Origin of the sequence: Serratia bockelmannii, from assembly GCF_051803255.1 — a bacterium.
GTDB lineage: Bacteria > Pseudomonadota > Gammaproteobacteria > Enterobacterales > Enterobacteriaceae > Serratia > Serratia bockelmannii.
The window spans coordinates 2,784,775-2,841,326 of the sequence record NZ_CP196512.1 but is presented as its reverse complement, the minus strand read 5'-3'; the positions used below and the strand labels follow the sequence as shown (position 1 = coordinate 2,841,326).

The 56,552-nt window shown below is 57.0% G+C and carries 53 protein-coding genes, 2 tRNA genes and 1 other RNA gene; 28 read left to right on the top strand and 28 right to left on the bottom strand.

What is annotated here, in order from left to right:
- Positions 1 to 13 precede the first annotated feature (13 nt).
- Complete coding sequence (gapA, locus tag ACSJLU_RS13555; RefSeq protein ID WP_004932222.1) at positions 14 to 1,009, bottom strand: glyceraldehyde-3-phosphate dehydrogenase; 996 nt, start codon at positions 1,007 to 1,009, stop codon at positions 14 to 16.
- Between the two features lie 348 nt (positions 1,010 to 1,357).
- On the opposite strand from gapA, the gene msrB reads away from it, so the two are divergent.
- Both msrB and ACSJLU_RS13545 read left to right on the top strand, forming a co-directional pair.
- Entirely contained in the window at positions 1,358 to 1,771 is a 414-nt protein-coding gene (gene msrB / locus ACSJLU_RS13550; RefSeq protein WP_004932219.1) for a peptide-methionine (R)-S-oxide reductase MsrB, read from the top strand.
- A gap of 63 nt (positions 1,772 to 1,834) precedes the next feature.
- Complete coding sequence (locus ACSJLU_RS13545) at positions 1,835 to 2,107, top strand: YeaC family protein (RefSeq protein ID WP_025303093.1); 273 nt, start codon at positions 1,835 to 1,837, stop codon at positions 2,105 to 2,107.
- A 42-nt stretch (positions 2,108 to 2,149) separates the two neighbouring features.
- Here the strand turns inward: ACSJLU_RS13545 and ACSJLU_RS13540 are convergent, their stop codons facing one another.
- The 4 genes from ACSJLU_RS13540 to sppA all read right to left on the bottom strand — a co-directional run bounded on the left by ACSJLU_RS13540 (position 2,150) and on the right by sppA (position 7,282).
- A complete protein-coding gene (locus ACSJLU_RS13540) occupies positions 2,150 to 3,427 on the bottom strand; it encodes a glycoside hydrolase family 18 protein (protein WP_342096337.1) in 1,278 nt (425 codons plus the stop codon).
- 233 nt (positions 3,428 to 3,660) lie between these two features.
- Positions 3,661 to 4,293: a bifunctional nicotinamidase/pyrazinamidase gene (gene pncA / locus ACSJLU_RS13535; RefSeq protein ID WP_025303091.1), complete on the bottom strand. Its 633-nt coding sequence runs from the start codon at positions 4,291 to 4,293 to the stop codon at positions 3,661 to 3,663.
- 22 nt (positions 4,294 to 4,315) lie between these two features.
- A complete protein-coding gene (gene ansA / locus ACSJLU_RS13530; RefSeq protein WP_380825074.1) occupies positions 4,316 to 5,332 on the bottom strand; it encodes an asparaginase in 1,017 nt (338 codons plus the stop codon).
- A 93-nt stretch (positions 5,333 to 5,425) separates the two neighbouring features.
- A complete protein-coding gene (sppA, locus tag ACSJLU_RS13525; protein WP_342096336.1) occupies positions 5,426 to 7,282 on the bottom strand; it encodes a signal peptide peptidase SppA in 1,857 nt (618 codons plus the stop codon).
- Positions 7,283 to 7,442: 160 nt separating this feature from the next.
- Here sppA and ACSJLU_RS13520 point away from each other — a divergent pair, with 160 nt between their 5' ends.
- From ACSJLU_RS13520 to ACSJLU_RS13500, 5 genes are all read left to right on the top strand, one after another.
- Complete coding sequence (locus tag ACSJLU_RS13520) at positions 7,443 to 7,994, top strand: NAD(P)H nitroreductase (protein ID WP_004932204.1); 552 nt, start codon at positions 7,443 to 7,445, stop codon at positions 7,992 to 7,994.
- 157 nt (positions 7,995 to 8,151) lie between these two features.
- Positions 8,152 to 9,195, top strand: a complete 1,044-nt coding sequence (selD, locus tag ACSJLU_RS13515) for a selenide, water dikinase SelD (protein ID WP_342096335.1) — start codon at positions 8,152 to 8,154, stop codon at positions 9,193 to 9,195.
- A gap of 8 nt (positions 9,196 to 9,203) precedes the next feature.
- The gene (gene mnmH / locus ACSJLU_RS13510; RefSeq protein ID WP_043142988.1) at positions 9,204 to 10,313 is read left to right on the top strand and encodes a tRNA 2-selenouridine(34) synthase MnmH; all 1,110 of its coding nucleotides are present in this window, start codon (positions 9,204 to 9,206) and stop codon (positions 10,311 to 10,313) included.
- On the top strand, positions 10,313 to 12,238 hold the full coding sequence (locus ACSJLU_RS13505) for a DNA topoisomerase III (protein WP_043142985.1): 1,926 nt from the start codon (positions 10,313 to 10,315) through the stop codon (positions 12,236 to 12,238). The genes mnmH and ACSJLU_RS13505 overlap by 1 nt, the downstream gene beginning before the upstream one ends.
- On the top strand, positions 12,235 to 12,531 hold the full coding sequence (locus ACSJLU_RS13500) for a YnjH family protein (protein WP_025303085.1): 297 nt from the start codon (positions 12,235 to 12,237) through the stop codon (positions 12,529 to 12,531). The genes ACSJLU_RS13505 and ACSJLU_RS13500 overlap by 4 nt, the downstream gene beginning before the upstream one ends.
- Positions 12,532 to 12,552: 21 nt before the next feature.
- Here ACSJLU_RS13500 and ACSJLU_RS13495 read toward each other — a convergent pair whose 3' ends face one another.
- From ACSJLU_RS13495 to ACSJLU_RS13460, 8 genes are all read right to left on the bottom strand, one after another.
- On the bottom strand, positions 12,553 to 12,954 hold the full coding sequence (locus tag ACSJLU_RS13495) for a pyrimidine (deoxy)nucleoside triphosphate diphosphatase (protein WP_049209192.1): 402 nt from the start codon (positions 12,952 to 12,954) through the stop codon (positions 12,553 to 12,555).
- Positions 12,955 to 12,998: 44 nt separating this feature from the next.
- The gene (xthA, locus tag ACSJLU_RS13490; RefSeq protein ID WP_025303083.1) at positions 12,999 to 13,805 is read right to left on the bottom strand and encodes an exodeoxyribonuclease III; all 807 of its coding nucleotides are present in this window, start codon (positions 13,803 to 13,805) and stop codon (positions 12,999 to 13,001) included.
- A gap of 101 nt (positions 13,806 to 13,906) precedes the next feature.
- Positions 13,907 to 14,479, bottom strand: coding sequence for a TIGR00730 family Rossman fold protein (locus ACSJLU_RS13485; RefSeq protein WP_004932190.1), 573 nt, complete (start codon positions 14,477 to 14,479; stop codon positions 13,907 to 13,909).
- A 192-nt stretch (positions 14,480 to 14,671) separates the two neighbouring features.
- Positions 14,672 to 14,799: non-coding RNA, RtT sRNA (locus tag ACSJLU_RS13480), on the bottom strand.
- Between the two features lie 47 nt (positions 14,800 to 14,846).
- Positions 14,847 to 14,931 (bottom strand) — tRNA-Tyr (locus ACSJLU_RS13475).
- A gap of 96 nt (positions 14,932 to 15,027) precedes the next feature.
- A tRNA-Tyr gene (locus tag ACSJLU_RS13470) sits at positions 15,028 to 15,112 on the bottom strand.
- Positions 15,113 to 15,287: 175 nt separating this feature from the next.
- A complete protein-coding gene (gene purU / locus ACSJLU_RS13465) occupies positions 15,288 to 16,136 on the bottom strand; it encodes a formyltetrahydrofolate deformylase (RefSeq protein WP_342096334.1) in 849 nt (282 codons plus the stop codon).
- A gap of 68 nt (positions 16,137 to 16,204) precedes the next feature.
- The gene (locus ACSJLU_RS13460) at positions 16,205 to 16,669 is read right to left on the bottom strand and encodes a YchJ family protein (protein ID WP_025303082.1); all 465 of its coding nucleotides are present in this window, start codon (positions 16,667 to 16,669) and stop codon (positions 16,205 to 16,207) included.
- 118 nt (positions 16,670 to 16,787) lie between these two features.
- Between ACSJLU_RS13460 and rssA the strand changes: the two genes are divergently transcribed.
- The 5 genes from rssA (at position 16,788) to ACSJLU_RS13435 (ending at position 22,341) form a co-directional block, all read left to right on the top strand.
- Entirely contained in the window at positions 16,788 to 17,690 is a 903-nt protein-coding gene (rssA, locus tag ACSJLU_RS13455; protein ID WP_025303081.1) for a patatin-like phospholipase RssA, read from the top strand.
- Positions 17,691 to 17,793: 103 nt separating this feature from the next.
- The gene (gene rssB, locus ACSJLU_RS13450; RefSeq protein WP_025303080.1) at positions 17,794 to 18,807 is read left to right on the top strand and encodes a two-component system response regulator RssB; all 1,014 of its coding nucleotides are present in this window, start codon (positions 17,794 to 17,796) and stop codon (positions 18,805 to 18,807) included.
- 212 nt (positions 18,808 to 19,019) lie between these two features.
- Positions 19,020 to 19,937 (top strand): UTP--glucose-1-phosphate uridylyltransferase GalU, encoded by a 918-nt coding sequence (gene galU / locus ACSJLU_RS13445; protein ID WP_025303079.1) that lies wholly within the window; start codon positions 19,020 to 19,022, stop codon positions 19,935 to 19,937.
- A 40-nt stretch (positions 19,938 to 19,977) separates the two neighbouring features.
- Positions 19,978 to 21,321, top strand: a complete 1,344-nt coding sequence (locus ACSJLU_RS13440; protein ID WP_141998241.1) for a UDP-glucose dehydrogenase family protein — start codon at positions 19,978 to 19,980, stop codon at positions 21,319 to 21,321.
- Positions 21,322 to 21,330: 9 nt separating this feature from the next.
- Positions 21,331 to 22,341: an NAD-dependent epimerase gene (locus tag ACSJLU_RS13435; protein ID WP_025303077.1), complete on the top strand. Its 1,011-nt coding sequence runs from the start codon at positions 21,331 to 21,333 to the stop codon at positions 22,339 to 22,341.
- A gap of 186 nt (positions 22,342 to 22,527) precedes the next feature.
- Here ACSJLU_RS13435 and hns read toward each other — a convergent pair whose 3' ends face one another.
- On the bottom strand, positions 22,528 to 22,935 hold the full coding sequence (hns, locus tag ACSJLU_RS13430) for a histone-like nucleoid-structuring protein H-NS (protein ID WP_004932170.1): 408 nt from the start codon (positions 22,933 to 22,935) through the stop codon (positions 22,528 to 22,530).
- 700 nt (positions 22,936 to 23,635) lie between these two features.
- On the opposite strand from hns, the gene ACSJLU_RS13425 reads away from it, so the two are divergent.
- Complete coding sequence (locus tag ACSJLU_RS13425; RefSeq protein WP_015378091.1) at positions 23,636 to 24,220, top strand: thymidine kinase; 585 nt, start codon at positions 23,636 to 23,638, stop codon at positions 24,218 to 24,220.
- A gap of 119 nt (positions 24,221 to 24,339) precedes the next feature.
- On the opposite strand, the gene adhE is transcribed toward ACSJLU_RS13425, so the two are convergent.
- A complete protein-coding gene (gene adhE, locus ACSJLU_RS13420; RefSeq protein WP_025303076.1) occupies positions 24,340 to 27,012 on the bottom strand; it encodes a bifunctional acetaldehyde-CoA/alcohol dehydrogenase in 2,673 nt (890 codons plus the stop codon).
- A gap of 531 nt (positions 27,013 to 27,543) precedes the next feature.
- Between adhE and ACSJLU_RS13415 the strand changes: the two genes are divergently transcribed.
- The 7 genes from ACSJLU_RS13415 to oppF all read left to right on the top strand — a co-directional run bounded on the left by ACSJLU_RS13415 (position 27,544) and on the right by oppF (position 36,260).
- Positions 27,544 to 28,188 carry a YchE family NAAT transporter gene (locus tag ACSJLU_RS13415; RefSeq protein ID WP_015378089.1) on the top strand — a complete coding sequence of 215 codons (645 nt, stop codon included), beginning with the start codon at positions 27,544 to 27,546 and terminating at the stop codon, positions 28,186 to 28,188.
- Positions 28,189 to 28,884: 696 nt separating this feature from the next.
- On the top strand, positions 28,885 to 30,522 hold the full coding sequence (locus ACSJLU_RS13410) for an ABC transporter substrate-binding protein (protein WP_380825088.1): 1,638 nt from the start codon (positions 28,885 to 28,887) through the stop codon (positions 30,520 to 30,522).
- A 147-nt stretch (positions 30,523 to 30,669) separates the two neighbouring features.
- Positions 30,670 to 32,307, top strand: coding sequence for an oligopeptide ABC transporter substrate-binding protein OppA (gene oppA / locus ACSJLU_RS13405; protein WP_025303074.1), 1,638 nt, complete (start codon positions 30,670 to 30,672; stop codon positions 32,305 to 32,307).
- 83 nt (positions 32,308 to 32,390) lie between these two features.
- On the top strand, positions 32,391 to 33,311 hold the full coding sequence (gene oppB, locus ACSJLU_RS13400; RefSeq protein WP_004932150.1) for an oligopeptide ABC transporter permease OppB: 921 nt from the start codon (positions 32,391 to 32,393) through the stop codon (positions 33,309 to 33,311).
- 14 nt (positions 33,312 to 33,325) lie between these two features.
- A complete protein-coding gene (gene oppC / locus ACSJLU_RS13395) occupies positions 33,326 to 34,234 on the top strand; it encodes an oligopeptide ABC transporter permease OppC (RefSeq protein ID WP_025303073.1) in 909 nt (302 codons plus the stop codon).
- Between the two features lie 11 nt (positions 34,235 to 34,245).
- Positions 34,246 to 35,262: an ABC transporter ATP-binding protein gene (locus ACSJLU_RS13390; protein WP_043142468.1), complete on the top strand. Its 1,017-nt coding sequence runs from the start codon at positions 34,246 to 34,248 to the stop codon at positions 35,260 to 35,262.
- Entirely contained in the window at positions 35,259 to 36,260 is a 1,002-nt protein-coding gene (gene oppF, locus ACSJLU_RS13385; RefSeq protein ID WP_025303071.1) for a murein tripeptide/oligopeptide ABC transporter ATP binding protein OppF, read from the top strand. Before ACSJLU_RS13390 ends, oppF begins: the two co-directional genes overlap by 4 nt.
- A 72-nt stretch (positions 36,261 to 36,332) precedes the next feature.
- Here oppF and ACSJLU_RS13380 read toward each other — a convergent pair whose 3' ends face one another.
- Together ACSJLU_RS13380 and cls are read right to left on the bottom strand one after the other, a co-directional pair.
- The gene (locus ACSJLU_RS13380; protein ID WP_004932139.1) at positions 36,333 to 36,656 is read right to left on the bottom strand and encodes an HI1450 family dsDNA-mimic protein; all 324 of its coding nucleotides are present in this window, start codon (positions 36,654 to 36,656) and stop codon (positions 36,333 to 36,335) included.
- Positions 36,657 to 36,712: 56 nt separating this feature from the next.
- Positions 36,713 to 38,173, bottom strand: coding sequence for a cardiolipin synthase (gene cls / locus ACSJLU_RS13375; protein WP_025303070.1), 1,461 nt, complete (start codon positions 38,171 to 38,173; stop codon positions 36,713 to 36,715).
- Positions 38,174 to 38,415: 242 nt separating this feature from the next.
- Between cls and ACSJLU_RS13370 the strand changes: the two genes are divergently transcribed.
- Positions 38,416 to 38,592 carry a YciY family protein gene (locus tag ACSJLU_RS13370; protein WP_025159792.1) on the top strand — a complete coding sequence of 59 codons (177 nt, stop codon included), beginning with the start codon at positions 38,416 to 38,418 and terminating at the stop codon, positions 38,590 to 38,592.
- A 45-nt stretch (positions 38,593 to 38,637) separates the two neighbouring features.
- Here the strand turns inward: ACSJLU_RS13370 and ACSJLU_RS13365 are convergent, their stop codons facing one another.
- Complete coding sequence (locus ACSJLU_RS13365; RefSeq protein WP_004932132.1) at positions 38,638 to 39,129, bottom strand: Dps family protein; 492 nt, start codon at positions 39,127 to 39,129, stop codon at positions 38,638 to 38,640.
- A gap of 200 nt (positions 39,130 to 39,329) precedes the next feature.
- Complete coding sequence (smfY, locus tag ACSJLU_RS13360; protein WP_025303068.1) at positions 39,330 to 40,802, bottom strand: multidrug efflux MFS transporter SmfY; 1,473 nt, start codon at positions 40,800 to 40,802, stop codon at positions 39,330 to 39,332.
- Positions 40,803 to 40,929: 127 nt separating this feature from the next.
- Between smfY and ACSJLU_RS13355 the strand changes: the two genes are divergently transcribed.
- Positions 40,930 to 41,493, top strand: a complete 564-nt coding sequence (locus ACSJLU_RS13355; protein ID WP_033632878.1) for a TetR/AcrR family transcriptional regulator — start codon at positions 40,930 to 40,932, stop codon at positions 41,491 to 41,493.
- A 142-nt stretch (positions 41,494 to 41,635) separates the two neighbouring features.
- On the opposite strand, the gene ACSJLU_RS13350 is transcribed toward ACSJLU_RS13355, so the two are convergent.
- The 5 genes from ACSJLU_RS13350 to ACSJLU_RS13330 all read right to left on the bottom strand — a co-directional run bounded on the left by ACSJLU_RS13350 (position 41,636) and on the right by ACSJLU_RS13330 (position 47,789).
- Positions 41,636 to 42,643 (bottom strand): substrate-binding domain-containing protein, encoded by a 1,008-nt coding sequence (locus ACSJLU_RS13350; RefSeq protein ID WP_164106195.1) that lies wholly within the window; start codon positions 42,641 to 42,643, stop codon positions 41,636 to 41,638.
- Between the two features lie 33 nt (positions 42,644 to 42,676).
- Positions 42,677 to 43,654, bottom strand: a complete 978-nt coding sequence (locus ACSJLU_RS13345) for an ABC transporter permease (protein WP_016927501.1) — start codon at positions 43,652 to 43,654, stop codon at positions 42,677 to 42,679.
- Positions 43,655 to 43,730: 76 nt separating this feature from the next.
- Positions 43,731 to 45,236, bottom strand: a complete 1,506-nt coding sequence (locus ACSJLU_RS13340; RefSeq protein WP_060433196.1) for a sugar ABC transporter ATP-binding protein — start codon at positions 45,234 to 45,236, stop codon at positions 43,731 to 43,733.
- Entirely contained in the window at positions 45,233 to 46,750 is a 1,518-nt protein-coding gene (gene xylB, locus ACSJLU_RS13335; RefSeq protein WP_025303063.1) for a xylulokinase, read from the bottom strand. Before xylB ends, ACSJLU_RS13340 begins: the two co-directional genes overlap by 4 nt.
- Before the next feature lie 4 nt (positions 46,751 to 46,754).
- The gene (locus ACSJLU_RS13330) at positions 46,755 to 47,789 is read right to left on the bottom strand and encodes an NAD(P)-dependent alcohol dehydrogenase (RefSeq protein ID WP_319868842.1); all 1,035 of its coding nucleotides are present in this window, start codon (positions 47,787 to 47,789) and stop codon (positions 46,755 to 46,757) included.
- A gap of 228 nt (positions 47,790 to 48,017) precedes the next feature.
- On the opposite strand from ACSJLU_RS13330, the gene ACSJLU_RS13325 reads away from it, so the two are divergent.
- Positions 48,018 to 48,572, top strand: coding sequence for a D-lyxose/D-mannose family sugar isomerase (locus tag ACSJLU_RS13325; RefSeq protein ID WP_025303061.1), 555 nt, complete (start codon positions 48,018 to 48,020; stop codon positions 48,570 to 48,572).
- 70 nt (positions 48,573 to 48,642) lie between these two features.
- Positions 48,643 to 49,644, top strand: coding sequence for a LacI family DNA-binding transcriptional regulator (locus ACSJLU_RS13320; protein ID WP_025303060.1), 1,002 nt, complete (start codon positions 48,643 to 48,645; stop codon positions 49,642 to 49,644).
- 24 nt (positions 49,645 to 49,668) lie between these two features.
- On the opposite strand, the gene ACSJLU_RS13315 is transcribed toward ACSJLU_RS13320, so the two are convergent.
- Complete coding sequence (locus ACSJLU_RS13315) at positions 49,669 to 50,625, bottom strand: DMT family transporter (RefSeq protein WP_342096330.1); 957 nt, start codon at positions 50,623 to 50,625, stop codon at positions 49,669 to 49,671.
- Positions 50,626 to 50,716: 91 nt separating this feature from the next.
- On the opposite strand from ACSJLU_RS13315, the gene ACSJLU_RS13310 reads away from it, so the two are divergent.
- A complete protein-coding gene (locus ACSJLU_RS13310; RefSeq protein ID WP_141998227.1) occupies positions 50,717 to 51,571 on the top strand; it encodes a LysR substrate-binding domain-containing protein in 855 nt (284 codons plus the stop codon).
- 108 nt (positions 51,572 to 51,679) lie between these two features.
- Here ACSJLU_RS13310 and ACSJLU_RS13305 read toward each other — a convergent pair whose 3' ends face one another.
- The gene (locus tag ACSJLU_RS13305) at positions 51,680 to 51,976 is read right to left on the bottom strand and encodes a YciI family protein (protein WP_004932096.1); all 297 of its coding nucleotides are present in this window, start codon (positions 51,974 to 51,976) and stop codon (positions 51,680 to 51,682) included.
- Between the two features lie 175 nt (positions 51,977 to 52,151).
- On the opposite strand from ACSJLU_RS13305, the gene ACSJLU_RS13300 reads away from it, so the two are divergent.
- The 3 genes from ACSJLU_RS13300 (at position 52,152) to bioB (ending at position 55,390) form a co-directional block, all read left to right on the top strand.
- Positions 52,152 to 52,805, top strand: coding sequence for an epoxyqueuosine reductase QueH (locus ACSJLU_RS13300; RefSeq protein ID WP_025303057.1), 654 nt, complete (start codon positions 52,152 to 52,154; stop codon positions 52,803 to 52,805).
- Between the two features lie 236 nt (positions 52,806 to 53,041).
- The gene (tonB, locus tag ACSJLU_RS13295; protein ID WP_049205514.1) at positions 53,042 to 53,785 is read left to right on the top strand and encodes a TonB system transport protein TonB; all 744 of its coding nucleotides are present in this window, start codon (positions 53,042 to 53,044) and stop codon (positions 53,783 to 53,785) included.
- A 582-nt stretch (positions 53,786 to 54,367) separates the two neighbouring features.
- Positions 54,368 to 55,390, top strand: coding sequence for a biotin synthase BioB (gene bioB / locus ACSJLU_RS13290; RefSeq protein ID WP_049205512.1), 1,023 nt, complete (start codon positions 54,368 to 54,370; stop codon positions 55,388 to 55,390).
- A 69-nt stretch (positions 55,391 to 55,459) separates the two neighbouring features.
- Here the strand turns inward: bioB and yciA are convergent, their stop codons facing one another.
- Both yciA and ACSJLU_RS13280 read right to left on the bottom strand, forming a co-directional pair.
- Positions 55,460 to 55,888: an acyl-CoA thioester hydrolase YciA gene (yciA, locus tag ACSJLU_RS13285; RefSeq protein WP_004932085.1), complete on the bottom strand. Its 429-nt coding sequence runs from the start codon at positions 55,886 to 55,888 to the stop codon at positions 55,460 to 55,462.
- A gap of 116 nt (positions 55,889 to 56,004) precedes the next feature.
- The gene (locus tag ACSJLU_RS13280; RefSeq protein WP_016927511.1) at positions 56,005 to 56,544 is read right to left on the bottom strand and encodes a septation protein A; all 540 of its coding nucleotides are present in this window, start codon (positions 56,542 to 56,544) and stop codon (positions 56,005 to 56,007) included.
- Between the last annotated feature and the right edge of the window lie 8 nt (positions 56,545 to 56,552).

Here is a 56,552-nt window from a genome sequence, read left to right as displayed (position 1 = left end):
TAACATCATGCCATTACTTGGAGATGTGAGCGATCAGATCCAAAACCTTGTTGGAATAACCGGTTTCGTTGTCGTACCAGGAAACCAGCTTCACGAAGTTGTCGTTCAGTGCGATACCGGCTTTGGCATCGAACACGGAAGTCAGTACTTCGCCGTTGAAATCGGTGGAAACCACGTCGTCTTCAACGTAGCCCAGAACGCCTTTCATAGAACCTTCAGCGGCGTCTTTGATGGCTTTCTTGATTTCTTCGTAGGTAGCCGCTTTTTCCAGACGTACGGTCAGGTCAACAACGGATACGTTAGGCGTCGGTACGCGGAACGCCATACCGGTCAGTTTGCCTTTCAGCTCTGGCAGAACCACGCCAACCGCTTTCGCTGCGCCGGTAGAAGAAGGGATGATGTTCTGGGATGCGCCGCGGCCGCCGCGCCAGTCTTTGTGGGACGGGCCATCAACGGTTTTCTGAGTAGCGGTGGTCGCGTGAACGGTGGTCATCAGACCTTCAACGATACCGAAGTTGTCGTTGATGACTTTAGCCAGTGGCGCCAGGCAGTTGGTGGTGCAAGAGGCGTTGGACACGATGTCCTGGCCGGCATATTTGTCAAAGTTAGCGCCGCGCACGAACATTGGGGTCGCATCTTTGGATGGGCCAGTCAGAACCACTTTTTTAGCGCCGGCGGTGATGTGTTTACGCGCGGTTTCGTCGGTCAGGAAGATACCGGTCGCTTCAGCAACCACGTCAACGCCTACTTCGTTCCACTTCAGGTTAGCCGGGTCTTTCTCTGCGGTAACACGGATGGTTTTGCCGTTAACAACCAGGTGGCCGTCTTTAACTTCTACCGTACCGTTGAAACGGCCGTGAGTAGAGTCATACTTCAGCATGTAAGCCATGTACTCTGCGTCCAACAGGTCGTTGATTGCAACGATCTCGATGTCAGAACGCTCTTGAGCAGCACGGAAAACAATGCGACCGATACGGCCAAAACCGTTGATACCTACTTTGATAGTCATATATTCCACCAGCTATTTGTTAGTGAATAAAAGGTTGGTTGTAAAATTACAAAAACCTTACCCAGCGTCAAGCGGAATCGTGTCAATTCTTGCGGCAAGTCAAACCAGAAGGGTGGTTTTGCACGCTTATTGCACAGTCCATTTGCGCTTGGCCTCATCCGTTATATGGGGACAAGCCGCCAAGTATAAAGTCAGCATACGCAAGATGTGTGATCGCTATCACATATCATCGTGACGTAGCCTTTATGGGCTACAGTTTAGGCCAAAAACCCCTGCAGCGGTGTTAATTTTTTGTTATTATTAATCATTGTTTTCGTTGACATTATCCACATTCAGAGATAAGCACAAATGGCTAAAGAGACAACCCCCGGTCATCCGGTCACGGAACTGAATGAAATCCAACGTTATGTGACGCAACAGCGTGGTACCGAAGCGCCGTTCAGCGGCAAATTGCTGCACAACAAGCGCGAGGGCGTGTACCATTGCCTGTGCTGCAACCAGCCGCTGTTCTATTCCGAAACCAAATACGATTCCGGCTGCGGTTGGCCGAGTTTTTATGAGCCGGTTTCCGCCGATGCAATCCGCTATCTTGATGATAATTCGCATAATATGCATCGTGTTGAAATCCGCTGCGGCCACTGCGACGCGCACCTGGGGCACGTTTTCCCCGATGGCCCGCAGCCGACAGGCGACCGCTACTGCGTCAACTCCGCCTCGCTGAGTTTCACCGATGGCGAAAATGGCGACCAAACGGCCGGTTAAGTGGTAATTTAACTAACAAAATCGATTCAGCTAATTATTCATCCGTAAGCGAGAAGGGCTCTGATGGACGTGAAAGATCTGATTGCGGCGATGACGCCCGAGATATACCAGCGCCTGGTACTGGCGGTTGAGCTGGGTAAATGGCCGGACGGCGTGGCGCTGACGCCGGAACAGAAAGAAAATAGCTTGCAGGCGGTGATGCTGTGGCAGTCGATGCACAACGTCGATCCGCAGCACATGAGCATCGGTACCGACGGGCAGATTGTGATGAAGAGCAAGCAAGAGCTGAAACAGCAGTTCGTTGCCGAGCCGCTGGCCAAACTCAAACCGCAGTAACGCGACCCTAAAGCGGGGCGATGTCGCCATCGCCCCGTCGACTCACCGTTTTTCGCCCTTAATCCCCAACGATTCCGCCAGCTGCTGTGCCAGCCGGTTGTTGTCGTCCGCGCCGTATTCCCAGAACATCGCACCGCCTAATCCCTGGCTTTTGATGTATTCGGCCTTGATGGCCACCGAACGCGGGTTCTCGTAGGAGATGGCAAACAGCGGCTTGCCTTCGGCGGATTGCAGCGTCAAGTATGGCACTTTGGCGTCGTCATCCCAGTGTTCGCGGAAACGCTGCTGCGGATCGTTGAGCAATTTGCTGACGATATCGCGGTATTTAAAGTAAGTGTCTTTGCTGAGATCCAGCCCCAGCGCGTTGAACAGGGCGGTTTCGCGCGCGCTGAAGTCAGGTTGCGTCACCGGATGCTTGGCGGCGTCCGGTTTGTCCCAGTCGATGCCCGCCTCGGTCGCCCGTTTCGGCACCCGGCCGTAGAAACCGATGCCCAGGTTCATCTGTGCCGGTTTCAGTCCGGCAGCCAGATAATGCTTTACCACGAAATCGGCGCTGTAGCGGTCGGCGGCCGCCACGGTTGGCCAACGCGTTGAATCGTACAGGTTGGCATTGAAGTACTGTGTGCCGTAAGCCATGTCGTAAGTCATCAGATTGATGTAGTCGAGGTAAGGGGCAATGCTTTTCACATCGACCCATTCCTGTGGGCTTTTGACGTTGGCCCCGACGGCGATGGTTAACAGCTTGCCTTGCCCCAGCGCTTGGTGAAGCTCTTTCAGCAGCAGGGTGAAGTTATCGCGATCCGCCGGTTGGCTTTCCACCAGCCCCCAGGCGCCGTTCACCGGGTATTCCCAGTCCAGATCGATCCCATCCAGCCGGTACTGTGCGATCACCTGCTGCGCGGAGCGAATGAATATCGCCCGGTTTTCCGCGGTAGCGGCGGCGGCGGAGAAACCGCGTGCGCCCCAGCCACCGACCGACAGCAGCACTTTCAGCTCGGGGTTCTGTTTGCGCAGCACCGGCAGCCGTTGCAGATCGGCCGTGACTTTCGGCGACAGGTAGATCTGGTGGCGGCGAGCGGGGTCTTTCAGCGCCGCATTGGTTTCGTCTTTCTCGCCGTTGTAGATCAGGCCAAACGAATAGTTGAGGTGGGTGATTTGCGTCACGTCCAGCTTGTCGATGTCGCCACCGGGGCCGGCGGTGACGTCGCCGCCGCCGTTGAAGTAGCCGACGGAGAGATAGGCCGCCTGGGCCGTGCTTGCGCCAGCCATAGCCAATTGCACCGCCGCCAGCAAAGGCAGCAGTTTTCGGGTTATTTTCATGTCAGTCTCCTTGTGGTCGGCAAGGCCGACCGTACCGCCAGGGGCGGGCACAATAAAGCCGGGCTCAGCGGGCCCCGGATGCGTATAACCGATTGACGCCAAAAGCGTCGCAGTCATAACAGCAAAAGCGCCTGCCGGTCACAAGCCGTTGGGGAAGAAGAAAGGCGGTATTGTGAGCAGCGTCGATAATTTCGCCGCCGCGCAGAGAGGGCGCCGGTGGCGTCCGAGCGGATTTAGTTGGCGAGAAACTGTGACAGGGTAACTAGCTGCGCGCCGGCGCGCGCCATCTCCTGCAGCGCTTGCTCACTGTCGTCCGGCTGCAGATTCACGCCGCGGCAGCCGTCGACGATCACTTGCGTCGGATAGCCGGCAGCCAGCGCATCCAGCACGCTGAACTTCACGCAGTAGTCGGTCGCCAGGCCCATGACAGCCAACCGCCGGACGCCCTGCGATTGCAGCCAGCCGTGGAGTTCGGTTTGCGCACGGTGGCCGTTATCGAAGAACGCGCTGTAGCTGTCGATGTTCGTATCTTGCCCTTTGCGAAAGACGGCATTGATGTGTTGCCGCTGTAACTGGGGATGAAAATCGGCGCCGTGGCTCCCTTGCACGCAGTGCACCGGCCACCACACCTGCGGCAGGCCTTCCAGCTCACCGAGAGTGCCGACCTGCGCATCGGAGTTCACCGCAAAGCTGCGGTGATTGGCGGGGTGCCAGTCCTGGCTGGCCACCACCGGCTCTCCCCGCGCCAGGCAGGCGGCGATCGCCTGATTGGCGACCGGGATGACGGCGTCGCCCGCCGTGACCGCCAGCGCGCCGCCGGGGCAGAAGTCGTTTTGCAGATCGATCAACAACAGGGCCGTTTTCATCGCCGCTCCAGAGTTCAGTCGATTAACCGTTGATGCTCAGCTCGCCGCGCAGATCTTGCTGCATCAGGGCGCGGATTTGTTTCGGCGTCAGCGGCTGGCTCAACAGATAGTGCAGCTTGGTCAGGGCGGCTTCCACCGTCATGTCGAAACCGCTGATAACCCCGGCGTGCGCCAGCGCGTTGCCGGTGGCGTAGCCTTCCATATTGACGCGCCCGGAGATGCACTGCGTCAGGTTGACCACCACGATGCCGCGTTCGGAGGCCGCACGCAACTCGTCGATCAGCTCGGCCTTCTGCGGCGCGTTGCCGACGCCGTAGGAACGCAGGATCAGCGCCTTGACCGGCTGCAGCAGGAAGTTACGCACCACCGCGCCGGAAATGCCCGGATAGATAGTGACCACGCCGATCGGCTGCGGCGTGATGTCGTGCACTCGTAACCCGCCGTTGCAAGTCGGGCTGTCGATGCCGTGCTGGCGACGAATGTGGATACCGGCTTCCAGCAGCGGCGGCAGGTTGGGTGAAGCGAAAGCGTCGAAGCCGTCGGCGTGCGCCTTGGTGGTGCGGTTGCCGCGGAACAGCTTGTTGTTGAAGAACAGGCTGACTTCGTTCACCGGATGGTTGGCTGCCAGGTACAATGCATTCAGCAGATTGGTTTGGCCATCGGAGCGCAGCTCCGCCAGCGGAATCTGCGAGCCGGTGACGATCACCGGCTTAGCCAGGTTCTCCAGCATGAAGGAAAGCGCCGAGGCGGTGAACGCCATGGTGTCGGTGCCGTGCAGGATCACGAAGCCGTCGTAGCGATCGTAGTTCTGCTTGATGTCGTCGGCGATGTGCTGCCAGTCTTCCGGCGTCATGTCCGAAGAGTCAATCAATGGCGCGTATTCATGAATGGTGAAATCCGGCATTTCCGGCCGATGGAATTCCGGCATCAGCGCCAGTTGGCGCTGCAGGTGGCCGGAAACCGGGATATAGCCGTGATCGGAGCGCTGCATGCCGATGGTGCCGCCGGTGTAGGCGACGTAAATGGATTTCTTTTGCATGGTCATGATTTTAACAAAGATAAGATGGGCTGAATTATAGGGGCATGGCGGCAGAAAAAAAGCCCGGCGATGGCCGGGCTGTAGAATTATTTGTTAGCGGACTTCTCCGCAGGTCAGACAGATCGCGTAACGGTTCTGCGGATCGTTCAAGTTATTGAACAAACCCGGCTGCTCTTTCACCGCATTGGCGACCGAGGCCAGCGGGGCAGGCAGCATGGCCTGAATCGCCGCCGGCAGCATGGCGTGAATGGAAACGCCGAACTGGCTGAGCACCATATCGCTCAGGCTCGGTGTATCGACGAACCAGTCGAGCTGCCACTGTTGCAGTTTCGCCAGCTCAGCGGCTTTCTTCACCGCGTCGTCGAAATCGCCCAACTGATCGACCAGGCCATTGGCCTTGGCGTCGCTGCCGAGCCACACATGGCCCTGCGCGATTTGGTCAACCTGCTGCGGGGTCATCTTGCGTGATTTGGCGACCAGATCGAGGAAGTTCTTATACCCGTTTTCGATATTCAGCTGCATCATCTGTGAGAACTCCTGCGGCAACGCCTTGGTGACCGCGATATCGGCCAGCGGCGAGGTCGCCACGCCGTCGGTGTGCACGCCCAGCGTATCCAGGGTTTTCTCGTAGGTATTGATGATGCCGAAAATACCGATGGAGCCAGTCAGCGTACTCGGGCTGGCGATGATGTAGTCGGCCGGCGTCGAGACCCAGTAACCGCCCGACGCGGCCATGCCGCCCATCGACACCACCACCGGTTTGCCGGCGGCGCGCACGGCGGCCAGCTCGGAGCGGATCACTTCGGACGCGCTGACGCTGCCGCCAGGGCTGTTGACACGGAACACCACGGCTTTGATGGCCGGATCCAGACGTGCCTGACGCAGCTCGGCGGCGGTGGTGTCGCCCCCGACGTTACCCGGCGTCTGCGGGCCGTCCATGATGGCGCCGTTGGCGAAGACGACGGCGATCTTGCCGCCCTGGTTCGCGTCCGGTTTCGGCTGATAGTCGTAGATGCTGATGGCGTTGAAATCATTTACCTGTTTGTCCCAGCCGAAGGTCTTGACCAGCTGATTTTCGATCGCGGTGCGCGACGCCAACTCGTCCACCAGCTTGTTGTCCAGCGCATAGCGAGCGGTGTCGCCACCGGCCGCCTGCAGGCCGCTCAGCACGCCGGCGGCGCCTGGGAACAGCTGCTGCGGCGTCAGCTGGCGGTTGGCCGCGACGGTCTCCAGATAGTTCTGCCACAGGCCGCCAATCCAGCGGCTGTCTGCTTCGCGCGCCGCCGGAGACATATCGTCGCGGATCAGCGGTTCGACCGCCGATTTATAGGTGCCGACGCGGAAGATATTGGTGGTGACCTTGAGCATGTCCAGCAACGACTTGTAATACAGGTTGTTGGTGGCGAAACCGTGCAGATCGACCGTGCCCTGCGGCGACAGGTAGACCTTGTTGGCGTAGCTGGCCAGATAGTATTGCGTCTGGTTGTAGCTGTCGCCGATGGCGAAGATCGGTTTGCCGCTGTCGCGGAACTCGCGCAGCGCTTTGCCGATATAGCGCAGCGACGGCTGATCGGCGCCGACGAAATCATTCAGCTGCAACACCATGCCGGTAATGTTTTTGTCGTCTTTGGCCTTGCGGATGCTGTCGACTACGTCGAACAGCGAGTTTTCCTGCAGGCGGCTGCTGGAGGCGCCCAACAGTTCGCGGCCCCATTGCCGCACTCGGTTGTTTACCGAAGGCTGATCGACCACCACGCCGCTTAAATCGACCAGCAGCGCGCCGCGCGCCGGGGCCGTCGAGGTGGAGGAACTTTGGAAGGACAGATAGATGCCGACCCCAACCAGGATCAGCAAGACCAGGAACAGGTTAAGGATCAGTTCCCTGATAAAATTCAGCAGACGCCATGTCCACCGGAAAATGCCGGCAATAATTTGCCACAATGTGCGCATGTGCTCTCCAACAAGAGTCGAGAATGTTCCGCTATCCTAATGAGCGGCCGGGTAAATGTCAGCTTTAAATCGTGGCACACAGACGCTATCGCCGAGGCTGTAACTCGTCGTTTAGCTATGTTAACGTGGCCGGAATGAAAATTGTTATCAGGAGTTTACGATGGATGCTCTGGATCTTTTATTGAATCGTCGCTCGGCTTCGCGCCTGGCGGAACCGGCGCCGGCGGGGGAAGTGCGCCAAAATATCATCAACGCGGGCCTGCGTGCACCCGATCACGGCGCGCTGCAGCCGTGGCGTTTCGTGATGATCGAGAATCAGGGCCTGGAACGCTTCAGTCAGCTGCTGCAGGCGGCGGCGAAGCAGGATCAACTGGACGAGGCGGCGATCGAAAAAGCCACCAAGGCGCCGTTCCGCGCACCGCTGATCATCACCGTCATCGCGCACTGCACGGAAGAGACCAAAGTGCCGCGCTGGGAGCAGGTGGTTTCCGCCGGTTGCGCCGTGCAGGCGATGCAGATGGCGGCGCTGGCGCAGGGCTTTAACGGCATCTGGCGCACCGGCGCCTGGACCGAGCATGCGCTGGTGCGTGAAGCCTTCGGTTGCCGCGAGCAGGACGAGATCGTCGGCTTCCTCTATCTGGGGACGCCGCAGTTGAAGGCTGCCACCAAGGTGACGCCGCCGGACAGCACGCCTTTCGTCAGCTATTTCTGAGTTTTTTCCAACGGGGCGCGGTGAAAATGCGCCAAACCCCGCAAAATTGCATGGTTTCTGAGCAGGCCGTTCGCTTATCGGCGGCCCGCTCTTATCAATCCCCTCGGCAAGCGCTACCCTATGTTATCTTGAGTGCCGTTACCGAAGGGAGTGGACTATGACATCGCCAGCGATCCGTTTAACCCAGTACAGCCATGGCGCTGGCTGCGGCTGCAAAATCTCACCGAAAGTTCTCGAAACCATCCTGCATAGCGAGCGGGAAAAGTTTGTCGATCCGCGCCTGCTGGTCGGCAATGAAACCCGCGACGATGCGGCGGTGTACGACATTGGCAACGGCGTCGGCATCATCAGCACCACCGACTTCTTCATGCCGATCGTCGACGATCCATTCGATTTCGGCCGCATTGCGGCTGCCAACGCCATCAGCGACGTGTACGCCATGGGCGGCAAACCGATCATGGCGATCGCCATTCTCGGCTGGCCGCTCGCCAAGCTGCCGCCGGAGGTGGCGCAGCAGGTGATCGACGGCGGCCGTTTCGCCTGCCAGCAGGCGGGGATCGCGCTGGCCGGTGGCCATTCTATCGATGCACCGGAACCTATTTTCGGCCTGGCGGTGACCGGCGTGGTCAATACCGAGCGGGTGAAGAAAAACAGCGCGGCACAGGCCGGATCAAAACTTTATCTGACCAAGCCGTTGGGCATCGGTGTGCTGACGACCGCCGAGAAGCAAAGCAAGCTGCGCCCTGAGCATCAGGGCCTGGCGACTGAAGTGATGTGTCGCCTGAATAAACCGGGTGCTGATTTTGCCGAGGTGGCGGGCGTCACAGCGATGACCGACATCACCGGCTTTGGCCTGCTGGGCCACCTGAGCGAGGTATGCCAGGGCTCCGGTCTGCAGGCGACGGTCTGGTTTGATCGGGTGCCGAAACTGCCGGACGTTGAGGCGTATATCGCCGAGGGCTGTGTGCCGGGCGGCACCGGGCGCAACTTCGACAGCTATGGCCATCTGGTGGGCGAGATGAGCGATTTGCAGCGCCAGCTGCTGTGCGATCCGCAAACCTCCGGCGGCTTGCTGTTGGCGGTATTGCCGGAGGCGGAAGCGCAGGTGCTGGCGATTGCCGAACAGCACGGTATCACGCTCAACGCTATCGGTGAATTGCATGTGGCATCGGCCGATAAGCCGCTGATCGAGGTCGCGTAGTGTCCAACATGCAAGGAAGGGCGGACAGCGACGATTACCAACGCATTTTCCTGCAGGACGTGCCGCTGATTGACGTGCGCGCACCGATCGAGTTTCAGCAGGGCGCCTTCGCTCAGGCACTGAATCTGCCGCTGATGATCGACAGCGAACGCCAGGCGGTCGGCACCTGCTATAAGCAGCATGGGCAACAAGCGGCGATCGCGCTCGGCCACAGCCTGGTGAACGGCAAACTGCGCGAACAGCGCACCGCCGCCTGGCTGGCGGCCTGCACAGAGCGGCCCGAAGGCTATATTTACTGCTTCCGCGGCGGGCTGCGCTCGCAGCTGGTGCAGCAATGGCTGCATGAGGCCGGCGTCGAGTACCCGCGTATCATTGGCGGTTATAAGGCGCTGCGCAATTATTTGCTCGGCGTGCTGGCGCAAAGCGCGGCATTGCCGATGGCCCTGGTGGGCGGCAATACCGGCAGCGGCAAGACGTTGCTGGTCAACGAACTGGCCGACGGCGTCGATCTGGAAGGCGTGGCGCGCCATCGCGGTTCATCTTTTGGTCGAACGCTGGCGGGCCAGAGCTCGCAGATCGATTTTGAGAATCGTCTGGCTGTGTTATTGCTGAAAAAACAGCATGGTGGCAGCCGCCGTTGGGTGCTGGAAGACGAAGGGCGGATCATCGGCAGCAACAATCTGCCGCTGCCGCTGTTCAATGGGATGCAGCAGGCGCCGGTGGCGGTGATCGACGATCCGTTCGACATTCGTCTGGCGCGTCTGCAGGCGGAATATATCGACGGCATGCGCGAACAGTTCGAACAGGCCTATGGTGTGGAAGACGGCTGGCGACAGTACGACGACTATCTGCACCACGGCCTGTTCGCCATACGCCGCCGCCTGGGGCTGGAACGCTTCCAGCAGCTGACGCAACGACTGGAAGCGGCGCTGCGGGCACAGCGGCTCAGCGGCCAGGGCGAGGCGCACCGCGAGTGGCTGGCGCCCCTGTTGCAGCAGTACTACGATCCGATGTATTGCTATCAGTTGGAAAAGAAAGCCCAGCGGATTGTCTTCCGTGGGAACTATGCAGAAGTAAGAGAATTCTTGATGACGTTCAGCCAGAAAAACGGTGAATAATGCGACTGTTCATAGCCGAGAAACCGAGTTTGGCGCGCGCCATTGCCGACGTCTTGCCCAAGCCGCATCGCCGCGGCGACGGGTATATCGCCTGTGGCAACAACGACGTGGTGACCTGGTGCGTCGGCCACCTGTTGGAGCAGGCTCAGCCTGACGCTTATGACAGCCGCTATGCGCGCTGGTCGTTGGCGGATCTGCCGATCATTCCCGAAAAATGGCGGTTGCAGCCGCGGCCTTCGGTCAGTAAACAGCTCAACGCCATTAAAAAGTTGCTGCTTGAAGCCGATGAAGTGGTTCACGCCGGCGACCCGGATCGCGAAGGGCAACTGCTGGTGGATGAGGTGCTGGACTACCTGGATTTGACGGCGGAGAAGCGCCAGAACGTGCGCCGCTGTCTGATCAACGATCTCAACCCGCAGGCGGTGGAGCGCGCGGTCGAGCGTCTGCGTGACAACCGAGACTTTATCCCGCTGTGCGTGTCTGCGCTGGCACGTTCGCGCGCCGACTGGCTGTACGGCATCAATATGACCCGCGCTTATACGCTGCTGGGCCGCAACGCCGGTTACGACGGCGTGCTGTCGGTGGGCAGGGTGCAGACGCCGGTGCTGGGATTGGTGGTGCGGCGCGATGAAGAGATCGAAAACTTCGTGCCGAAAGACTTCTTTGAGGTCAAGGCGCACATCGTTACGCCGAAAGAAGAACGCTTCGTGGCGCTGTGGCAACCCAGCGACTCCTGTGAGCCTTATCAGGACGAAGAGGGGCGTTTGCTGCACCGGCCGTTGGCGGAGCACGTGGTCAAGCGCATCGAGGGCCAGCCGGCGCTGGTCACGTCCTATAACGATAAACGGGAATCAGATACTGCGCCGCTGCCGTTTTCGCTCTCCACGCTGCAGATCGAAGCGGCCCGGCGTTATAACCTCAGCGCCCAACAGGTGCTGGACGTTTGCCAGCGGCTGTACGAAACCCATAAATTGATCACCTATCCGCGTTCCGACTGTCGCTACCTGCCGGAAGAACATTTCGCTGGCCGCCATGCGGTGCTGAACGCCATCAGCGTGCACCAGCCTGAACTGTACCCGCAGCCGGTGATCGACAGCGATCGCCGCAACCGCTGCTGGGACGACAAAAAGGTCGATGCGCACCACGCTATCATTCCTACCGCCCGTGCCGGCAAGATTAACCTGACGCAGGATGAACGGAACGTGTATGGGCTGGTGGCGCGCCAGTATCTGATGCAGTTTTGTCCGGATGCGGTGTTCCGCAAATGCGTGATCGAGCTGGATATCGCCGGCGGCAAATTCATCGCCAAGGCGCGTTTCTTGGCGGAGGCCGGTTGGCGTACGCTGCTGGGCAGCAAGGAACGCGACGAGGAAAATGAGGGCGCACCGTTGCCGGTGGTGGCTAAAGATGATGAGCTGCTGTGTGAGCGCGGTGAAGTGGTGGAGCGCCAGACGCAGCCCCCGCGGCCGTTTACCGACGCCAGCCTGTTGTCGGCCATGACCGGCATCGCGCGGTTCGTACAAGATAAAGCGCTAAAGAAAATCCTGCGAGCGACCGATGGTTTAGGTACGGAAGCGACGCGAGCGGGGATCATCGAATTGCTGTTCAAACGGGCGTTTCTGTACAAGAAGGGACGCTATATTCACTCCAGCGAAACCGGGCGCGCGTTGATTCACTCGCTGCCGGATCTTGCTGCACGCCCTGATATGACGGCAAACTGGGAAGCCACGCTGACGCAAATCAGCGAGAAATCCTGCCGCTATCAGGACTTTATGCAGCCGTTGGTCGGCACGCTGCAAGAGCTGATTTATCAGGCCAAGCAGAGCCGGGCGAGCATGGCGTTTCGTGGATTGCCGCCGCCGCCCTCCAGCGGGGGCAAAAAACGCAGGAAAAGCGCCGGCAAGGCGCAGGAGAAAAGTGAATGAAGCGTGGACTCAATGGGGTGCTGGCTGCCGCTGCCCTGGCGTATTGCGGCCTGGCGGCCGCCAACCGGGGCGATGTGGACGTGGTGTTGCCGGTTTCGCCGGAGATTTGGGGCACGGCCAAAAGCGGCGTCAACCCGCCGCCGGCGCAGCCCTGCAACCGCTGTTGCGTCTACCAGAACCAGAACTATTCCGAGGGCGCGGTGCTTAAAGTGGAAGGGGAAGTGCTGCAGTGCGTGCGTGAGCCTAACACCATCGGCACCAACCCCTTGATTTGGGTGCGATTGAAGAAGTGACGATGTAACCTATCGCCGCGCTCAGCGTACATCGCCTTGCGCGGCGATATAGCCCGCCAGCAGTGGAACGTCAGCGGGTGCCAGAGCGTATTCCTGCGCCTGTTGCGGCGTGACCCAGACCAGCGCCGAGTGGCAGCGCTGTTGCAGTTCACCGGAGAACTCCGCGACTTGCCAGGCGTGCAGCCGGATGAGGAGTTCGCCTTGCTGCCACTGATTGCTGCCCACATAGTTGCCGATACGGGCGCAAATTCCCAATTCTTCATCCAGCTCGCGCGCCAGCGCCTCTGGCTGGCTTTCGCCGGCTTCAACCTTGCCGCCGGGGAATTCCCACAGACCGGCCTGGTCGCTGCCTGCGCCGCGCTGGGCCAGCAAAATGCGGCCATTTTTTTCCAGAATGGCGGCCACCACGTCGATAATTTTCATTGGCTTCACAGAGTAAAACCCCGGCGAGCGCCGGGGTGATGGGGTTACAGCGTAAATTCCGCCCAGACCGGTGCATGGTCGGAAGGTTTCTCCATACCACGGGTTTGGTAATCGATGCCGGTGGCGATGCAGCGCGAAGCCAGCGGGGTGCTGGCGAGCAGCAGATCGATACGCAGGCCGCGGTTGTCGTCGAACCCTTTGGAGCGGTAGTCGAACCACGAGAATTCGTCGCTGCGCCCCGGGTTGGCGTGGCGGTAGGTATCCACCAGGCCCCAGTTCAGCAGGCGGTCCATCCATTCACGTTCTTCCGGCAGGAAGGAGCATTTACCGGTACGCAGCCAGCGTTTGCGGTTGTCTTCGCCGATGCCGATATCGTAATCGCTGGGGCTGATATTCATGTCGCCCATGATCAGCACCGGGGATTCTGCCGACAGCTGTTGCTCCAGGTAATTTTGCAGGTCCTGATAAAACCGCGTTTTAGCCGGGAATTTGATCGGATGGTCGCGGCTTTCACCTTGCGGGAAGTAGCCGTTGATCACCGTCAGCGTGCCCTGTGGCGTAGCCAGATCGGCCATGATGATGCGACGCTGCGCATCTTCTTCATCGGTCGGGAAACCGCGGCGCACGGCCAGAGGCTCCGCTTTGGTCAGCAGCGCCACGCCGTAATGGCCTTTTTGCCCGTGATAGAATACGTGGTAGCCGTGTTGGCTGACGTCTTCCAATGGGAACATGTCATCGTGAACTTTGGTTTCCTGCAGACCGATCACGTCGGGCTGGTGCTGTTCGATAATTGCCGCCAGCTGATGCGGACGCGCGCGCAGTCCATTGATATTAAAAGAGACAAACTTCATGAGCGGTGCCGTTTTCACGAGAAAAATGTGCTGTGATAGTAGCAGAGTTTGGCGGGAAATGTAACGCAGACAGCGGCGGGACCGCTGACTGCGCAGCGGGTTTATTTCGCCCAGCGGTCGTAATTTTTAGGTTGATAGTCGTCAAACTGTTGCAGCAGCGTTTGTGCCGATTCACTGATGTGCAGGGTACCGAGATAGTCGTGGCGCATGAAACCCTGATCGGCGACGTGCTCGAGGAACTGGCTCAGTGGGCGGTAGAATCCGTTGACGTTCAGCAGGCCGACCGGCTTGTTGTGATAGCCGATTTGCCCCCAGGTCCAGATTTCAAACAGCTCTTCCAGCGTGCCGATGCCGCCGGGCAGGGCGATAAAACTGTCCGCCAGCGCCGCCATACGGGCTTTGCGCGTATGCATATCGGGTACCACTTCCAGTTCGGTCAGGCCGCGATGCGCCGTTTCCGCTTCCACCAGGCGCTCGGGGATAATGCCGACAGCTTCACCGCCCGCTGCCAACACCGCGTCTGCCACGATCCCCATCAATCCTTTTTTGCCGCCGCCGTAGATTAAACGGCGCCCCTGAGCGGCCAGCAGCTGCCCCAGTTGACGAGCCTGCTCGGCATAAGCGGGATTGACGCCCTCACTGGCGCCACAAAAAACGCAAATATTGTTTCGCATCCACCTGTTCCTTACTGCACTAAAGAAGCCAGTGGTATAGCGAATTGTCGGCCGGAGTTCAAGTTACGGGCGGAGGAGAGAAATAAAACGTCTGGATAGAAGCGGTTAATAAGGGGAGATAACTTGATTTATTGATACGAGAACATTGGATGCAACGAGTTTTAAGTAGGGTTTGGATTTTTCTGCAGGAGATGGTGGTGGGGGAAGGATGATTCGTCGCTGTGCGACTCACCCTGCGGGCCGCGCTGAAGCGCGTTGTCTCACTGCGTGAGACTCGAACCTTGGTCGAAGCTTCTCATCCTTCCCCAATACGGAACATTATGGAGGCGATGTGTTTTTAATTTGGTTTGGGGATTTTTGCAAGAGATGGTGGTGGGGGAAGGATTCGAACCTTCGAAGTCTGTGACGGCAGATTTACAGTCTGCTCCCTTTGGCCGCTCGGGAACCCCACCATGGTATTCATGGATTTACAAATTGTTGTTCTGGTTTTATCCAGAAGAAACCTGGCCGGTTTCTTTACTGCGTCTTCGCTCCTGGCGGAGAGAAGATGGTGGTGGGGGAAGGATTCGAACCTTCGAAGTCAGTGACGGCAGATTTACAGTCTGCTCCCTTTGGCCGCTCGGGAACCCCACCATATACATGGCTATTTAACTGGCCTTGCTTGCGAGAGCGCTGTCTCGGTAAGCGGGGCGCATCATATCAAATGAAGCGGATGTGTAAAGCATTGAAATGCAGAAAATGAATCGTTTGCCGTTTTTTTATTCTTGGCGGTGCATCCCTGAACGAAATGCACCGATTTATTGAGCGATTACAGAATAACGGTGCGGTTGCCGTAGACGAAGACGCGCTGCGCCAACACCTGATAAAGCGCGCGGCTGAGCACGTTTTTCTCTACGTCGCGGCCGGCGCGCATCATATCCTCGGCGGAATAGGTGTGATCGACGTGGATCACGTCCTGCATGATGATCGGGCCTTCGTCGAGATTGTCGTTAACGTAGTGGGCGGTGGCGCCGATGATTTTTACCCCGCGCTCATAGGCCTGGTGATAAGGGCGTGCGCCGATAAACGCCGGCAGGAACGAATGGTGAATGTTGATCACCTGGTTCGGATAATGTTGCACGAAGGCCGGCGTCAGCACGCGCATATATTTGGCCAACACCACGTAATCCGGCTGATATTGATCGACCTTGGCCGTCATTTCGCGGTCATGCTGCTCCCGCGTCAAGCCTTCGTGGCTCACCAGATGGAAAGGAATATCGAAACGCTCCACCAGCGTTTGCAGCGTGTCGTGGTTGCCGATCACGGCGGCAATTTCAACGTCGAGGCCACCATAGGCGCTTTTCATCAACAGATCGCCCAGGCAGTGGGCCTCTTTGGTGACCAGCACCACGATGCGCCGGCGCCCGGTGCTGTGCAGCTCGCGCAGCGAACCTTCCGGCAGCGCGCTGTCCAGATCGGCCAGCAGCGTGTTGTCGTTGAAAATGCCTTCCAGCTCGGTGCGCATAAAGAAACGCCCGGTGCGGTGATCGACGAACTCATTATTCTGGACGATATTGAGTTCGTGCTTGTAACAGATGTTGGTGATCTTGGCGATCAGCCCTTTGGCGTCCGGGCAGATGGTGCGTAACACTTTTCGTTGTACATTTTGGTGTGGCATGGGTTTGAGGATCCTGTCTGATACTGAACGGCCTGTCTGCGCAGGCGTAAACGTGAAGCGCCGGCCGGTTAGCGCCCGCAGCACTTCTTATATTTTTTCCCTGAGCCACAGGGACACATCGCATTTCTGCCGGGCTGGGGTTTGGTACCGTCGATATAATACCAACGTTGATCGCGACGAAGGAAGCGTGAGCGCTCATGCATCGCTTGCGGTTCGCCGCTTTCGCCATCGGTAAAACGGGCGATGAATTCGACGAAGCCTTCATCCGGCTCATGACCGGCTTTCTCTTCCACGACCGTCAGGCCCAGCCATTCGGTATTCTTAAAACTGTCGACGATTGCATTGCGCCACGCTTCGGCACCGCAGTCGGGGTGCCAGGTGGCGATCAGATAGTCGACGTTATGACTCACGTAGGCGGTGAAGCGTGAACGCATCAGCTGGCCGGGCGTCGGCGCTGGCTGATTGCCGCTGATAAAAGGGGCGCAGCACGCGTTATACGCCAGTCCGCTGCCGCATGGGCATAATTCGGGCAAAATAACTCCTGAGAACACGAGGCAGAAAATGAATTTAGCGCATATGTTACCTAACAATATTCGTCAGTGACAATCTACCCTGAAAGCAGAGAACACCTTTCACCCTGAGGATGGCGCGATGCGGCAAATCAAGATCGGACTGGCGCTGGGAGCGGGCTCGGCCAAAGGCTGGGCGCACATCGGCGTGATCAATGCGATAAAGAAATTGGGGATTGAGGTTGATGTCGTTGCCGGCTGTTCTGTCGGCGCGTTGGTGGGCGCGGCGTTCGCCAGCCATCGTCTGCCGGCGATGGAGCAGTGGGTGCGATCGTTCAGCTATTGGGACGTCATTCGCCTGATGGATTTTTCCTGGCAGCGCGGCGGCCTGTTGCGCGGCGAGCGGGTGTTTAACGCCGTCGGACAGCTGCTGAAGGTCAATGATATCGCCGATTGTGCGTTGAAGTTCGGTGCCGTGACCACCAATCTCAGCACCGGGCGCGAGCTGTGGCTGACCGAAGGCGATATTCATCAGGCGATACGCGCCTCCTGCAGTATGCCTGGCCTGTTGGCGCCGGTATGGGCCGACGGCTATTGGCTGGTGGATGGCGCGGTGGTCAATCCTGTGCCGGTGTCGCTTTGCCGCGCCATGGGCGCCGATATCGTCATCGCGGTCGATCTGCAGCATGATGCGCATCTGATGCAGCAGGATCTGTTCTCGATACGTATCGAGGAAGAAAGCCCGAACGATGCGCCTGCGGCGACCTGGCGCGGGCGTCTGCGGGAACGCGTCGGCAGAATGCGTAAGCGCAAACCGGCGACGGCGCCGACGGCGATGGAGATTATGAGCACCTCGATTCAAATGCTGGAAAATCGTTTGAAGCGTAATCGGATGGCGAGCGATCCGCCGGATGTGTTGATTCAACCTTTTTGTCCGCAAATCTCGACGCTGGATTTCCACCGCGCCGATGAAGCGATCGCAGCGGGGTTGCTTGCGGTGGAAAAACAACTGGATCGGTTGTTGCCGTTGATAAAAAATAGATAATTCTCGGTTCTCGGTTGGCAATGCGCGGTCAGTCTGTTTCAGACGAGCATAAGTGACCTTTTTGAGCCACTATTACACTATGGAAAGGGACGAGGCTCGGCTGATGGCATTACCACTTACTCACAAGCGCATCTTGATCGTTGAGGACGAACAGGTTTTTCGTTCAGTGCTGGTCGGTTATTTGGCCTCACTGGGTGCTGAAACCGGCGAGGCGACCAACGGTATACAGGCGCTGGGTGCCGTCGATGACTTCAAGCCGGATCTGATCCTGTGCGATCTCGCGATGCCGGAAATGGGGGGGATCGAATTCGTTGAGCACCTGCGTTTGCAGGGGCTGCAAATCCCGGTGCTGGTGATCTCGGCCACCGACAAGATGGCTGACATCGCCAAGGTGCTGAGGTTGGGCGTGCAGGATGTGCTGCTCAAGCCGCTGACCGATCTCAATCGCCTGCGTGAAGCGGTGTTGGCATGCTTATACCCCAATATGTTCACTTCCCAGGCGATTGAGGAGGTTGAACTGTTTCAGGACTGGGATGCGTTGAGCAAAAATCCCTCCGAAGCCGTCAAACTGCTTAAACAATTGCAACCGCCGGTACAGCAGACTATTGCGCATTGCCGGATCAACTATCGGCAGTTAACCACCGGCGAAAATCCTGGCCTGGTGCTGGATATCGCCGCTTTGTCAGAAAAGGATCTGGCATTCTATTGCCTGGACGTCACGCGCGCCGGCGATAATGGCGTATTGGCGGCATTGCTGTTGCGTGCATTATTTAATGGGCTGCTGCAAGACCATCTGGCTAATCAACAGCATCGTCTGCCGCAAATGTCGGCATTGTTAAAGCAGGTTAATCAATTATTGCGGCAGGGGAAATTAGACGGTCAATTCCCGCTGTTGCTGGGATATTATCACGCCGAAAATAAAAACCTGATTCTGGTTTCTGCCGGGCTGCATGCCAACGTCAATACCGGTGACAATCAAATCCAGCTGAGCAATGGCGTGCCACTGGGGACGCTGGGTGCCACCTACATGAATCAGATCAGCCAGCGCTGCACTGCCTGGCAGTGTCAGGTATGGGGAAGCGGTGGTCGGTTGCGGCTGATGCTCAGCGCTGAATAACAGGCAACGAACGGCGAGATCTTAAGCTATTCACTTATCGGTAATTAAACCGTTTATTTATTCTCCCGATTATCCGAACGGGTAATAGTCCTAAATGTTTTCTATTTGTGTTCTGGTTAATGCCAGGCGCGCATAAGCTGGTATACTCCGAAGGTTTTTTATATTGAGCCCAAGCTCATAAAATGAGCGCTTTAGCTTCAAGAGAGGAAATAATGCCTGCTGTAAATCGCAAAGTCAGAAAAGCCGTGATCCCGGTTGCAGGCTTGGGTACGCGGATGTTGCCGGCCACCAAAGCCATTCCGAAAGAAATGCTGCCGCTGGTTGATAAACCGCTGATCCAATACGTCGTTAATGAGTGCATTGCGGCGGGGATTAACGAGATTGTGCTGGTCACCCACTCCTCCAAGAACTCGATCGAAAACCATTTTGATACCAGTTTCGAACTTGAAGCGATGCTGGAAAAACGCGTCAAGCGCCAATTGCTGGATGAAGTGCAGTCGATCTGCCCGAAAGGCGTTACCGTGATGCAGGTTCGTCAGGGCAATGCCAAAGGCCTGGGGCACGCGATTATGTGTGCCTACCCGATGGTGGGCGATGAACCGGTGGCGGTGGTGTTGCCGGACGTGATCCTCGACGAATACAGCGCCGATCCGAAAAAAGACAACCTCCGCGAAATGCTGCAGCGCTTCGAAACTACCGGCGTCAGCCAGATCATGGTTGAACCCGTGCCGCATAAAGATGTCGGAAACTACGGCGTAGCCGACTGTAAGGGCGTTGCTTTGCAACCGGGCGAAAGTGCGCCGATGGTGAGTGTGGTTGAGAAACCTTCGCCGGATAAAGCCCCTTCCAACCTGGCGATTGTCGGTCGTTACGTGTTATCCGCCGATATTTGGCCGCTGTTGGCTAAAACGCCCCCTGGCGCCGGCGACGAAATTCAGCTGACTGACAGTATCGAAATGTTGATGCAGCAGGAAACGGTGGAAGCGTATCACCTGAAGGGCGTAAGCCATGACTGCGGTAACAAGCTGGGATACATGCAGGCTTTTGTAGAGTACGGCATGCGTCATGCCAGCCTGGGCAAAGAATTTTCTCAGTGGCTGCAACAGGTTGTTGCCGCTGACAAGAAGTAATTTGATCTTTCGTCTTAATTTGAAAAACTAGGATTTTCACATGAAAGTAACAGTTTTTGGTATTGGCTATGTAGGGCTGGTGCAGGCCGCCGTACTGGCTGAAGTTGGCCATGACGTTATGTGCATTGACGTCGATGAGCGAAAAGTCGAAAACCTGAAAAAGGGCAATATTCCGATTTTTGAACCGGGCTTGACGCCGCTGGTGCAGAAAAACTATGAGGCTGGGCGCCTGCATTTCACCACCGATGCCAAAGCGGGCGTGGCGCACGGGAATATCCAGTTTATCGCCGTCGGCACGCCGCCGGATGAGGACGGCTCCGCCGATCTGAAATATGTCACCGCGGTTGCACGTACCATCGCTGAACACATGATCGATCGCAAAGTGGTGATCGATAAATCCACCGTGCCGGTCGGTACGGCGGACAAGGTGCGTCAGGTGATGGCGGAAACGCTGGCTAAACGCGGCAGCAACGTGGCGTTCGACGTGGTATCCAACCCTGAATTCCTGAAGGAAGGCGCTGCGGTAGCTGACTGCATGCGCCCTGAACGCATCGTGATCGGTACCGATAATAAAGAGGTAATCGAACCGATTCGCGAACTGTACGAGCCGTTTAACCGCAATCACGATCGTATGATCATGATGGATATCCGCAGCGCAGAGCTGACCAAATACGCCGCCAACTGCATGCTGGCGACCAAAATCAGCTTTATGAACGAAATGTCCAATCTGGCGGAAATGCTGGGTGCGGACATCGAGAAAGTGCGTCAGGGCATCGGTTCCGACTCACGCATCGGTTATCACTTTATCTACCCTGGCTGCGGCTACGGTGGTTCTTGCTTCCCGAAAGATGTCCAGGCGTTGATCCGCACGGCGGAGCAGATCGGTTACCAACCGAAGCTGCTGCAGGCGGTAGAGCAGGTCAACTACCAACAGAAAGATAAGTTGAACAGCTTTATCAAAGATTACTTCGGCAGCGATCTGAAGGGGAAAACCTTTGCGCTGTGGGGCCTGGCGTTCAAGCCGAATACCGATGACATGCGTGAAGCGTCCAGCCGCGTGCTGATGGAGCAATTGTGGGCTGCCGGCGCCACCGTTCAAGCCTACGATCCTGAAGCGATGAACGAAGTTCAGCGCATCTATGGCCAGCGCGACGACTTGAAGCTGATGGGGACCAAAGAGGCTGCATTGCACGGCGCCGATGCTCTGGTGATCTGCACCGAATGGCAGAATTTCCGCGCACCGGACTTCGATGTGATCAAGAGTGCGTTGAAGCAGCCGGTGATCTTCGATGGACGTAACCTGTACGATCCGGAGCGTTTGGAGAATCGCGGCTTTACCTATTACGCGATTGGCCGCGGCGCCTCGATTAAACCGGTTATTTAAGGAGTGGGCATGAAATTCCTGGTTACAGGCGCCGCAGGGTTTATTGGTTATCACGTTGCAGAGCGTTTGTTGACCGCCGGGCATCAGGTTGTCGGCATCGATAACCTGAATGACTATTATGACGTGGGCCTGAAAATGGCCCGTCTGGACAGACTGGCGGATAAGCCGGGATTCCGCTTTATCAAGCTGGATTTGGCCGATCGTGAAGGGATGGCGGCATTGTTCGCCGAGCATCAGTTCCAACGAGTCATTCATTTGGGGGCACAAGCCGGCGTGCGTTATTCGTTGGTTAACCCGTTGGCTTATGCGGACGCCAACCTGATCGGCCATTTGAACGTTCTGGAAGGCTGCCGCCATAATAAGGTCGAGCATTTACTTTATGCTTCCTCCAGCTCTGTTTATGGCCTCAATCGCAAGCTGCCGTTTGCTACCGAAGATTCTGTCGATCACCCTGTGTCACTGTATGCGGCCACCAAAAAAGCCAATGAGCTGATGTCACACAGCTACTCTCATTTATACGGTCTCCCGACGACGGGGTTACGCTTCTTTACCGTATATGGTCCCTGGGGGCGTCCGGATATGGCGCTGTTCAAGTTTACCAAGGCCATATTGGCGGGGGAGAGCATCGATGTATATAACCACGGTGAAATGCACCGTGACTTTACCTACATCGATGATATCACCGAGGCGATTGTGCGGCTGCAGGCGGTTATTCCGCAGGCAGATCCGTCATGGAGCGTTGAACAGGGATCGCCAGCGACCAGTTCCGCACCGTATCATGTTTATAATATCGGCAATAACACCCCTGTTAAACTGATGGAATATATCACGGCGCTGGAGCAGGCTTTGGGGGTAACTGCCCGCAAGAATATGCTGCCGATGCAACCTGGCGACGTGATGGATACCAGTGCGGACACCGCAGAGCTTTATCGTGACATTGGTTTTAAACCGGAAACCAGCGTTGAAGAGGGTGTAAAGCGCTTTGTTGATTGGTATAAGGCATTCTACCAGGTTCAATAATTGAACGAGGGTAAATGCGATAAAGGGGCCTTAGGGCCCCTTTTTTTCATTGGGGCTCCATGCAGGGAAGAAAATGCGAATTAGGATATTTACTAAAAGGAGAGGGGTGAGGTGGGATCACGTCGATAAGCTTTAAAATGAAAAGGCCCCCCGAAGGGAGCCTTTCAGATACGGACTGAATCGCTATTACAGCAGGAAATCGTCCAGAGATTTACCTTGCTCTTCGATAGCTTTCTTAATCACCGCAGGCGTACGGCCTTGGCCGGTCCAGGTTTTCAGTTCGCCGTTTTCATCTTTATATTGGTATTTAGCAGGACGTGCTGCACGCTTTGCTTTGCCGGCAGCCTTGTTGGCAGCCATGGTTTGCAGCAGCTCATTTGGATCGATACCATCAGCAATCAGCATTTCGCGGTATTGCTGCAGTTTACGAGTGCGTTCTTCGATTTCTGCTTGAGCCTGGCTGTCTTCTTCGCGACGTTCGTTCACAACAACTTCCAGTTTCTCGAGCATTTCTTCCAGCGTTTCCAGTGTGCATTCTCTTGCCTGGGCGCGCAGAGTGCGGATGTTGTTCAAAATCTTTAATGCTTCGCTCATTGTCCTAGTCTCAAATTATATTGGTGGGGGGCGTCTCGATAATAATAGAGTGCTATTTTCTTTTCTGCAATAGCCAAATTGACTTGAATACTCAAATTTACCTTTTAAAAAACCGTTAATCGGATCTGTCCGACTAATATAGGAAGGGCTGTTAACTATTATCCTCACCGCACTTAAGTCAAAATTTCAGCAGGCATGCTTTAAAAGGCGCGTGTCGCAAGGCTTTCATCGATAAGTTATCGTCGTAATTTATATCAATATTACAATGAGTTCTGTGGGCTTAATCACGCCATGGTAAGGCAGACATTGTAAACAATAGGGGTATATAGGTAAAGGTTGCGTCAGGAAACGTCGGGGGGATAGCGAAGGTGATTAAATGCCCTGTATTGGCCTCACGTATAATAGACAAGCACTCTCCCGCGGCTGCGGTGCCTGCCGCAGTGAAAGAGGATTATGCATTAATGGGCAAATGTTCGGGGTTAACCATTAGCAAGAATTAATAGTGATGACAGGCATACATTATCCTGTAAATAGCTGTAAAAAGAACGGGCCGACAGAACGATATGTTTCGCTTGAAAGCGCATTATTACGGCGAACGCAATATTCGTTCGCTTTGGGCTGAGCCGGGGGGCGGCTTATGGTACACTTACCGTCCTAATCAACATTTGAATATTTCTTATACCATCGGAGTTGCGGGGCCATGGCTCAACTTTATTTTTATTACTCTGCGATGAATGCCGGCAAGTCCACCGCGCTGCTACAGTCTTCATATAACTATCAAGAACGTGGTATGCGCACGCTGGTGTTCACCGCGGAGATCGATCACCGCTTTGGCGTCGGTAAAGTCAGCTCGCGCATCGGTTTATCCTCGCAGGCCCAGCTCTATAACAACGACTCGATGCTGTACGCCATGATTCAGCAAGAGCATCAACAGCAGCCGGTGCATTGTGTGCTGCTGGATGAAAGCCAGTTCCTGACCAAGGCGCAGGTTGAGCAATTGTGCGATGTGGTGGACCAACTGGACATTCCCGTATTGTGCTACGGCCTGCGTACCGATTTTCTCGGTGAACTGTTTACCGGCAGCCAATATTTGCTGGCCTGGGCCGATAAGCTGGTGGAATTGAAAACCATCTGTCACTGTGGGCGCAAAGCCAACATGGTGTTGCGGTTGGATGAAAACGGCCAGGCTATGCACGCTGGTGAACAGGTGGTGATTGGCGGTAACGAGAGCTATGTCTCCGTCTGTCGCAAGCATTATAAAGAGGCGATTCACTCCCTGGAGTAGGAGCGAAAATGCCGCCAGCGCCCGCTGAGGCGTTTTGGCGGCGGGATAAGAAAAACCGCGCGCCAGGCGCAATAAAAAACCCGCCGTTTGGCGGGTTTTTTTATCGGTTCACGGAACCGTTATTTCTTGGGCTTCTTTACCGCGGTTTTGGCTGCAGCCGGAGCCGCCGCTTCCTCGTCGACCGCTTCGCTGAATTCGCGGCCGTAGAAGGTATCCAGCATGATTTGCTTCAGTTCGGCAATCAGCGGGTAGCGCGGGTTGGCGCCGGTGCATTGGTCGTCGAATGCGTCTTCCGACAGCTTGTCGACTTTCGCCAGGAAGTCCGCCTCCTGCACACCCGCCTCACGGATGGAGGTTGGGATGCCCAACTCGGTTTTCAGCTCGTCCAGCCAGGCCAGCAGTTTCTCAATCTTCTGCGCGGTGCGGTCGCCCGGTGCGCTCAGGCCGAGGTGGTCGGCGATTTCAGCGTAGCGGCGGCGCGCCTGAGGGCGGTCGTACTGGCTGAAGGCCGTTTGCTTGGTCGGGTTGTCGTTCGCGTTGTAGCGAATGACGTTGGAAATCAGCATCGCGTTGGCCAGGCCGTGCGGAATGTGGAACTCCGAACCCAGCTTGTGCGCCATGGAGTGACAAACCCCGAGGAAGGCGTTGGCGAAAGCGATACCGGCGATGGTGGCGGCGTTGTGCACGCGTTCACGGGCAACCGGGTTTTTCGCGCCTTCTTTATAGCTGGCCGGCAGATACTCTTTCAACAGTTTCAGCGCCTGCAGCGCCTGGCCGTCGGAGTATTCGTTCGCCAGCACCGACACGTAGGCTTCCAGCGCGTGGGTTACCGCATCCAGACCGCCGAAGGCACACAGGGATTTTGGCATGTTCATCACCAGGTTGGCGTCGACAATCGCCATGTCCGGGGTCAGCGCATAGTCGGCCAGCGGGTATTTCTGTCCGGTGGTGTCGTCGGTCACGACGGCGAATGGCGTGACTTCCGAACCGGTGCCTGAGGTGGTGGTGATGGCGATCATCTTCGCTTTCACGCCCATTTTCGGGAACTTGTAGATACGCTTGCGGATGTCCATGAAGCGCAGCGCCAGATCCTCGAAGTGGGTTTCAGGATGTTCGTACAGCACCCACATGATTTTCGCGGCGTCCATCGGCGAACCGCCGCCCAGCGCGATGATGACGTCCGGTTTGAAGGAGTTCATCTGCTCGGCGCCTTTGCGCACGATGCTCAGCGTCGGATCGGCTTCCACTTCAAAGAACACTTCAGTTTCGATACCGTGAGACTTCAGAACCTTGGTGATCTGGTCGGCATAGCCGTTGTTGAACAGGAAACGGTCGGTCACGATGAAGGCGCGTTTCGCCCCGTCGGTCGCCACTTCTTCCAGCGCGATAGGCAGTGAGCCACGGCGGAAGTAGATCGATTTCGGAAGTTTATGCCACAACATGTTTTCTGCTCGCTTCGCTACAGTTTTCTTGTTGATCAGGTGTTTAGGTCCGACGTTTTCAGAGATGGAGTTACCACCCCAGGAACCGCAACCCAGCGTCAGCGAAGGCGCAAGTTTGAAGTTGTACAGGTCGCCGATACCGCCCTGAGAAGCCGGGGTGTTGATCAGAATGCGAGCCGTTTTCATTTTATCGCCGAAGTAGGCGATGCGAGCCGTTTGGTTATCCTGGTCGGTGTACAGGCAGGACGTGTGGCCGATACCGCCCATGGCGACCAGTTTTTCGGCTTTGGCGACGGCGTCTTCGAAGTCTTTGGCACGGTACATCGCCAGGGTAGGCGACAGTTTTTCATGTGCGAAAGGTTCAGACTCGTCGACCAGCTTCACTTCACCGATCAGCACTTTGGTATTGGCCGGCACTTTGATGCCTGCCATTTCGGCGATTTTCGGTGCGGATTGCCCGACGATGGCCGCGTTCAGGCCGCCGTTTTTCAGGATGATGTCCTGCACCGCTTTCAGTTCTTTACCCTGCAGCAGATAGCCGCCGTGGGAAGCGAAGCGCTCGCGTACCGCATCATAGATAGCGTCAACAACGATGACCGACTGTTCGGAAGCGCAGATAACGCCGCTGTCGAAGGTTTTGGACATCAGGATAGAGGCGACCACGCGTTTGATATCTGCGGTTTCGTCTACCACGACCGGCGTATTGCCGGCGCCGACGCCGATTGCCGGTTTGCCGGAACTGTAGGCGGCTTTCACCATGCCCGGACCACCGGTGGCGAGGATCAGGTTGATGTCAGGGTGGTGCATCAGCTGGTTGGACAGTTCGACGGTAGGTTGGTCGATCCAACCGATAATGTCTTTCGGCGCACCGGCGGCGATAGCGGCTTGCAGCACGATATCGGCGGCTTTGTTGGTGGCATTCTTCGCACGCGGGTGCGGCGAGAAGATGATGCCATTGCGGGTTTTCAGGCTGATCAGCGCTTTGAAGATCGCGGTAGAAGTTGGGTTGGTGGTAGGCACGATACCGCAAATCAGGCCGATAGGTTCGGCGATGGTGATGGTACCGAAAGTGTCATCTTCAGACAGGATGCCACAGGTTTTTTCATCTTTATAGGCGTTGTAGATGTACTCGGAAGCGAAGTGGTTTTTGATCACTTTGTCTTCGACGATACCCATTCCGGATTCTTCCACGGCCATTTTGGCCAATGGGATACGGGCATCAGCAGCGGCGAGGGCGGCAGCGCGGAAGATTTTATCCACTTGCTCTTGAGTGAAGTTGGCATATTCGCGCTGGGCTTTTTTGACACGTGCGACAAGCTCGTTCAGTTCAGCGACATTCGTTACAGCCATAATGCTCTCCTGATAATGTTAAACTCTTTCAGTAAATAAGCCGTGCGAGCCACTAGTATAGTCGTAACGGGGATAAGCGGTGATGAGAATACCGGGGTCTTCCCGCGTTATTTCTTCGCATGCTGCTGATTTGCTTAAAGAGCTTCACCCTACGCCAACCGGAGGGGCAGGCAGTGAGGAGAACAGAACCGGCGATGCCGCGGCCTACTTTGTTCTACTCCCTGACTACGACTAAGAGCTTACCCACAGTTGGGTAGTTGATTTGTGATCTAAATCATGAAAAGTGCAAGCTGACACCTTTCAGCTTGCTGGTGTTGGGAATTATTCTCGATAACTGTGAGCGGTGACTCTTTTTTCAACATAAAAAATCAAAAGGCCATACATCACTTTAACAAAGGGCATTTGTTTTGTTGCATAACCTGCTGGTAGTCAAAAATGCTGCTCTGGCCGGATGGATTACCCGCGGCAATTCCATTACATTAGCGCGCATAGGCAGCACACCTTTTTATAGTACTTAATGCGGAGCCATCTGTGGGCCAATCTCTGTTGGATCTTTCCGGCTTTATCAAGTTCTTTGTCGGTCTGTTTGCGCTGGTCAACCCGGTGGGCATCTTGCCGGTGTTTATCAGTATGACCAGTTATCAGGCGGAAGCGGGGCGCAACAAAACCAACCTGACCGCCAACCTGTCGGTCGCCATCATTCTGTGGACCTCGCTGTTCCTGGGCGAAGGGATCCTGCGGATGTTCGGCATCTCTATCGATTCGTTCCGCATCGCCGGCGGTATTCTGGTGGTGACCATCGCCATGTCGATGATCAGCGGCAAGCTGGGGGAAGACAAACAGAACAAACAAGAGAAGTCGGAGAGCGCGATCCGCGAAAGTATCGGCGTGGTGCCGTTAGCGCTGCCGCTGATGGCGGGGCCAGGGGCGATCAGTTCTACCATCGTCTGGAGTTCACGTTATCACAACTGGCAAAGCCTGCTCGGTTTTACGGTGGCGATCGCCTTGTTCGCCTTTTGCTGCTGGCTGTTGTTCCGCGCCGCGCCGCTGTTGGTGCGTTTGCTTGGGCAGACCGGCATCAACGTGATCACCCGAATCATGGGCCTGTTGCTGATGGCGCTCGGGATCGAGTTTATCGTTACCGGCATTAAGGCGATATTCCCCGGCCTGTTGTAATACCCTTTGTTTAGCCGCGCACCTTTCGCGTTGGCGCGGCTAAAATTAATTTTAAAATTTAAATTATTTATTGGTTCGCATTATTATAGTGCAGAGGATGAATAAAATTTATTCGGTTGCACCCTTATGTTGCATAAATCTCATCTTGCTGTGCAAAAAAAACGCTAAGCGTTATTTCAGATACTTTTCTTCCCCCATTTCCGCGCGTTTTGTCCCCGTTCAACGGTAAAGCTGTTGTTAAATTAATCACATCATTCTGTGGGGCTTGTCTCACTTTCATCCAGGTGTTATTAGTGATTAACCGACCATAGGCAGGTGTTTGTTCTTTGAATGGCTGGATTGTTAACTGAATGTTTCTTTGTGCGGCGGTGAGATGACGCTGACGGTTTCAAACGAAATGATTTTGGTTTTTTTATCTTTAAAATCAAAGTGATGATTTTGTTTTTTCGTTGCCCCGCTCTCGGGGAGCGGATCGGGCTTCGTGCGATAAAAGAGAATTGCTTAACATTTTCGTAAAATTTATTGGCTATGGAATTTGGCTTCTGCTAATTTCCGAGCAACTTTCCCGTGGTCAATTAACTGAAATGCGCCATAAAAACGAGAATGATTTTTGCTGGTATCCGTTTATTTAGAATTCTTATAAACACTTCACAAACTTCGATAAGCGATGCTTGTCGGTGAAAAGGAGCCTCGATTATGCAGCAAACCCTGAAGCGTACTTCTTTGACCTTGTTGATTAGCGGCGTGCTGAGCGTCGGCGCCATAAATAACAGTTTGGCGGCGGAAGTGCCGGCCGGCGTTCAGTTGGCGCAGCAACAGAATATTGTGATCAACAACGGCAGCGAAGTGGCTTCATTGGATCCGCATAAGGTCGAGGGGGTACCGGAAAGCAATATCATTCTTAACCTACTTGAAGGGCTGGTGAGCACCGACGCCAACGGGCATGTGGTGCCGGCGGCGGCGGCGAGCTGGGAAAACCAGAATTATCAGCAATGGACCTTCCACCTGCGCCCCGGCGCGGTGTGGAGCGACGGCACTCCGGTGACCGCGCAGGACTTCGTCTACAGCTGGCAGCGCCTGGCCGATCCGAAAATCGCCTCGCCTTACGCCAGCTATCTGCAATACACCAAAGTCGACAATATCGACGACATCCTGACCGGCAAGAAGCCTCCGCAGACCCTCGGCGTCAAGGCGTTGGATGACCAGACGCTGCAGGTGACGCTGAGCGAACCGGTGCCGTATTTCATCAGCATGCTGAACCACACGTCGCTCAAACCGGTCAAACGGGCGGTGGTGGAGAAATTCGGCGATAAATGGACGCTACCCGCCAACTACGTCGGCAACGGCGCTTACCGCCTGAAAGAGTGGGTGGTGAACGAGCGCATCGTGCTGGAGCGCAGCCCGAGCTACTGGAACAACAAGCAGACGGTGATCAATCAGGCGACCTTCCTGCCGATTACTTCGGAAGTCAGCGACGTCAACCGCTTCCGCAGCGGCGAGATCGACATCACCAACAGCGCGATCCCGCCGTACCTGTACGTCAAGATGAAGCGCGAAATGCCCGAACAGCTGCACGTTAACCCTTATCTGTGCACCTTCTATTACGAGCTCAATAACAAGCGGGCGCCGTTTACCGATCCACGCGTGCGTACGGCGGTGAAGATGACGCTGGATCGCGACATCATCGCCAACAAGATCATGGGCCAGGGACAGATCCCGGCCTACAGTTTCACGCCGACCTTTACGGAGGGCGCGAACTTTACGCAGCCCGCATGGGCCGGCTGGAGCCAGGAACAGCGCAACGCCGAAGCCAGGAAGCTGCTGGCGGAGGCGGGCTACAGCGATGCCAAACCGCTGAAGTTCTCGTTGCTCTACAACACCTCCGATCAAAACAAACAGCAGGCGATCGCCGCCGCATCGATGTGGAAGAAGAACCTCGGTGCGGAGGTCACGCTGCGCAATCAGGAGTGGAAGACTTCATTGGAGAGCCGCCATCAGGGGCAATACGATGTGGCGCGCGCCACCTGGTGCGGCGATTACAACGAACCCAGTGCGTTCCTGAACCTGGTGCTGTCCAACAGCAGTATCAATACCGTGTTCTATAAGAGCCCGGCGTTCGACGCCATCATGGCCGCTACGCTGAAGGCGCCGGATGAGGCCGCGCGCGCCGCGCTCTATCAGCAGGCGGAAGCTCAGCTGGACAAAGACTCCGCGTTGGTCCCGGTTTATTACCGCGTCAGCGCACGGTTGATCAAGCCGACGGTAGGCGGGTTCACCGGCAAAGACCCGCTGGACTATACCGACGTTAAAAATCTGTACATTATCAAGCAGTAAAGGGGTATTCCTTGCGCTAACTCGCGGAGGAATATAGGGAAGGCCGGCCGCCGCATTCGTTCCGCGGCGGCGGGAAAACAGAGTCCGCTTACGGGCAACGCAGGTTCCACGAAGAGCCTGTGATAATAAAAACTGGAGTCGATAAGTATGACCAACATCACGAAGAAAACGCTCATTGCCGCCGGCGTCATCGCCGCGCTGGGCATCACAGCAACCACCTCCGCCTTTGCCGCCGACGTTCCTGCCGGCGTGCAACTGGCCGACAAGCAAGAAATTGTCAAAAATAACGGTTCCGAAGTGCAGTCGCTTGACCCGCATAAAATCGAGGGCGTGCCGGAAAACAACGTCACCCGCGATCTGATGGAAGGCTTGGCGAACAACAGCCCGGACGGTTCCATCGTGCCGGGCGTCGCGGAAAGCTGGGATAACAAAGATTTCAAAGTCTGGACCTTCCACCTGCGTAAAGACGCCAAATGGTCCAACGGCAAGCCGGTGACGGCGCAAGATTTCGTCTACAGCTGGCAGCGCGTAGTGGATCCGAAAACTGCATCGCCTTACGCCAGCTACCTGCAGTACGCCCATGTGGAAAACGTCGATGACATCATCGCCGGTAAAAAAGACAAGTCGACGCTGGGCGTGAAGGCCATCGACGACCACACCTTCCAAGTGACCCTGAGCGAGCCGGTGCCTTATCTGGTTGAAATGACCCCACACTACGCCATGAAGCCGGTTTACAAAGACGCGGTGGAGAAGTTTGGCGAGAAGTGGACGCTGCCAGCCAACTACGTCAGCAACGGCGCTTACAAACTGAAAGACTGGATTGTCAACGAACGCATCGTACTGGAACGCAACCCGGAATATTGGGATAACGCCAAAACCATCATCAATAAAGTGACGTTCCTGCCTATTTCGTCGGAAGTGACCGACGTTAACCGCTACCGCACCGGCGAAATCGACATGACCTACAACAACATGCCGATCGAACTGTTCCAGAAGCTGAAGAAAGAGATCCCGAAAGAGGTGCATGTCGATCCTTACCTGTGCACCTACTACTACGAAATCAACAACCAGAAGGCGCCGTTCACCGATGCGCGCGTGCGTGAAGCGCTGAAGCTGGGCATGGACCGCGACATCATCGTCAACAAAGTGAAAAACCAGGGCGATCTGCCGGCCTACAGCTTTACGCCGCCATACACCGACGGCGCCAAGCTGACTCCGCCGGAGTGGTTCGGCTGGACGCAGGAAAAACGCAACGAAGTGGCGAAGAAACTGCTGGCGGAAGCCGGCTACGGCCCGGGCAAACCGCTGACCTTCTCCCTGCTGTACAACACCTCCGATCTGCACAAGAAGCTGGCGATCGCCGCCGCCTCCATCTGGAAGAAAAACCTGGGCGTGGACGTGAAGCTGGTGAACCAAGAGTGGAAAACCTTCCTGGATACCCGTCATCAGGGGACCTATGACGTGGCGCGCGCCGGCTGGTGCGCCGACTATAACGAGCCGAGCTCGTTCCTGAACATGATGCTGTCCGACAGCAGCAGTAACACCCCGCACTATAAGAGCGCCGAGTTCGACAAGCTGATGGCCAACGTGTTGACCGCGAAGAGCAAAGACGAGCGCGCCGATCTGTATCAGAAAGCGGAAGTTCAGCTGGATAAAGATTCCGCCATCGTTCCGCTGTATTACTACGTGAACGCCCGTTTGGTGAAACCTTACGTCGGTGGCTACACCGGCAAAGACCCGCTTGATAACGTGTACGACAAAAACCTGTACATCATCAAGCATTGATACGGTAAGAGCCGGCGGCGCAGGCCGCCGGCCCATGTTGAGAATAATAAGCCGTCATCAGGCTGTCGCACAGGGTTAGGGCAATGCTTAAATTTATACTTCGTCGCTTATTGGAAGCGATCCCGACACTATTTATCCTTATCACCATCTCATTCTTCATGATGCGCCTGGCGCCCGGCAGTCCATTTACCGGGGAACGCGCATTGCCGCCGGAAGTTATGGCGAATATCGAAGCCAAATATCATTTGAACGACCCGATCTGGAAACAGTACGGTCATTATCTGGCGCAGCTTGCGCAGGGAGACTTCGGCCCGTCCTTTAAATACAAGGACTATTCGGTCAACGATCTGGTCGCCAGCTCTTTCCCGGTTTCCGCCAAACTCGGCCTGGCCGCGTTTCTGCTGGCGGTGGTGCTGGGCGTGAGCGCCGGCGTGATCGCCGCGTTGAATCAGAACACCAAATGGGACTACACGGTGATGGGGTTCGCCATGACCGGGGTGGTGATACCCAGTTTCGTGGTGGCGCCGCTGTTGGTGCTGATCTTCGCCATCACGTTGAAATGGCTGCCGGGCGGCGGCTGGAACGGCGGCGCGCCTAAGTTCATCATCTTGCCGATGGTGGCGCTGTCTCTGGCCTATATCGCCAGCATCGCCCGTATCACGCGCGGCTCGATGATTGAAGTGCTGCACTCCAACTTCATTCGCACCGCGCGCGCTAAAGGCTTGCCGATGCGCCGCATCATTTTCCGCCACGCGCTGAAGCCGGCGCTATTGCCGGTGCTGTCCTATATGGGCCCGGCGTTCGTCGGGATCATCACCGGTTCGATGGTGATCGAAACCATCTACGGCCTGCCGGGGATCGGCCAGCTGTTCGTTAACGGCGCGCTGAACCGCGACTACTCCCTGGTGTTGAGCCTGACCATTCTGGTGGGCGCTCTGACCATTCTGTTCAACGCGATCGTCGATGTGCTGTATGCGGTCATCGATCCGAAAATCCGTTATTAATCTGGAGCACGCGAATGATGTTGACTAAAAAGAACAGCGAAGCTCTGGAACACTTCAGCGAGAAGCTGGAAGTGGAAGGACGCAGCCTGTGGCAAGACGCGCGCCGGCGCTTTATGCATAACCGTGCGGCGGTCAGCAGCCTGTTCATCCTGGTGTTGATCACGCTGTTTGTGGTGCTGGCGCCGATGCTGTCGCAATTTGCCTACGACGATACCGATTGGGCGATGATGTCCGCCGCGCCAAGCCTGGAATCGGGGCACTATTTCGGCACCGATTCCTCCGGGCGCGACCTGCTGGTACGCGTGGCGATTGGCGGGCGTATCTCGCTGATGGTCGGCGTGGCGGCGGCGCTGGTGGCGGTGATCGTCGGCACCCTGTACGGCGCGATGTCCGGTTATCTGGGCGGCAAGATCGACTCGGTGATGATGCGTCTGCTGGAGATCCTCAACTCCTTCCCGTTCATGTTCTTCGTGATCCTGCTGGTGACCTTCTTCGGCCAGAATATCCTGTTGATCTTCGTGGCGATCGGTATGGTGTCGTGGCTGGATATGGCGCGTATCGTGCGCGGCCAAACGCTCGGTCTCAAGCGTAAGGAGTTCATCGAAGCGGCGCTGGTGTGCGGCGTCTCCACGCGCAACATCGTGCTGCGGCATATCGTGCCTAACGTGCTCGGCGTGGTAGTGGTGTACGCGTCGCTGCTAGTGCCGAGCATGATCCTGTTCGAATCCTTCCTCAGCTTCCTGGGGCTGGGCACGCAGGAGCCGCTGAGCAGTTGGGGCGCATTGCTCAGCGACGGCGCCAACTCAATGGAAGTTTCACCGTGGTTGCTGCTGTTCCCGGCGGGTTTCCTGGTAGTCACTCTGTTCTGTTTCAACTTTATCGGCGATGGCCTGCGTGACGCCCTCGACCCGAAAGATCGTTAAGGAGTGCAACCATGAGCACCATTGAACATCCTCAACTGCAAACCGGCGCCGGCGTCAAAACGTCGCCGCTGCTGGACGTGAAAGACCTGCGCGTCACGTTTTCCACGCCGGACGGCGACGTGACGGCGGTAAACGATCTGAACTTCGATCTGCGCGCCGGCGAAACGCTGGGCATCGTCGGTGAATCCGGCTCAGGCAAATCGCAGACCGCGTTCGCCCTGATGGGGCTGCTGGCGAGCAATGGCCGCATCGGCGGCTCGGCCAAATTCAACGGCCGCGAGATCCTCAACCTGCCGGAAAATCAGCTTAACAAGCTGCGGGCCGAGGAGATCTCGATGATCTTCCAGGACCCGATGACCTCGCTCAACCCTTATATGCGCGTTGGCGAACAGCTGATGGAAGTGCTGATGCTGCATAAGAAGCTGAGCAAAAGCGAAGCCTTCGAAGAGTCGGTCCGCATGCTCGACGCGGTGAAAATGCCGGAGGCGCGCAAGCGCATGCGCATGTACCCGCACGAGTTTTCCGGCGGTATGCGCCAGCGCGTGATGATCGCCATGGCGTTGCTGTGCCGGCCGAAGCTGCTGATCGCCGACGAGCCGACCACCGCGCTGGACGTGACCGTCCAGGCGCAGATCATGACGCTGCTCAACGAGCTGAAGCGCGAGTTCAACACCGCCATCATCATGATCACCCACGACCTGGGCGTGGTGGCCGGCATCTGCAACAAGGTGCTGGTGATGTACGCCGGCCGCACCATGGAATACGGCAGCGCACGCGAGGTGTTCTACCAGCCGAGTCATCCGTACTCCATTGGTCTGTTGAATGCGGTGCCGCGTCTCGACGCCGAAGGCGAAGCGTTGTTGACCATTCCCGGCAACCCGCCGAACCTACTGCGGTTGCCGAAAGGCTGCCCGTTCCAGCCGCGCTGCCCGTACGCCATGGAACAGTGCGCGAGCGCTCCGCCGTTGGAGCAATTTGGGGAAGGGCGCCTGCGCGCCTGCTTTAAACCGGTGGAGGCGTTAGTATGACAGCGGTAACCGACAAGAAAGTGCTGCTCGAAGTCGCCGATCTGAAAGTGCACTTCGACATTCATGACGACAAACAGTGGTTCTGGCAGCCGCCGAAAACCCTGAAGGCGGTCGATGGCGTCACGCTGCGGCTGTTCGAGGGGGAAACCCTGGGCGTGGTCGGCGAATCCGGCTGCGGCAAATCCACCTTCGCGCGCGCCATCATCGGCCTGGTGAAGGCCACCAGCGGGCGCGTCGCCTGGCTGGGGAAAGATCTGCTGGGCATGAGCGACGCCGACTGGCGTAAAACCCGCAGCGATATCCAGATGATCTTCCAGGATCCGCTGGCTTCGCTTAACCCACGCATGACCATCGGCGAGATCATCGCCGAACCGCTGCGCACCTACTACCCGAAAATGCCGCGTCAGGAAGTGAAGGACAAGGTCAAGGCGATGATGCTGAAGGTCGGCCTGTTGCCTAACCTGATCAACCGCTACCCGCACGAGTTCTCCGGCGGTCAGTGCCAGCGTATCGGCATCGCGCGCGCGCTGATCCTCGAACCGAAGCTGGTGATCTGCGACGAGCCGGTCTCCGCGCTGGACGTGTCGATTCAGGCGCAGGTGGTGAACCTGTTGCAGCAGCTGCAGCGCGAGATGGGGCTGTCATTGATCTTTATCGCCCACGATTTGGCGGTGGTGAAGCACATTTCCGATCGCGTGCTGGTGATGTACCTGGGCCATGCGGTGGAGCTGGGCACCTATGATGAGGTGTACCACAACCCACAGCATCCTTACACCAAAGCGCTGATGTCGGCGGTGCCGATCCCGGATCCGGACAAGGAGAAGGAAAAACAGATCCAGCTGTTGGAAGGGGAGCTGCCTTCGCCGATCAACCCGCCGACCGGCTGCGTGTTCCGCACCCGCTGCCCGATCGCCGGGCCGGAGTGCGCCAAGACGCGTCCGCTGCTGGAGGGCAGCTTCCGCCACGCGGTATCCTGCCTGAAGGTCGATCCTCTGTAATGCGACGCTAGCCGGCAACAAAAAGCCCCGCTGAATAAGCGGGGCTTTTTTATCCGATGCGCTGGCGGCGAATCACTCTTTCCACAGAATGTGGCACAGCTTGTGGTCTTTCTCGCGGCAGATCAGCACGCGGGCGAACACGTCGTTGATTGGCTCGCCGTCGCTGTCCGCCAGACCGATCACCACTTCGGCGAAGAAGTCTGGGTTCAGATCGTAGTCCACGTGCTCGCTCCAGTCTTCGGAGGGATCGTACAGTTCTGCGCCGCCGCGCTCTTCAAACTGCAGATTGAACAGCAGAATATCCGCCGGATCCAGATTGTCGCCGGCCAATTCGAGAAAGATGTCGTAGGCCTGTTCCAGCGTTTCGTCTTCGGTAAGGCGGTTATTCAAATCCATAAAAAAATCCTGATAACAAATGATTTGGCGCTATTAAAGCACGCTCGCTGCGGCTTTTACAGCAGCGGGCTGAAAAAGTAGAACAGGCGCTCAACCAGGCGATGCCAGAACGGCCGCTTCAGCCACTCTTTGGCGTTCAGCAACTGGGAACGGGCGATGTAATCTTCCTGCACGCAGGCCAGATCGCTGCCGAAGCCGTCGTCGTCGATCACCAGGGTGATTTCGAAATTCAGCCACAGGCTGCGCATATCCAGATTGACGGTGCCGACCAGGCTAAGCTGGCCGTCAACCAGCACGCTCTTGGTGTGCAGCAGACCGCCTTCGAACTGATAAATTTTCACTCCGGCTTCCAGCAGCTCGGAGAAGAACGCGCGGCTGGCCCAGCGCACCATCATCGAATCGTTGTCGCGCGGCACGATGATGCTGACCTCGACGCCGCGCAGGGCGGCGGTGCAGATGGCGTGCAGCAGATCGTCGCTCGGCACGAAGTACGGCGTGGTCATGATCAGCTGCTCGCGCGCGGAATAAACCGCGGTCAGCAGCGCCTGGTGGATCATTTCCTCGGGGAAGCCGGGGCCGGAGGCGATCACCTGAATGGTGTGGCCGCTTTCCTGCTCGAACGGCATGATGTTGACGTCCGGCGGCGGCGGCAGAATGCGCTTGCCGGTTTCAATTTCCCAGTCGCAGGCATAGACGATGCCCATGGTGGTGGCCACCGGGCCTTCCATGCGCGCCATCAGATCGATCCATTGGCCGACGCCCGCATCCTGTTTGAAGTAGCGCGGATCGACCATGTTCATGCTGCCGGTATAGGCGATATAGTTGTCGATCAGCACCACTTTGCGGTGCTGACGCAGATCCATGCGGCGCAGGAACACGCGCAAGAGGTTGACCTTCAACGCTTCGACCACTTCGATGCCGGCGTTGCGCATCATCGCCGGGTAGGGGCTGCGGAAAAATTGCAGGCTGCCGGCGGAGTCCAGCATCAGGCGGCAGTGTACGCCGCGCCGGGCGGCGGCCATCAGCGATTCGGCCACCTGATCGACCAGGCCGCCGGGCTGCCAGATATAGAACACCATTTCGATGTTGTGGCGCGCCAGCTCGATGTCGCGGATCAGCGCTTTCAGCGTGTCGTCGGTGGTGGTGAGCAGCTGCAGCTGGTTGCCCTTGACGCCGTCGATGCCCTGGCGGCGGTTGCACAGCTGGAACAGCGGTTCGGCGACTTTACTGTATTCGGTGGCGAAGATGCGGCGGCTCTCTTTCAGTTCCTTCAGCCAGCGCGCGGTCGACGGCCACATGGCCTTGGCGCGCTCGGCCCGGCGCTTGCCCAGATGCAGCTCGCCGAACGATAAATAGGCCACGATGCCGAACAGCGGCAGAATATAGATAACCAGCAGCCAGGCCATGGCAGAGGGAACCGCACGGCGTTTCATCAAAATGCGCATCGTCACGCCGGCGATCAGCAGCCAGTAGCCGAACACCATGAGCCAACTGATTACGGTATAAAATGTTGTCATAAAGGCGAAAAATCCCGTTCGCAAACCACCAATGATGAGTGTACGCACAGATCGGGCAAGGCGAAACCTTTTATCGGCGCTTATGTTACATAAATATGATGAAGTTAAGGCACTTGCCGAAATTGAAAGGGGGGCTTTTGCCGGTGCGACGTCCGGTATGTTGCCGATAACGGCGGCTTGGATCACGGGCGGAAAGGGCTATAATGCCCGCGGTTGGCATTAGACGAACGAGTGACGGAATTATGAGACGCAGTAGAAATGAAGTGGGCCGTTGGCGCATGTTGCGACAGAGCCAACGTCGCCGGCATCGCTGGCTGGAACGCCAGTCGTGCAGCAATCGCCATATTATCCGGGTGCGGCGCCGCCTGGACGATCAGCATCGGCGTGCGTTGCTGTTTGCGGTATCCTGCGAGTGGTAAAACGAAAACAGTCCCGAGAGGGACTGTTTTGTTATGGCGTCAGGGTTATTTGCCGAGGTAGGCGTTGAGCATCCAGACCTGTTTTTCCTGCTCTTTGATATAATCGCTCATCAATGACGCGGTGCCTTCGTCGCCGGCGTCTGCCGCTACCGTCAGCAGTTCACGCTGCTGCTGCAGCAAGATTGAATACCCTTCCAACAGGCCGCGCAGCGTGCCCTTATCATCGGTCACGTTGGTGTGTTCCTTGATGTCGGCGGTTTTCAGATAGTCGCTGAAAGCGTGACGCGGCTGCGAGCCCAGCGTCAGGATACGTTCCGCCAGCTCATCCACCTTGGTCAGCAGATCGTTGTAAGTTTCTTCGAATTTCGCGTGCAGCTCAAAGAACTGCGGGCCGGTAATATTCCAGTGATAGCCGCGCACGTTCATATACAGCACCTGATAATTCGCCAACAGCGCATTCAGCGCTTCGGCGAGTTTTGCCGATTGTTTACTGTCGAGGCCGATATGGGTTTTCGCTGCTTTCTTCGCCGTTGCCATAATAATCTTCTCCTGATTATTCGTTCCAAGGGTAGACAGAATCAATTTCCATAGCTGTTACAGTAACCGGATTTATCGCAGGGTTAAACACGATAACAGGCATCATTACCATCGCTTAAACCGATGAAGATAAATCCGTCGAGCAAATTGCCGAATCAGTTTACGCAGGATCCGCCGGCGAAAAAAGCCGCTTTTATCGGTTACTTGCGCAGCGCCAGTTTTACCACGCCGGCGCCCAGCGCCATTAACAGCGCGGCGGCGATCAGCACTGTAATAAAGGCGCGATCGAAGGCCAAACGCGCCAGCTGCGTCAGCTGCTGCGCGCGATCGGCCGCCATTCCGGCGGCCAGCCGCAGGGCTTCGTCGATACTGTCGTAGGCCAAATCGCTGACCGGCAGCGCCGCCGGCAGCGCCAGGCTGTGACTGTAGACCGCCGTCATCAACCCACCGAGCAGCGTCACGCCCAGCACGCCACCCAGCTCGTAGGAGACGTCTTCGATAGAGGCCGCCATGCCGGATTTCTCCTCCGGCGCGTTCAGCATGATGGCGGTGGACGCGGCGGTGATCACGCCGCCGAGGCCAAAGCCCACCAACGCCAGGCTCACCAGCTGCGGTGCCATGCTGCTTTGATACCACAGGGCGAGGCCGGCGATGCCGAAGGCGGTCAGGACGAAACCGCCGAGGATGATGCTGCGCTCACCGTAGCGCGGCAACAGTAAACCGGCCATTGGCCCCGCCAGCGCCGAGGCCAGCGGGATCGGCAAGATGAACAGCGCAGCCTGCAGCGGGCTGAGGCCGAGCACCAGCTGCAAGCGTTGGCTGAGCACCAGCTCGACGCCGATCAGGGCCACCATCGACAGCAACGCCACGCCGATGCCGCCGGCGAACAGCCGGTTGCGGAACAGGGAGAAATCGATCATCGGGTGAGCGCTGCGCTGCTGACGACGCACAAACAGCACCAGGAACAGGATGCCGATCAGGGCCGCTGCGAGCAACGCGCTGAGGTCAGGCGCCGGCTTGCTCAGTTCCTTCAGCGCATAGATAGCGCCGACCAGACCGATCATGATCTGCACCGAGCCGACGATATCGGCGGGGCGCGGGTTATCGCCGCCGCAGCGCGGGATCAGTTTCCACGCCAGCGGCCAGACCAGCAACACCACCGGTACGTTGATCAGGAACACCGATCCCCACCAGAAATACTCCAGCAGCAGGCCGCCGACCACCGGGCCGATGGCCGCGCCGCCGGAGGCCACCGAGGCCCAGATGCCGATCGCCAGCGCGCGTTCGCGTTCGTCGGTAAAGACGTGGCGCACGATGGACAGCGTGGCGGGCATCATCATTGCCGCGCCAACGGCGAGGAATACCCGCGCGGCGATCAGCCACTCGGCGGTGGGCGAGAAAGCGGCGCACAGCGAAGCGACGGCAAACACCGGCAGCCCGGCGAGAAACAGCCGCTTATGGCCGATGCGATCGCTCAGCATGCCGGCGCCGGGCAGTAGCCCGGCGACCACCAGCGGGTAGGCGTTGACGATCCAGAGTTTTTGCGAGGCGCTGGCGTCCAGCGCCTGGGTTAAGCGTGGCAGAGCGGTATAGAGCACCGTCATGTCGATAACAATCAGGAACAGGGCGCTGGCGACCATTGTCAGGATTAACCAGCGGTTCTTGGCGTACATAAGTCATAATCCAGTTAACGTGGGCGGCGCGAAGGCGCCGCCATTGTGGTAACCCTCCGGCGATGCCGGGTGGTATACTGGCAATAATATATATCCATACGTTCGTATTGAAAAGAAGGGTTTCTTAATGGGACGTCAACGCAGCATCGATCGCGACAAGGTTTTGGACACCGCCGAAGAGATCGTCGCCACCCAGGGCGCCGCCGGCTTGACCATTGACGCTGTCGCCAAAGCGATGGGGATCTCCAAGGGCGGGGTGCAGTACTGTTTCGGCAGCAAAGACGCCCTGATTGATGCCATGTTCGATCGCTGGGGCAGTGCCTATGAGACGCTGTTCGCCGCTATCGCCGGTGACGATCCTTCGCCACAGACCGGCGTGCGGGCGCATATGCTGGCGACGCAAAGCTCGGATCAGACCGCCAGCGCCAAGGCCGCCGGGCTAATGGCGACGCTGATTCAAACGCCGGAGCATCTGGTGAGCACGCGTGAATGGTATCGCAGCCGCATCGCCGGTTTGGATTTGACGACGGAAGAAGGCAAGCGCGCGCGGCTGGCGTTTCTCGCCACCGAAGGCGCCTTTATGCTGCGTTACTTTGGTTTGATGGATATCGACCAGGCGGAATGGGAAACGATGTTCACCGATATGCAGGCGTTGATTTTAACTGAGGGTGCCTATCGCACTGATAGCTAGTAAAGCCCGCAGTGAAAGGCGTATGTTTATCGTACAAGATATTCCCTCGAAGAACTTTTTAGCCAGCCACTCCGTGCTGGCTTTTTTTTGCCTGCGGCAAGCTTCGGAGCAAAGGCCCCCTGAGTGCAGGGGGCTCCGGACATTACTTGCGCGCGTCCAACAGTTGCTGGGCATTCTCTGCGGTAACGACGGTCCACGGAATGTAGTAATGCTTCTGCGTGCCGCCCTCCCATTTCAGATCCTTGGCATACTGCTTCCAGATGTCCGACTGTGGTTGATAGCTTTCACCTTTCACGGCGCGCAGCGCGACGTCGATGGAACCCTGCATCTGGCCTTTGGCATCTTGCAGAATAGAGACCATTTCGCCGGCCTGCACCGCATGAATCGCGTCGGAGACGCCGTCAACGCCGGCAATCGCGAAGTCCTTCACATTCAGGCCGGCGCCTTTGATCGCTTCGATAGCGCCCAATGCCATCTCGTCGTTCTGGCCGATCACGCCGTTGATTTTACCCCGGTGCTTCTGCAGCCAGTTTTCCATCAGCGGCTGCGCTTCCGCGCGTGACCAGTTGGCCGTTTTGCGCTCAAGTACCGTGACCTGGCCGGCGCCGCACTCGGCAATCGCTTTATCGTTGCCCTTGCCGCGCTGGATCTCGCCGCTGCCGCCTTTCGGGCCTTCGATAATCACCACGTTCACCTTCTGGTTCTTGCAGTCGAGTTTGTCCAGGACGGCTTTGGCTTCCAGATACCCCCCCAACTCGTCATTAGACACCACTTCAGACGTCATCGCGTCCGTGTTCAGGCGCGCGTTGGTGACCACCACCGGGATTTTGGCTTCGTTGGCATTAGTGACGATATCGATATTGGCTTCAAAATCCATCGGGTTGACGATAATGGCATCGGCGCGCGTTTGGATAGCGGTGGCGGCCTGATCGTTTTGCACCGATGCATCATAACGCCCATCGTAGAAGGTCAGCACGGCTTCGCCGCTTTTCACCGCCGGGTGTTCCTTCCCGAACCTTTCCATCAATTGCACGAACTCGGCTTTGTTGCCGTACATCAATACCGCGATTTTTACCGGGGCGGCCTGAGCTGCCGACAGGCTACCGAGCATCATGGCAGAGGCAAACAACGCTATCTTGGTCTTATTCATGGTTTTCTCCTGGTAGAGTTGGGTCTGATGTTATTAATCGCGCTGTTGCTTACGCGATGGGTCGAGCAATACGGCAAGAACGATCAATGCGCCTTTGATAATTTGTTGGTAATACGATTGCACGCCGAGCAGATCGAGGCCGTTATTCATCACCCCGATAATTAGCACGCCGAAGAAGGTGCCGACCAGCGTACCGACGCCGCCGGCCATGCTGGTGCCACCGATCACCACCGCCGCGATGGCGTCCAGCTCATACCCTGCGCCGGCGTTGGTCTGCGCCGAACCGGTGCGTGCGGTGAGGATCAGGCCGGCGATGCCGGCCAGTGCGCCGCACAGCGTATACACCAGTATTTTGATGCGGGTGACGTTAATCCCCGAGGTGCGCGCGCTTTTCGGGTTGCCGCCGACGGCGTAGATGTAACGCCCGAAGAGGGTTTTATTCAGCACCAGCCAGGCGAGGGCGAACAGCACGATGAAGATGATGACGGGCACCGGAACGCCGCCGACATAGCCATTGCCTAACCAGCGGAAATCGCTGTTCAATTGCGATACTGGATTGCCGTTGGTGGTCAACATGGTTAACCCGCGCGCCGCGGAGAGCATGCCCATGGTGACGATAAACGGCTGCAGCCGATAACGGGCTAACACGGTGCCGTTCACCAGGCCGCAAACGATGCCGATGCCCAGCGCCACAATCAGCGGCGCCATGACGGCGGTCGCGGTGTCGCCGATAGCTAATCCGCTGTTGTTGGTGGCGAAACGGGCGGCGACGATCCCGCTTAACGCCAGCACCGAGCCCACGGAGAGATCGACGCCGGCCGTAATGATGACGAAGGTCATGCCGATCGCCAGAATGCCGTTGATCGAGACCTGGCGCAGGACGATCAGGGTGTTTTCATTGCTGAGAAAATAATTGCTGCTCCAGGCCCCCTGAGCGACCTGATATTCGCCAATCAGCGCCACGATCAGGCACAGGGCGAAAAAGGCGATGATAATGCCGTATTTGTGCATACGGCGCTTATTGCGGGTGAAAAATGAAATTCCTGGTGATAAGGAGTGGGCGCTGCTCATTTTTTTTCTCTCTCTGTTAAACCGCAAGTTTCATCAGTGCTGCCTGGGTCGCATCGGCCGCCGAAAGCTCGCCGGCCAACTGCCCGTCACGAAACACCAATATGCGATCGCTCATGCCGATAATTTCCGAAAGCTCGGAGGAAACCATGATTATCCCTTTGTTTTGCAAGGCGAACTCCGACATAAATCGGTAGATCTCTTTCTTGGCGCCGACGTCGATGCCGCGCGTCGGCTCGTCGAGCAGCAAAACCTCCGGATCCAGCAGCGCCCAACGGCCCAGCACCACTTTTTGCTGGTTGCCGCCGCTCAGGTTACCCACGGGTTGTTCGCCATCGTGGGTTTTAACGTTGAAGCGCTGGATCATGTCGCGGGTTCGCGCCTGCTCCCGTTTCTCGCTGACAAATCCCATCCGGCTGATGCCGGCAAAAGAGGCGATATTGATGTTTTCACTGACGGAACGGCACAGCACCAGGCCGGTTTCCTTGCGATCTTCCGTCACGTAGGCAATACCGCTGTCGATGGCCTTGCGCGGAGAATGGCGGTTCAGCGTCTTGTCACCCAAGCGGATCGTGCCGCTGTCGGCATGCTGAATGCCGAAGATAAGATCGAGAAACTCGCTGCGGCCCGAGCCCACCAGGCCGTAGATGCCCAGGATCTCACCGTGCTTCAGTTGCAGGCTGATATCTTTTATCTTGCTGCGCCAACACAGGTTGTTGACCTCCAGCAAGACCTCTTCACCGGGCTGATTGAATTTGGCGAACTCGCTGTCGTACTCGCCGCCAATAATGTGTTCGATCAGCTGCTCACGGGTAATGTCAGCGATATAGCCTTCATGGATATAGGCGCCGTCGCGGAAAATGGTGTAGCTGTCCGCGATTTGGAATATCTCTGACAAACGGTGGGAGACGTAGATAATGCCTTTACCTTTCGCCGCCAGCTGCTGAAGCGTCTGAAAGATTTTTTGCGCATCCTCCTCGCCAATCGCCGAGGTGGGTTCATCCATGATGATGATGTCGGCATTGGCATGCGACAGCGCTTTGGCGATCTCGACCAACTGCTGCTCGGCGACGCTCAGGTTGCGCATTTTCTCTCGGGCGTCGATCTTGAAATCGAGTTCCTTGAGCAAGCTGGTGGTGCGTTGATTGAGCGTCGCGAAGTCGACGAACCCCAGGCGCCTCGGCTCGCGGCCCAGCCAAATGTTTTCGGCCACCGTCAGATCCGGGATCGCGCTCAGTTCCTGCTGCACGATGGCGATGCCGGCGTTGAGGGCTTCCCGGGGATGATGAAATTCACAGCGTTGGCCATTGATAAAAATGTCGCCGCCATCGGGTTGAATAAAGCCCATCAGAATGCTGAGAAAGGTGGATTTACCCGCGCCGTTGCCGCCGCACAGGGCATGGATGGATCCACGCCGCAGGCAAAACTCCGCATTCTTGAGCGCCACGACTGGGCCAAAAGCTTTCCTGACGCCGCTGACCTCCAGCAGGTAGGCGGGCGCTTGCGTCTGGGGATCTCGCGTCACAGTTGCACCTCCGGATAGGTCTGCTGTAAGCGTTGCAGGTACCGTTGATAAAGCGTCTCGTATTGCGCCTGTCTGTCAGCATGTGGCCGTGTGCGCGTGGCCTCATCCAGCGCAACGAAACGCTGGCACAGTTCGGCCAGCAACGCGCCGGCGTTCCGCTGCGGATCGTCGGCCAACGTCGTCGCCCACATTGCCTGAATGGCGCCGCCCAGCGCGGCGGTCTCTTTGGCTTTCAGACAGACTACCGGGCACCCCATCACGTCCGCGACGATTTGTCGCCAGGCGGCGCTGCGGGCGCCGCCGCCGGTGAGGCGGATCTCGCGCGCTTCAATGCCCTGACGGCGAAACAGCTCGATGCCATAGCGCAACCCATACGTAGCGCTTTCGACTACCGCCAGGCAGAGATTGGCACGGGTAAAATTGTCGCTATCGAGGTTATGCAGACTGGCGCGCGCGTGGGGCAACGGCGGAACACGTTCGCCATTGAAGAACGGCAGCATCTCGACACCGCCTGCGCCGGGCGGGGCCTGCGCCAATAAACTGTTAAAGCCGGCAAGGTCTTCGTCCAGCAGCGTTTGTACCGCAGTGGTGGCCGAGGTGACATTCATGGTGCAAATCAATGGCAGCCACCCATTGGTGCTGGAGCAGAAGCCGGCAATCATGTCCGATTCCGCCGTGACGGGGGCGGCAGACCAGGCGAATAGCGTGCCGGAGGTGCCCAGACTCAGGGTGAGGGTGCCGGCCTCGATGTTGCCGGAACCGATGGCCGCCATCATGTTGTCGCCGCCGCCGGTCGATACCCGAACTGTCGGGCCGAGGCCGAGTTTTTCCGCGGCGGCGGGGCGCACCGTGCCGATGCAGCATTCCGCGCTTTTGAGCGGCGGCAGGGCTTGCCACAGGCGGCCGCTGTCGTCGATGAGATCGACCGCGGTTTTGCTCCAGCGACGGGTGCGTACATCGAACAACCCGGTGCCGGAAGCGTCGCCATATTCCGCTACGCGCTCCCCGGTCAGCCAGAAGTTCAAATAATCATGAGGCAACAACACGGTGTGCAGTTTTGCCCAGAGCGCCGGATGGTGTGTCTTGAACCAAAGGATTTTTGACGCGGTATAACCGGTGGCGATCCGCAAGCCGAGTGTTTCCAGCGAGCCGTTGGCTCCGCCGAGCTGTTGCAGGAGCCGTTCGTTTTCCTCTGCGGTTTCGGTATCGCACCACAGCTTGACGCTGTGCAGCACGTTGCCGTCTGCGTCCAGTGGCACAAACCCATGTTGTTGGCCCGAGACCCCCAGAGCATGAATCTCCCGTGCATCAACGCCGGCGTTAGTCACGGCTTGGCGAAAAGCGATGACTAACGCCTCAATCCACCAGTCGGCCTCTTGTTCGCGCCGGCCATTGGCTTGGCTGATGAGACGGTGAGGGGCGTTGCCCTCACCGAGGATCACGCCCTGTGTGCTGTCGACAATCACGACTTTCGTGCCTTGCGTACCGCAGTCTATGCCAGCATAGAGCGCCATAGGATCACTCCATTTCCAGCATGATTTTGATGTCCGAGGCATGTCCTGCCGCCGCGCGCTCGAAAGCGGCTACGCTGTCGGAAAACTTGTAGGTTTGGCTTATCAACGGCTGGACGCGCAATTTGCCGCTGCTCAACAGCCGCAGCGTGCGCGGGTACATGTTGGCGTAGCGGAAAATGGTCTTGAAGGTGATTTCCTTGGCCTGCGCGGCGACGATATCTATCGGCGCGGCATCGATCGGCATGCCGACCAGTACGGCGGTCGCCCCGGGCGCCGCATGCTCGGCCAGCGTAGCGATAGCCGGTTTGGCGCCGCTGCATTCAAACACGACATCGGCGCCATTGCCGCTGGTGAGCGCGGCCACTTTCCCCGCCAGGTCGCCGGTTTTGATATTGACGGCGTGCAGCCCCTCATAACTGGCCGCCACGGCGAGTTTTTCGTCAAACAGGTCGCAGATAATGACGTCCGAACAGCCGCCCGCCAGCGCCGCGAGGGCGGTGACCACGCCGATCGGCCCGGCGCCGATCACCAGTGCGATATCGCCGGGTTTGATCCCGGCTTTGGTGGCCGCTTGCATGCCGATGGCTAAGGGTTCCACCATGGCGCCCTCAGCGAAACTGACGTTGTCCGGCAATTTGAACGTGAAGGCGGCGGGGTGGATGACGGTTTCGCGCAGGCAGCCGTGCACCGGTGGCGTCGCCCAGAAGCGAACGGCCGGGTCCAGGTTGTAAATCCCGGCGCGCGTCTGCGCCGAGTTGAGATCGGGAATGCCGGGCTCCATGCAAACGCGATCGCCGATGCTGAGGTGAGTGACGTTTTTACCGGTCGCGAGCACCACGCCGGAGGCTTCATGGCCGAGCACCATCGGGGCGTTAACCACGAACGGGCCAATGCGGCCATGTTGGTAATAGTGCACATCGCTGCCGCAGATGCCCACGGAATGAATTTTTATCTGCACATCATCGGGCCCCAGCGTTTCGGCAAGCTGGACGTCCTCGATAGCGATTTCCCCCGCTTTGGCCAACACTAATGCTTTCATATTGCCTCCTGGTGAATCATTTTTATGGTAACGATATCATTTCAATGCGGTGATAGTGGGCTAAAGCGGGGGGTTAAACTGTGATCGATGTTGGAATTACTCGACGGGAGTTAATTTTGCTGGTGGGTTGTTATTCAATATAGGGATGAAGATCACAAAATCGGCGATGCAATGACGGTTTTAATATCAGCATGCTGATATCGATACCGTTACTTTGCAGGGGAAATGATGAACAAACAACAACGTGCCATAGCCGCTACGCTGGAATACTTGCGTGAGGCGGACATTGTTTTGACTGAGGAAGAACAGCAACGTATTGAAATTGCGACGTTTGGCTTGGCTGACTATCCCGTCTCAGGGCTGCAACTGCTGACCTATGTCAACTCACCTCGGTATTGCGCGAAAGAGCTGGTGCTGTTTCCTGGTCAGACTTGCCCGGAACATTTACATCCTCCCTTTGCCGGCACACCCGGCAAGCAAGAGACGTTCCGTTGCCGTTGGGGAGAGGTGTTTTTGTTTGTCGATGATGAAAACCTGACGCTTAATGATGCCGGCGGCGAACCGGTATGTCGGGTGCCAGAGGGCGCAGAACCTTGGTACACCTGCAATCGCTATATTCTCTTGCGGCCTGGCGAACAATACACCATCGCACCCAATACCCGGCACTGGTTTCAGGCTGGAAAGCGGGGCGCAGTGGTGTCCGAGTTCTCTTCCGAGAGCCGTGACGAGCTGGATATCTTTACCGATCCCCGGATTAACCGCCTGGCAGGCGTAAACCATTAGCGCCACGATGAAAGTTCTGTCATGATGTTGCCAATGGTACAAAATGATACTTTAAGCTAAGGAGCTGCATTTGGCAGTGGGTCGAGGACGGAAAGCGACGCTGGCTAGCGTGGCCGCACAGGCAAACGTCAGTAAAATCACCGCGTCGCGGGCATTTTCACAGCCGGACAAGGTTCATCCGGAAACGCTGCGCCGCATTCGGGAGACGGCTGCCGAACTCGGTTATGTGGTCAATGCCGCGGCGCGCAACCTGCGGGCGAAAAGCAGCAGAACCATTGGCATCGTCAACCCGGATATGGCCAACCCGTTCTTTGGCGGCCTGACACGCCTGATGACGCTTGAAGCGCAAAAAATGGGGTACGACACCCTGGTGTTCGACTCCTATGAGTCTCAGGAAAGCGAAGACAGAATCATCGACAAACTGATTGGCTACAACGTCGATGCGATCATTCTCTCGGTCATTTCCAACGATCATCTGTACCAGCCTTCCTATCTAAAACGGTTGGAAACATTGAATATCCCGGTGGTGCTGATCGACCGGGAACTGGACAATCGCCACTGCAGCGGCGTGTATATCGATAACCTGGACTGCGGTCTCCAGGCGGGGCGCTGGCTTTTGGAACAGAAAGCGCAGCGGGTGGTGGTGGTGTCCGGACCGGAGAACTCCAACGTTGCACGGGACAGGGTCACAGGGCTGCAGGCGGCGTTGCAAGGGAAAGTGGCGTCGTTTGAAGTGCTGTATGCCGATTTCTTTATGGACGTCGCCTGGCAAGAGACGAGCCGCTGGCTGGCCAATCACCGCGCGCCGGACTTTTTCGTCGGCTGCAATAACCAGATCTCGCTGGGCATTATCAAGGCCTGTATCGAACATCGGCTGCCGTTGATGCAGGACGTGTCGCTGTTCAGCATCGATGAGGTTTCGCATGCCGAGATCTACGGTTTCCATTTCCCTTGCGTGTCGCATGATTTGCAAGAGATCGCCTGGCAAGCCTTGAATCTGGCGATCCGTCGTATTGCCGACCCCGAGATCAAGCCGGGCAAAGTGGTGGTGCGAGGAAAACTCGTCGCGTAACGGCGCCGCCGTTCGCCTTATCCGTCATTTTTCAGCGTGTTGCGCTGTTTTTGGCTCATCTCGCCCGGCGGGACGGATGAGCAGCCACAAACCGCTTCCTGCCGTCGCCGCGCCTAGCAGCATGGGCCAGGAAAGGGGTTCATTGAACATTAACCCGGCCCAGCAGAAGGTAACGAAGGGGCTGAGAAACAGCAGGCTCGTCACGCGCAGCGCAGAAGTGAGCTTTAGACACAACCAGTACAGGCCGTAACCGGCCAGCGTCGCCAGTAGCGCGTTCCAAAGCACGCCGATCGCAAACCCCGTCGTTACCGTGGGCAGCAGCGGGCCTTCATTGCCGGCCAGCGCGGCGAAAGCCTGCGCCGAAACCGCGCTTTGTATCCCCAGCGAGGCCGGCAAACTCATTGCGTGCGCCCGCGGCAGCCGTTCCTGCCACAGGGTTGCCAGCGCGAGCGAGAGCATCCCCGCCAGCGGCAACAGGTAACTCCACAATGGGGCTTCTCCCCATGAGATGGCGCTGCCGGTCGCCAGCGTTACCCCGCTAACCCCCAAGGTTAAGCCGGACCAAACGCGACCATCGGGCAGACGGCGTTGCAACAGCATGCTCAGCAGCGCGGTGCCGAGAGGGAGCAAATCGGCGATGAGTGCGGCCAACCCGGCCGGCACGCCATATTCGATGCCTTTGCTGACGCCGGCCAGGTAACCGGTCATGGCGAGCAACCCAATCCCGGCGTGAACCGCTATCGTCAGAGGAGATGCACGCCTGATGGCGTTCAGACTAAACGGCAGCAACGCGAGAGCGACGACCACGCAGCGCCAGAACGCCACCAGCAACACCGGCGCGTAATCGGCGGCGAAGCGGATGCCGACGAAACCGGAGCTCCAGGCCACGATCAGCAGAACCTCGGCCGCAGCCAGCCAGAGGGCGGCTTTGCCGCGATGTTTGCCGCCGTGGGACGAGGGGCGAAATGATGGCAGGGACATGATGGTCACCTCCTTTCCGCCCGATGGTAGTGTGTGGCTATAATTTAATAAATCGAATAATTTTCGTTCAGTTGTTTAATGGAGTTAAATCATGCGGCCGACATTGGATATCGATCTCTTGCGCACTTTTCACGCCATTGCACGTTTGGGGCAATTTCGCGCGGCGGCGGCATTTGTCAATCGCAGCCCCGCCGCCGTGAGCGTGCATATCCAGCGCCTGGAACAGGTGGTGGGCGGCCGCCTGCTGGAGCGTGACAATCAGGCCGTGGTGCTGACGCCGCTGGGAAGCAAGCTGCTGGCATCGACGCTCGGGCTGCTGAGCGCCCATGACGATATTCTGCGGGAACTGCAGGGCGCGCCGCTAAGCGGCCATATCAAATTGGGATTGCCTGATGAGTACGCTTCTCATGTGATACGCCATATTTTGCCGCGGTTTGCCGACAGTTTCCCCGCGGTGGAGCTGGAGGTCTCTACCGCTGCCAGTCAGGCGCTGGTGGAACAAATTGGCCGTAATCGGCTGCATCTTGCGCTGGTGGTTCAACCCTCAAAGAGACAGTGTCAGACACCGCTCGCGGTGACAGTACCAGTGTGGGTTGGAGGCCGTTCGCTGGCGCTGCAGGCTAACCGGCCGCTGCCGCTGGCATTGCATGCCGCCGATTGCCCTTATCGTGAGGCTATGATCGATGCATTGACCAGGGCGGGAAGGCATTGGCGAGTGGTTGTGAGCAGCCCTTCGGCCAGCGTGGTGGCGGCTGCCATCGAGGCAGGATTGGCCGTCACGCTGCTTGACCGCGCACGGGTTTCGGCGGCGATGCGGATACTCGACGAATTGCCTTCGGTCGCACCACATGAAGTGCAACTGCTCCGTTCTGCCACGGCCGCCAGCCAACCGGCGGTGGCGATGCTGGAAAGCGTCATCGGTGAGTATTTACGGGGGGAAACATGAATATCGGCCGCGTGGGGAAGACGAATCGAGCATGACGGTGACGGAGAGATGTGGCTAGCGCCGGGAACGCTGTATCGCGGGGCGTTCCCGGTATTCGAGGGCTGGAGATCAGAACACCTGTTTGAACGGCTTCACCGTCACGTCGGCATAGACGCCGGCGGCGATATAGGGATCCTGCTGCGCCCAGGCCTGGGCTTCCGCCAGCGAGGCGAATTCGGCGATCACCGTTGAACCGGTAAAGCCGGCGGCGCCGGGATCGTTGCTGTCGATGGCCGGGTTAGGGCCGGCGACCACCAGGCGGCCGGCGTCGCGCAGCGCCTGCAGGCGCGCCAGGTGTGCCGGGCGCACCGCCAGACGGTTTTCCAGCGAGTTGGGGACGTCTTGCGCGTAGATCAGATAAAGCATGTTTCACCTTTAAAATCATGGCTATAAAACGGTGCTACCAAGGTAGCGCAAAAGGCGCGGCAGGGGAACGGTACGCGGCGAATTTCCCCGCGGATTGGCGCTTATGCCTTGAAGCCGCTACTTTTTATTCGTATAGTGCGGCGCGCTTAAACTGATATGCCATTGAGGTGAGGACATGACGGAACTGGTAAGGGAAAAACTCGATTTGCCGGCGGGCAAAAGTAAACTGCTGCTGCACTCTTGCTGCGCGCCCTGTTCCGGCGAAGTGATGGAAGCGATCCAGGCGTCCGGGATCGAGTACGCCATTTTCTTCTATAACCCCAACATTCACCCGCAAAAAGAGTATCTGCTGCGCAAGGAAGAGAACATCCGTTTCGCCGAGCAGCACGGGGTGCCGATTATCGATGCCGATTACGACACCGACAACTGGTTCGCCCGCGCCAAGGGGATGGAGAATGAGCCGGAGCGCGGTATCCGCTGCACCATGTGTTTCGACATGCGTTTCGAGCGCACGGCGCTGTATGCGCATGAGCATGGTTATGACACTATCTCCAGTTCGCTGGGTATCTCGCGCTGGAAGAATATGCAGCAGATCACCGACTGCGGCATCCGGGCGGCGGAAAAGTATCCCGATCTGGTGTACTGGGATTACAACTGGCGCAAGAAGGGCGGTTCGTCGCGCATGATAGAGATCAGCAAGCGCGAACGCTTCTATCAGCAGGAATACTGCGGCTGCGTCTATTCGCTGCGCGACACCAACCTGCACCGTAAGGCGCAAGGGCGACCGCTGATCAAACTGGGCGTGCTTTACTATGGTGATGAAGAATAGCGCTGACTCACCGCAATTAACCCGCTCCGGCGGGTTTTTTACTTTTTGACGCCTGGCCAAACGTTAATGAAGCGTGTCGCCCCGGCGGTAAAAAAGCAACGGCAAGGTTAATATCCTTATGAGTTTGCTGGTTTTAGCCGCGCATACTGACGATTAAAGCGATAGTTTGCCTTTCGTTATTGAATATGATTGCTATTTGCATTTAAACTTGGCGAACCAGAGGAAACAGAATCATTATGCCGCTAAAAAAGATGTTCCTTAATCGCCGTATATCCGTGCCTTTCGTCTTGTCCGTAGGCCTGCACAGCGCCCTGGTGGCGGGATTGCTTTACGCTTCGGTAAACGAAGTAGTGGAGCTGCCGAAGCCAGAGGACGCGCCGATCAGCGTCATGATGGTCAATACCGCCGCGATGGCCGAACCGCCGCCACCTGCGCCGGCCGAGCCGGAGCCGCCGCAGGTCGAACCTGAGCCGGAGCCAGAACCGGAACCTATCGTGGAGCCGCCGCCAAAGGCGATCGTGAAGCCGGAGCCGGTCAAGCCGAAACCAAAACCTAAGCCGAAGCCAAAGGTCGAAAAACAGGTCAAACCGGAGCCGAAAAAAGTCGAGCCGCGCGAACCGTCACCGTTCAACAACGATTCGCCGGCCAAGCCGATCGACAAAGCGCCGGTGAAACAGGCGCCTGCCGCGCCGGTGCAGGGCAATTCGCGCGAGGTCGTGCCGAAGGCGTTGGTGCAGTCCAAACCGATGTATCCGCCGCGCGCGCTGGCCTTACAGATTGAAGGCAGTGTTAGGGTCCAGTTTGATGTCGACAGCGATGGTCGCTTGAGTAACGTGCGTATCTTGTCGGCCGAACCGCGCAATATGTTCGAGCGCGAAGTGAAGCAGGCGCTACGCAAATGGCGCTATGAAGCCAAAGAAGCGAAAGACCTCATCGTCAACATTCGCTTCAAGCTGGATGGCTCGACCGAATTGAACTGAGGTAGATCTGGCGACAGATATCAAGCGTGTTGATCGTTTGTCGCTTCATCTGACTACCGTCCTTGACTTCCTCGCCCGATGCCTGGGCGAGGAAGCTATCCAGACCTGATAATTCACGTTGATTGTTTTACGTGGACGTCCTCTTTTGTCCTACCGCAATGCCAAATTTATCCTCATAAATATTCGCAATCTGCCGGCAAACTTCACCGTTCTCATAGCAATACTTTTACATGTCTGTTGAAAAACATTCATTTTCATCAGGTTATGAGTTTTTTTGACATGGATACGCAGGTTTTAAATTTATTCCTGTCGTGATTATGCGCCAAGTCTGGGTGAAAAATAATCAATGGTAAACATTTAATATGTAATTCAGGTTTACAATAGAGGGGTGATTTGCTTGAATGCGGAGCGAGATTTGTCACTACGCCCGCTAAGCCGACGACCACTGCATTGTTCGTCGGTGAGCGAGGGAAGGTGCGGTCTCAAACAGCCACTCAGATCAGTGAAGTCTCCGTTAATCTGTGTGACAGAACGGGGGCTGTCTGATGGGGCTGTCACTGCGAATAACATCAGGATGAAAATATGAGCTGGACGATTGATAAAGTGAAAGTGCTGTTTAATAAGCCTTTGTTGGATTTGCTCTATGATGCGCAAAAGGTGCATCGTCAACATTTTGATCCGCTGGAAATACAAATGAGCACTTTGCTGTCTGTTAAAACAGGAGGGTGCCCAGAGGACTGCAAATATTGTTCGCAAAGCGCAAGGTATAAAACAGGATTGCGGGCAGAAAAGTTGTTGCAGGTAGAAAAAGTCTTACAGTCAGCCCGTACAGCGAAAGAGGCTGGCTCCTCGAGATTTTGCATGGGAGCGGCCTGGAGTAATCCTCACGAACGCGATATGCCTTATTTGGAGGAGATGGTCAGAGGGGTTAAGGCGTTGGGGTTGGAAACCTGCATGACGCTGGGAAAACTGACTGATTCTCAGGTCGAGCGATTGGCTAACGTTGGCTTAGACTACTATAGCCACAATCTGGATACCTCTCCCGAATATTATGGCAGCATCATCACAACCCGCACTTATCAGGATAGATTAACGACGATCGATAAAGTCAGGGCGGCCGGCATCAAGGTCTGCTCCGGTGGAATATTGGGTCTAGGTGAAAGTAACCTAGACCGGATAGGTCTGCTTTTGCAATTGGCCAACCTGTCTAAAGCGCCGGAAAGTGTGCCCATTAACATGCTGGTCAAGGTGGCGGGCACCCCCCTGGAAGACAGTGAGCCGGTGGATGCCTTTGACTATATCCGCGTCATTGCCGTTGCCAGAATCATGATGCCTACCTCCTACGTGCGCATCGCGGCAGGGCGCGAGAAAATGAATGAGCAAATGCAGGCCATGTGTTTTATGGCGGGGGCCAATTCAATTTTCTATGGATGCAAATTGTTAACGGCAACGAATCCCGATGAGGATCAGGATATGAAATTGATACGGAAGTTGGGTCTGAAAACACAAAAAGTGCGCCAATCACTGACAGACGAGGAAGAGGGCGCTTCATTGCTGAAAGACGTAATGACTATGGATGATGAGAAGTATTATCAGGTTATTTGATGCGGCATTTAAATATGCCCACGGATAAAGCGTCAAGCCAACAGCAGTATGCTGTTGGCTTCAATCATCTTATTCTTCGAAACCGACGCGGAAATTCATTTTGCCCTCAGGCAGCGCGCGCGAGTTGCCTTCCGCATCGACCGCCACATAGGTGAACACCGCTTCGGTCGCCCGGTAACGCTGGCCGATCGGGGCGGAAGAAACTTTCTTTACCCACACTTCGATATTGATGGTGATCGAGCTGCGTCCGGTGCGGATACAGTGCGCATAGCAGCAAACCACGTCGCCTACCGCCACCGGTTTCAGGAAGGTCATGCCGTCTACGCGCACCGTCACCACGCGCCCCTCGGCGATCTCTTTTGCCTGGATGGCGCCGCCGATGTCCATTTGCGACATCAGCCAGCCGCCGAAAATATCGCCGTTGGCATTGGTATCGGCCGGCATTGCCAGCGTGCGCAGCACCAGCTCGCCGCTGGGTAAAGGTCGTTGTTGTGTCATAGCAGTCTGCTTTTAAAAGGAAGGGATAACATCATACTGCCCGCGGCAAATGCCGCAGGCATTAACAATTTTGTAACTATTTTGTTTCTTCTGCCGGTACGTGCCGGTATTTGTAACTATTTTTTCTGTTCTTCCGGCATGTGCCGGTAAATATAGATACCGCTGAGGAGGGTGAAGACCAGCGTCAGTACCGTCAGGCCAAAGACTTTGAAATTGACCCAGACGCTTTGCGGCAGCCAGAAGGCGACATAGATGTTCGCCAGGCCGCAGGCCAGGAAGAAGATCGCCCAGGCCAGGTTAAGGTTGCTCCACACTTTGTCCGGCAGCGTCAGCTCTTTACCCAGCATGCGCTGAACCAGCGGTTTTTTGAGCACCCATTGGCTGATCAGCAGCGCCAGCGCGAACAGCGCGTAAATCACCGTGACCTTCCATTTGATGAACAAATCGTTGTGGAACACCAGCGTCAGGGTGCCGAATACCAGCACCATCAGGAAGGTGATCAACGTCATCTTCTCGACCTTGCGGTATTTCACCCAGGTGAACACCAGCGCCAGCGCGGTGGCGACAATTAACGCGCCGGAAGCAACGTAAATGTCGTACAGCTTGTAAAACGCGAAAAAGACAATTAACGGGAGGAAATCAAGAAACTGCTTCATAAATCAAT

Coding starts and splice junctions, on each gene's coding strand:
- ACSJLU_RS13435 (WP_025303077.1), top strand. CDS start 21,331: ATGAAATTCCTGGTTACAGGCGCCGCAGGGTTTATTGGTTATCACGTT.
- ACSJLU_RS13305 (WP_004932096.1), bottom strand. CDS start 51,976: ATGCTTTATCTGATCTACGCGCAAGACGTCCCCAACTCGCTGGAAAAC.
- ACSJLU_RS13370 (WP_025159792.1), top strand. CDS start 38,416: ATGAGACGCAGTAGAAATGAAGTGGGCCGTTGGCGCATGTTGCGACAG.
- ACSJLU_RS13350 (WP_164106195.1), bottom strand. CDS start 42,643: ATGAATAAGACCAAGATAGCGTTGTTTGCCTCTGCCATGATGCTCGGT.
- purU (WP_342096334.1), bottom strand. CDS start 16,136: ATGCCACACCAAAATGTACAACGAAAAGTGTTACGCACCATCTGCCCG.
- ACSJLU_RS13315 (WP_342096330.1), bottom strand. CDS start 50,625: ATGTCCCTGCCATCATTTCGCCCCTCGTCCCACGGCGGCAAACATCGC.
- ACSJLU_RS13410 (WP_380825088.1), top strand. CDS start 28,885: ATGCAGCAAACCCTGAAGCGTACTTCTTTGACCTTGTTGATTAGCGGC.
- ACSJLU_RS13390 (WP_043142468.1), top strand. CDS start 34,246: ATGAGCACCATTGAACATCCTCAACTGCAAACCGGCGCCGGCGTCAAA.
- msrB (WP_004932219.1), top strand. CDS start 1,358: ATGGCTAAAGAGACAACCCCCGGTCATCCGGTCACGGAACTGAATGAA.
- adhE (WP_025303076.1), bottom strand. CDS start 27,012: ATGGCTGTAACGAATGTCGCTGAACTGAACGAGCTTGTCGCACGTGTC.
- hns (WP_004932170.1), bottom strand. CDS start 22,935: ATGAGCGAAGCATTAAAGATTTTGAACAACATCCGCACTCTGCGCGCC.
- ACSJLU_RS13495 (WP_049209192.1), bottom strand. CDS start 12,954: ATGAAAATTATCGACGTGGTGGCCGCCATTCTGGAAAAAAATGGCCGC.
- smfY (WP_025303068.1), bottom strand. CDS start 40,802: ATGTACGCCAAGAACCGCTGGTTAATCCTGACAATGGTCGCCAGCGCC.
- pncA (WP_025303091.1), bottom strand. CDS start 4,293: ATGAAAACGGCCCTGTTGTTGATCGATCTGCAAAACGACTTCTGCCCC.
- ACSJLU_RS13330 (WP_319868842.1), bottom strand. CDS start 47,789: ATGAAAGCATTAGTGTTGGCCAAAGCGGGGGAAATCGCTATCGAGGAC.
- tonB (WP_049205514.1), top strand. CDS start 53,042: ATGCCGCTAAAAAAGATGTTCCTTAATCGCCGTATATCCGTGCCTTTC.
- selD (WP_342096335.1), top strand. CDS start 8,152: ATGACATCGCCAGCGATCCGTTTAACCCAGTACAGCCATGGCGCTGGC.
- cls (WP_025303070.1), bottom strand. CDS start 38,173: ATGACAACATTTTATACCGTAATCAGTTGGCTCATGGTGTTCGGCTAC.
- bioB (WP_049205512.1), top strand. CDS start 54,368: ATGAGCTGGACGATTGATAAAGTGAAAGTGCTGTTTAATAAGCCTTTG.
- ACSJLU_RS13380 (WP_004932139.1), bottom strand. CDS start 36,656: ATGGATTTGAATAACCGCCTTACCGAAGACGAAACGCTGGAACAGGCC.
- ACSJLU_RS13425 (WP_015378091.1), top strand. CDS start 23,636: ATGGCTCAACTTTATTTTTATTACTCTGCGATGAATGCCGGCAAGTCC.
- ACSJLU_RS13345 (WP_016927501.1), bottom strand. CDS start 43,654: ATGCACAAATACGGCATTATCATCGCCTTTTTCGCCCTGTGCCTGATC.
- rssA (WP_025303081.1), top strand. CDS start 16,788: ATGCGGCAAATCAAGATCGGACTGGCGCTGGGAGCGGGCTCGGCCAAA.
- ACSJLU_RS13500 (WP_025303085.1), top strand. CDS start 12,235: ATGAAGCGTGGACTCAATGGGGTGCTGGCTGCCGCTGCCCTGGCGTAT.
- ACSJLU_RS13545 (WP_025303093.1), top strand. CDS start 1,835: ATGGACGTGAAAGATCTGATTGCGGCGATGACGCCCGAGATATACCAG.
- ACSJLU_RS13440 (WP_141998241.1), top strand. CDS start 19,978: ATGAAAGTAACAGTTTTTGGTATTGGCTATGTAGGGCTGGTGCAGGCC.
- ACSJLU_RS13310 (WP_141998227.1), top strand. CDS start 50,717: ATGCGGCCGACATTGGATATCGATCTCTTGCGCACTTTTCACGCCATT.
- ACSJLU_RS13300 (WP_025303057.1), top strand. CDS start 52,152: ATGACGGAACTGGTAAGGGAAAAACTCGATTTGCCGGCGGGCAAAAGT.
- ansA (WP_380825074.1), bottom strand. CDS start 5,332: ATGCAAAAGAAATCCATTTACGTCGCCTACACCGGCGGCACCATCGGC.
- ACSJLU_RS13520 (WP_004932204.1), top strand. CDS start 7,443: ATGGATGCTCTGGATCTTTTATTGAATCGTCGCTCGGCTTCGCGCCTG.
- galU (WP_025303079.1), top strand. CDS start 19,020: ATGCCTGCTGTAAATCGCAAAGTCAGAAAAGCCGTGATCCCGGTTGCA.
- ACSJLU_RS13505 (WP_043142985.1), top strand. CDS start 10,313: ATGCGACTGTTCATAGCCGAGAAACCGAGTTTGGCGCGCGCCATTGCC.
- ACSJLU_RS13485 (WP_004932190.1), bottom strand. CDS start 14,479: ATGCGAAACAATATTTGCGTTTTTTGTGGCGCCAGTGAGGGCGTCAAT.
- xylB (WP_025303063.1), bottom strand. CDS start 46,750: ATGGCGCTCTATGCTGGCATAGACTGCGGTACGCAAGGCACGAAAGTC.
- ACSJLU_RS13280 (WP_016927511.1), bottom strand. CDS start 56,544: ATGAAGCAGTTTCTTGATTTCCTCCCGTTAATTGTCTTTTTCGCGTTT.
- oppF (WP_025303071.1), top strand. CDS start 35,259: ATGACAGCGGTAACCGACAAGAAAGTGCTGCTCGAAGTCGCCGATCTG.
- mnmH (WP_043142988.1), top strand. CDS start 9,204: ATGCAAGGAAGGGCGGACAGCGACGATTACCAACGCATTTTCCTGCAG.
- sppA (WP_342096336.1), bottom strand. CDS start 7,282: ATGCGCACATTGTGGCAAATTATTGCCGGCATTTTCCGGTGGACATGG.
- ACSJLU_RS13365 (WP_004932132.1), bottom strand. CDS start 39,129: ATGGCAACGGCGAAGAAAGCAGCGAAAACCCATATCGGCCTCGACAGT.
- xthA (WP_025303083.1), bottom strand. CDS start 13,805: ATGAAGTTTGTCTCTTTTAATATCAATGGACTGCGCGCGCGTCCGCAT.
- ACSJLU_RS13540 (WP_342096337.1), bottom strand. CDS start 3,427: ATGAAAATAACCCGAAAACTGCTGCCTTTGCTGGCGGCGGTGCAATTG.
- yciA (WP_004932085.1), bottom strand. CDS start 55,888: ATGACACAACAACGACCTTTACCCAGCGGCGAGCTGGTGCTGCGCACG.
- oppA (WP_025303074.1), top strand. CDS start 30,670: ATGACCAACATCACGAAGAAAACGCTCATTGCCGCCGGCGTCATCGCC.
- rssB (WP_025303080.1), top strand. CDS start 17,794: ATGGCATTACCACTTACTCACAAGCGCATCTTGATCGTTGAGGACGAA.
- oppC (WP_025303073.1), top strand. CDS start 33,326: ATGATGTTGACTAAAAAGAACAGCGAAGCTCTGGAACACTTCAGCGAG.
- ACSJLU_RS13355 (WP_033632878.1), top strand. CDS start 40,930: ATGGGACGTCAACGCAGCATCGATCGCGACAAGGTTTTGGACACCGCC.
- oppB (WP_004932150.1), top strand. CDS start 32,391: ATGCTTAAATTTATACTTCGTCGCTTATTGGAAGCGATCCCGACACTA.
- gapA (WP_004932222.1), bottom strand. CDS start 1,009: ATGACTATCAAAGTAGGTATCAACGGTTTTGGCCGTATCGGTCGCATT.
- ACSJLU_RS13325 (WP_025303061.1), top strand. CDS start 48,018: ATGAACAAACAACAACGTGCCATAGCCGCTACGCTGGAATACTTGCGT.